The 55,411-nt window shown below is 57.4% G+C and carries 58 protein-coding genes and 1 other RNA gene (2 of these 59 running past the window's edge); 38 read left to right on the top strand and 21 right to left on the bottom strand.

Annotated features, from left to right (window positions below; all coding sequences use genetic code 11):
• The 3 genes in view from priB to rplI are tightly spaced (at most 39 nt apart) and all read left to right on the top strand, a layout consistent with a single transcriptional unit that may run on beyond the window.
• On the top strand, positions 1-172 hold the 3' portion of the coding sequence (gene priB, locus AC6I7A_RS17055; protein WP_009087448.1) for a primosomal replication protein N. 146 nt of this gene lie to the left of the window's left edge; 172 of the gene's 318 nt are visible here — the last part of the coding sequence; its start codon lies beyond the left edge, outside the window; its stop codon occupies positions 170-172.
• A gap of 4 nt (positions 173-176) precedes the next feature.
• The gene (rpsR, locus tag AC6I7A_RS17050; protein WP_002210155.1) at positions 177-404 is read left to right on the top strand and encodes a 30S ribosomal protein S18; all 228 of its coding nucleotides are present in this window, start codon (positions 177-179) and stop codon (positions 402-404) included.
• Positions 405-443: 39 nt separating this feature from the next.
• Positions 444-893, top strand: a complete 450-nt coding sequence (gene rplI, locus AC6I7A_RS17045) for a 50S ribosomal protein L9 (RefSeq protein WP_058956512.1) — start codon at positions 444-446, stop codon at positions 891-893.
• A 68-nt stretch (positions 894-961) separates the two neighbouring features.
• Here the strand turns inward: rplI and AC6I7A_RS17040 are convergent, their stop codons facing one another.
• A complete protein-coding gene (locus AC6I7A_RS17040) occupies positions 962-1,633 on the bottom strand; it encodes a LysM-like peptidoglycan-binding domain-containing protein (RefSeq protein WP_150030241.1) in 672 nt (223 codons plus the stop codon).
• Between the two features lie 221 nt (positions 1,634-1,854).
• Between AC6I7A_RS17040 and bamJ the strand changes: the two genes are divergently transcribed.
• The gene (bamJ, locus tag AC6I7A_RS17035; protein WP_009087442.1) at positions 1,855-2,475 is read left to right on the top strand and encodes a BamJ family beta-barrel-assembly machinery protein; all 621 of its coding nucleotides are present in this window, start codon (positions 1,855-1,857) and stop codon (positions 2,473-2,475) included.
• A gap of 44 nt (positions 2,476-2,519) precedes the next feature.
• On the opposite strand, the gene AC6I7A_RS17030 is transcribed toward bamJ, so the two are convergent.
• Positions 2,520-4,463, bottom strand: coding sequence for a bifunctional 2',3'-cyclic-nucleotide 2'-phosphodiesterase/3'-nucleotidase (locus tag AC6I7A_RS17030; RefSeq protein ID WP_058956511.1), 1,944 nt, complete (start codon positions 4,461-4,463; stop codon positions 2,520-2,522).
• Between the two features lie 292 nt (positions 4,464-4,755).
• Between AC6I7A_RS17030 and cysQ the strand changes: the two genes are divergently transcribed.
• Entirely contained in the window at positions 4,756-5,499 is a 744-nt protein-coding gene (cysQ, locus tag AC6I7A_RS17025) for a 3'(2'),5'-bisphosphate nucleotidase CysQ (RefSeq protein WP_046102601.1), read from the top strand.
• A 60-nt stretch (positions 5,500-5,559) separates the two neighbouring features.
• Here the strand turns inward: cysQ and AC6I7A_RS17020 are convergent, their stop codons facing one another.
• Positions 5,560-6,120 carry a YtfJ family protein gene (locus AC6I7A_RS17020; protein ID WP_058956510.1) on the bottom strand — a complete coding sequence of 187 codons (561 nt, stop codon included), beginning with the start codon at positions 6,118-6,120 and terminating at the stop codon, positions 5,560-5,562.
• Positions 6,121-6,435: 315 nt separating this feature from the next.
• Here AC6I7A_RS17020 and AC6I7A_RS17015 point away from each other — a divergent pair, with 315 nt between their 5' ends.
• Positions 6,436-6,642: a DUF1107 domain-containing protein gene (locus tag AC6I7A_RS17015; RefSeq protein WP_003855513.1), complete on the top strand. Its 207-nt coding sequence runs from the start codon at positions 6,436-6,438 to the stop codon at positions 6,640-6,642.
• A 50-nt stretch (positions 6,643-6,692) separates the two neighbouring features.
• Here the strand turns inward: AC6I7A_RS17015 and paeA are convergent, their stop codons facing one another.
• Entirely contained in the window at positions 6,693-8,021 is a 1,329-nt protein-coding gene (paeA, locus tag AC6I7A_RS17010; RefSeq protein ID WP_009087434.1) for a polyamine export protein PaeA, read from the bottom strand.
• Between the two features lie 492 nt (positions 8,022-8,513).
• On the opposite strand from paeA, the gene tamA reads away from it, so the two are divergent.
• Genes tamA through AC6I7A_RS16995 form a run of 3 tightly spaced genes read left to right on the top strand, consistent with a single transcriptional unit; the run spans position 8,514 to position 14,373 of the window.
• Positions 8,514-10,253 (top strand): autotransporter assembly complex protein TamA, encoded by a 1,740-nt coding sequence (gene tamA / locus AC6I7A_RS17005; protein ID WP_046102599.1) that lies wholly within the window; start codon positions 8,514-8,516, stop codon positions 10,251-10,253.
• Positions 10,250-14,017: an autotransporter assembly complex protein TamB gene (gene tamB, locus AC6I7A_RS17000; RefSeq protein ID WP_058956509.1), complete on the top strand. Its 3,768-nt coding sequence runs from the start codon at positions 10,250-10,252 to the stop codon at positions 14,015-14,017. The genes tamA and tamB overlap by 4 nt, the downstream gene beginning before the upstream one ends.
• Before the next feature lie 2 nt (positions 14,018-14,019).
• On the top strand, positions 14,020-14,373 hold the full coding sequence (locus tag AC6I7A_RS16995) for a gamma-glutamylcyclotransferase family protein (protein WP_009087429.1): 354 nt from the start codon (positions 14,020-14,022) through the stop codon (positions 14,371-14,373).
• Positions 14,374-14,431: 58 nt separating this feature from the next.
• Here AC6I7A_RS16995 and ppa read toward each other — a convergent pair whose 3' ends face one another.
• From ppa to AC6I7A_RS16980, 3 genes are all read right to left on the bottom strand, one after another.
• The gene (gene ppa, locus AC6I7A_RS16990; protein ID WP_009087427.1) at positions 14,432-14,962 is read right to left on the bottom strand and encodes an inorganic diphosphatase; all 531 of its coding nucleotides are present in this window, start codon (positions 14,960-14,962) and stop codon (positions 14,432-14,434) included.
• Positions 14,963-15,062: 100 nt separating this feature from the next.
• Positions 15,063-15,512 (bottom strand): DUF441 domain-containing protein, encoded by a 450-nt coding sequence (locus AC6I7A_RS16985; RefSeq protein WP_046102597.1) that lies wholly within the window; start codon positions 15,510-15,512, stop codon positions 15,063-15,065.
• Between the two features lie 59 nt (positions 15,513-15,571).
• Positions 15,572-15,982, bottom strand: a complete 411-nt coding sequence (locus AC6I7A_RS16980; RefSeq protein ID WP_058956508.1) for a lysozyme inhibitor LprI family protein — start codon at positions 15,980-15,982, stop codon at positions 15,572-15,574.
• A 171-nt stretch (positions 15,983-16,153) separates the two neighbouring features.
• Between AC6I7A_RS16980 and AC6I7A_RS16975 the strand changes: the two genes are divergently transcribed.
• Positions 16,154-17,713 (top strand): methyl-accepting chemotaxis protein, encoded by a 1,560-nt coding sequence (locus AC6I7A_RS16975; RefSeq protein ID WP_009087420.1) that lies wholly within the window; start codon positions 16,154-16,156, stop codon positions 17,711-17,713.
• Between the two features lie 45 nt (positions 17,714-17,758).
• Here AC6I7A_RS16975 and fbp read toward each other — a convergent pair whose 3' ends face one another.
• Positions 17,759-18,766: a class 1 fructose-bisphosphatase gene (fbp, locus tag AC6I7A_RS16970; protein WP_009087416.1), complete on the bottom strand. Its 1,008-nt coding sequence runs from the start codon at positions 18,764-18,766 to the stop codon at positions 17,759-17,761.
• A gap of 168 nt (positions 18,767-18,934) precedes the next feature.
• Between fbp and mpl the strand changes: the two genes are divergently transcribed.
• The gene (mpl, locus tag AC6I7A_RS16965) at positions 18,935-20,287 is read left to right on the top strand and encodes a UDP-N-acetylmuramate:L-alanyl-gamma-D-glutamyl-meso-diaminopimelate ligase (RefSeq protein ID WP_058956507.1); all 1,353 of its coding nucleotides are present in this window, start codon (positions 18,935-18,937) and stop codon (positions 20,285-20,287) included.
• 91 nt (positions 20,288-20,378) lie between these two features.
• Here mpl and yjgA read toward each other — a convergent pair whose 3' ends face one another.
• Positions 20,379-20,921: a ribosome biogenesis factor YjgA gene (gene yjgA / locus AC6I7A_RS16960; RefSeq protein ID WP_009087413.1), complete on the bottom strand. Its 543-nt coding sequence runs from the start codon at positions 20,919-20,921 to the stop codon at positions 20,379-20,381.
• A 115-nt stretch (positions 20,922-21,036) separates the two neighbouring features.
• Between yjgA and pmbA the strand changes: the two genes are divergently transcribed.
• The 11 genes from pmbA (at position 21,037) to AC6I7A_RS16905 (ending at position 30,742) form a co-directional block, all read left to right on the top strand.
• Positions 21,037-22,377, top strand: a complete 1,341-nt coding sequence (gene pmbA / locus AC6I7A_RS16955) for a metalloprotease PmbA (RefSeq protein WP_009087411.1) — start codon at positions 21,037-21,039, stop codon at positions 22,375-22,377.
• Between the two features lie 63 nt (positions 22,378-22,440).
• Entirely contained in the window at positions 22,441-22,827 is a 387-nt protein-coding gene (gene cybC / locus AC6I7A_RS16950; RefSeq protein WP_046102594.1) for a cytochrome b562, read from the top strand.
• Between the two features lie 294 nt (positions 22,828-23,121).
• Positions 23,122-23,457 carry a glycine dehydrogenase gene (locus AC6I7A_RS16945; RefSeq protein WP_009087405.1) on the top strand — a complete coding sequence of 112 codons (336 nt, stop codon included), beginning with the start codon at positions 23,122-23,124 and terminating at the stop codon, positions 23,455-23,457.
• A 13-nt stretch (positions 23,458-23,470) separates the two neighbouring features.
• On the top strand, positions 23,471-23,827 hold the full coding sequence (locus AC6I7A_RS16940; protein WP_009087404.1) for an SFCGS family glycine-rich protein: 357 nt from the start codon (positions 23,471-23,473) through the stop codon (positions 23,825-23,827).
• A 2-nt stretch (positions 23,828-23,829) separates the two neighbouring features.
• Positions 23,830-24,129, top strand: a complete 300-nt coding sequence (locus tag AC6I7A_RS16935; protein WP_009087401.1) for a DUF4312 family protein — start codon at positions 23,830-23,832, stop codon at positions 24,127-24,129.
• A gap of 134 nt (positions 24,130-24,263) precedes the next feature.
• A complete protein-coding gene (locus tag AC6I7A_RS16930; RefSeq protein WP_009087399.1) occupies positions 24,264-25,040 on the top strand; it encodes a DUF4311 domain-containing protein in 777 nt (258 codons plus the stop codon).
• Between the two features lie 11 nt (positions 25,041-25,051).
• Positions 25,052-25,693 (top strand): DUF4310 family protein, encoded by a 642-nt coding sequence (locus AC6I7A_RS16925; protein ID WP_009087397.1) that lies wholly within the window; start codon positions 25,052-25,054, stop codon positions 25,691-25,693.
• A 43-nt stretch (positions 25,694-25,736) separates the two neighbouring features.
• Positions 25,737-26,867, top strand: coding sequence for an amidohydrolase/deacetylase family metallohydrolase (locus tag AC6I7A_RS16920; RefSeq protein ID WP_046102593.1), 1,131 nt, complete (start codon positions 25,737-25,739; stop codon positions 26,865-26,867).
• Positions 26,851-27,972 carry a DgaE family pyridoxal phosphate-dependent ammonia lyase gene (locus AC6I7A_RS16915; RefSeq protein WP_058956506.1) on the top strand — a complete coding sequence of 374 codons (1,122 nt, stop codon included), beginning with the start codon at positions 26,851-26,853 and terminating at the stop codon, positions 27,970-27,972. Before AC6I7A_RS16920 ends, AC6I7A_RS16915 begins: the two co-directional genes overlap by 17 nt.
• Positions 27,969-28,709, top strand: coding sequence for a 2-dehydro-3-deoxy-phosphogluconate aldolase (dagF, locus tag AC6I7A_RS16910; protein WP_009087391.1), 741 nt, complete (start codon positions 27,969-27,971; stop codon positions 28,707-28,709). The genes AC6I7A_RS16915 and dagF overlap by 4 nt, the downstream gene beginning before the upstream one ends.
• A 122-nt stretch (positions 28,710-28,831) precedes the next feature.
• Complete coding sequence (locus AC6I7A_RS16905; RefSeq protein WP_058956505.1) at positions 28,832-30,742, top strand: BglG family transcription antiterminator; 1,911 nt, start codon at positions 28,832-28,834, stop codon at positions 30,740-30,742.
• A gap of 18 nt (positions 30,743-30,760) precedes the next feature.
• Here AC6I7A_RS16905 and AC6I7A_RS16900 read toward each other — a convergent pair whose 3' ends face one another.
• On the bottom strand, positions 30,761-31,660 hold the full coding sequence (locus AC6I7A_RS16900; protein WP_009087386.1) for a LysR family transcriptional regulator: 900 nt from the start codon (positions 31,658-31,660) through the stop codon (positions 30,761-30,763).
• 129 nt (positions 31,661-31,789) lie between these two features.
• On the opposite strand from AC6I7A_RS16900, the gene AC6I7A_RS16895 reads away from it, so the two are divergent.
• Entirely contained in the window at positions 31,790-32,494 is a 705-nt protein-coding gene (locus tag AC6I7A_RS16895; protein WP_058956504.1) for a pirin family protein, read from the top strand.
• A 52-nt stretch (positions 32,495-32,546) separates the two neighbouring features.
• On the opposite strand, the gene dolP is transcribed toward AC6I7A_RS16895, so the two are convergent.
• Genes dolP through AC6I7A_RS16875 form a run of 4 tightly spaced genes read right to left on the bottom strand, consistent with a single transcriptional unit; the run spans position 32,547 to position 36,122 of the window.
• Positions 32,547-33,119 carry a division/outer membrane stress-associated lipid-binding lipoprotein gene (gene dolP / locus AC6I7A_RS16890; protein ID WP_058956503.1) on the bottom strand — a complete coding sequence of 191 codons (573 nt, stop codon included), beginning with the start codon at positions 33,117-33,119 and terminating at the stop codon, positions 32,547-32,549.
• 14 nt (positions 33,120-33,133) lie between these two features.
• Positions 33,134-33,721: a DnaA initiator-associating protein DiaA gene (diaA, locus tag AC6I7A_RS16885; protein WP_003855538.1), complete on the bottom strand. Its 588-nt coding sequence runs from the start codon at positions 33,719-33,721 to the stop codon at positions 33,134-33,136.
• Between the two features lie 14 nt (positions 33,722-33,735).
• Positions 33,736-34,131 carry a YraN family protein gene (locus AC6I7A_RS16880; protein ID WP_009087381.1) on the bottom strand — a complete coding sequence of 132 codons (396 nt, stop codon included), beginning with the start codon at positions 34,129-34,131 and terminating at the stop codon, positions 33,736-33,738.
• Positions 34,089-36,122 (bottom strand): penicillin-binding protein activator, encoded by a 2,034-nt coding sequence (locus tag AC6I7A_RS16875; protein ID WP_058956502.1) that lies wholly within the window; start codon positions 36,120-36,122, stop codon positions 34,089-34,091. The genes AC6I7A_RS16880 and AC6I7A_RS16875 overlap by 43 nt, the downstream gene beginning before the upstream one ends.
• A gap of 62 nt (positions 36,123-36,184) precedes the next feature.
• Here AC6I7A_RS16875 and rsmI point away from each other — a divergent pair, with 62 nt between their 5' ends.
• Positions 36,185-37,051, top strand: a complete 867-nt coding sequence (gene rsmI, locus AC6I7A_RS16870) for a 16S rRNA (cytidine(1402)-2'-O)-methyltransferase (protein WP_009087377.1) — start codon at positions 36,185-36,187, stop codon at positions 37,049-37,051.
• Between the two features lie 33 nt (positions 37,052-37,084).
• An RNA gene (gene rnpB, locus AC6I7A_RS16865) (RNase P RNA component class A) lies at positions 37,085-37,463 on the top strand.
• Positions 37,464-37,966: 503 nt separating this feature from the next.
• Here the strand turns inward: rnpB and AC6I7A_RS16860 are convergent.
• Positions 37,967-38,362, bottom strand: coding sequence for a hypothetical protein (locus AC6I7A_RS16860; RefSeq protein ID WP_195910794.1), 396 nt, complete (start codon positions 38,360-38,362; stop codon positions 37,967-37,969).
• Between the two features lie 149 nt (positions 38,363-38,511).
• On the opposite strand from AC6I7A_RS16860, the gene AC6I7A_RS16855 reads away from it, so the two are divergent.
• Genes AC6I7A_RS16855 through AC6I7A_RS16845 form a run of 3 tightly spaced genes read left to right on the top strand, consistent with a single transcriptional unit; the run spans position 38,512 to position 40,815 of the window.
• Positions 38,512-38,985 (top strand): PAAR domain-containing protein, encoded by a 474-nt coding sequence (locus AC6I7A_RS16855; protein ID WP_058956500.1) that lies wholly within the window; start codon positions 38,512-38,514, stop codon positions 38,983-38,985.
• Positions 38,985-40,418 (top strand): PAAR domain-containing protein, encoded by a 1,434-nt coding sequence (locus AC6I7A_RS16850; protein WP_058956499.1) that lies wholly within the window; start codon positions 38,985-38,987, stop codon positions 40,416-40,418. Before AC6I7A_RS16855 ends, AC6I7A_RS16850 begins: the two co-directional genes overlap by 1 nt.
• Complete coding sequence (locus AC6I7A_RS16845) at positions 40,411-40,815, top strand: hypothetical protein (RefSeq protein ID WP_498003985.1); 405 nt, start codon at positions 40,411-40,413, stop codon at positions 40,813-40,815. The genes AC6I7A_RS16850 and AC6I7A_RS16845 overlap by 8 nt, the downstream gene beginning before the upstream one ends.
• A 192-nt stretch (positions 40,816-41,007) precedes the next feature.
• Here AC6I7A_RS16845 and AC6I7A_RS16840 read toward each other — a convergent pair whose 3' ends face one another.
• From AC6I7A_RS16840 to flgA, 6 genes are all read right to left on the bottom strand, one after another.
• On the bottom strand, positions 41,008-43,407 hold the full coding sequence (locus tag AC6I7A_RS16840) for an HAD family hydrolase (RefSeq protein ID WP_153009168.1): 2,400 nt from the start codon (positions 43,405-43,407) through the stop codon (positions 41,008-41,010).
• 171 nt (positions 43,408-43,578) lie between these two features.
• Positions 43,579-44,121 (bottom strand): flagellar transcriptional regulator FlhC, encoded by a 543-nt coding sequence (gene flhC / locus AC6I7A_RS16835; protein WP_058956496.1) that lies wholly within the window; start codon positions 44,119-44,121, stop codon positions 43,579-43,581.
• Between the two features lie 10 nt (positions 44,122-44,131).
• The gene (gene flhD / locus AC6I7A_RS16830; RefSeq protein WP_058956495.1) at positions 44,132-44,491 is read right to left on the bottom strand and encodes a flagellar transcriptional regulator FlhD; all 360 of its coding nucleotides are present in this window, start codon (positions 44,489-44,491) and stop codon (positions 44,132-44,134) included.
• A gap of 524 nt (positions 44,492-45,015) precedes the next feature.
• Positions 45,016-45,459, bottom strand: a complete 444-nt coding sequence (locus AC6I7A_RS16825) for a flagella synthesis protein FlgN (protein ID WP_058956494.1) — start codon at positions 45,457-45,459, stop codon at positions 45,016-45,018.
• 15 nt (positions 45,460-45,474) lie between these two features.
• Entirely contained in the window at positions 45,475-45,765 is a 291-nt protein-coding gene (gene flgM, locus AC6I7A_RS16820; RefSeq protein WP_058956493.1) for a flagellar biosynthesis anti-sigma factor FlgM, read from the bottom strand.
• Between the two features lie 94 nt (positions 45,766-45,859).
• Positions 45,860-46,564: a flagellar basal body P-ring formation chaperone FlgA gene (flgA, locus tag AC6I7A_RS16815; RefSeq protein WP_058956492.1), complete on the bottom strand. Its 705-nt coding sequence runs from the start codon at positions 46,562-46,564 to the stop codon at positions 45,860-45,862.
• A 281-nt stretch (positions 46,565-46,845) separates the two neighbouring features.
• Here flgA and flgB point away from each other — a divergent pair, with 281 nt between their 5' ends.
• The 10 genes from flgB to flgK form a co-directional block, all read left to right on the top strand.
• Complete coding sequence (gene flgB, locus AC6I7A_RS16810; RefSeq protein ID WP_058956491.1) at positions 46,846-47,256, top strand: flagellar basal body rod protein FlgB; 411 nt, start codon at positions 46,846-46,848, stop codon at positions 47,254-47,256.
• 8 nt (positions 47,257-47,264) lie between these two features.
• Complete coding sequence (flgC, locus tag AC6I7A_RS16805) at positions 47,265-47,669, top strand: flagellar basal body rod protein FlgC (RefSeq protein ID WP_058956490.1); 405 nt, start codon at positions 47,265-47,267, stop codon at positions 47,667-47,669.
• Positions 47,670-47,681: 12 nt separating this feature from the next.
• Positions 47,682-48,374 (top strand): flagellar hook assembly protein FlgD, encoded by a 693-nt coding sequence (locus AC6I7A_RS16800; protein ID WP_058956489.1) that lies wholly within the window; start codon positions 47,682-47,684, stop codon positions 48,372-48,374.
• 35 nt (positions 48,375-48,409) lie between these two features.
• Positions 48,410-49,612, top strand: coding sequence for a flagellar hook protein FlgE (gene flgE, locus AC6I7A_RS16795; RefSeq protein WP_058956488.1), 1,203 nt, complete (start codon positions 48,410-48,412; stop codon positions 49,610-49,612).
• 12 nt (positions 49,613-49,624) lie between these two features.
• Entirely contained in the window at positions 49,625-50,380 is a 756-nt protein-coding gene (locus tag AC6I7A_RS16790) for a flagellar basal body rod protein FlgF (RefSeq protein ID WP_058956487.1), read from the top strand.
• Positions 50,381-50,404: 24 nt separating this feature from the next.
• Positions 50,405-51,187 (top strand): flagellar basal-body rod protein FlgG, encoded by a 783-nt coding sequence (flgG, locus tag AC6I7A_RS16785; RefSeq protein WP_058956486.1) that lies wholly within the window; start codon positions 50,405-50,407, stop codon positions 51,185-51,187.
• Positions 51,188-51,291: 104 nt separating this feature from the next.
• Positions 51,292-51,987, top strand: a complete 696-nt coding sequence (locus tag AC6I7A_RS16780; RefSeq protein ID WP_058956485.1) for a flagellar basal body L-ring protein FlgH — start codon at positions 51,292-51,294, stop codon at positions 51,985-51,987.
• A gap of 10 nt (positions 51,988-51,997) precedes the next feature.
• The gene (locus tag AC6I7A_RS16775; protein WP_058956484.1) at positions 51,998-53,119 is read left to right on the top strand and encodes a flagellar basal body P-ring protein FlgI; all 1,122 of its coding nucleotides are present in this window, start codon (positions 51,998-52,000) and stop codon (positions 53,117-53,119) included.
• A complete protein-coding gene (gene flgJ / locus AC6I7A_RS16770; RefSeq protein ID WP_058956483.1) occupies positions 53,119-54,054 on the top strand; it encodes a flagellar assembly peptidoglycan hydrolase FlgJ in 936 nt (311 codons plus the stop codon). Before AC6I7A_RS16775 ends, flgJ begins: the two co-directional genes overlap by 1 nt.
• 105 nt (positions 54,055-54,159) lie before the next feature.
• Positions 54,160-55,411, top strand: the 5' portion of a protein-coding gene (gene flgK / locus AC6I7A_RS16765) for a flagellar hook-associated protein FlgK (RefSeq protein ID WP_058956482.1). The gene runs 392 nt beyond the window's last position; 1,252 of the gene's 1,644 nt are visible here — the first part of the coding sequence; it begins with the start codon at positions 54,160-54,162; the stop codon falls past the right edge of the window.

The raw sequence follows: 55,411 nt of genomic DNA, 5'->3' as shown, positions 1-55,411 counted from the left end.
TCGTATGCCGGTGATTATCAGCGGCAGCACCCATCAGGTGATTACTCAACATATAACGGTCGGCACGCAACTCACACTGGACGGTTTCATTAGTTGCCATCAGGCACGCAATGGCCAGAGCAAAGTGGTGTTCCATGCCGAGCAGATTGAATTGATAGATTCTGGAGACTAGCCTAATGGCACGTTATTTCCGTCGTCGCAAGTTCTGCCGTTTCACCGCGGAAGGCGTTGTTGAGATCGATTACAAAGACATCGCAACGTTGAAAAACTACATTACCGAAAGCGGTAAAATTGTCCCGAGCCGTATCACCGGTACTCGTGCAAAATACCAGCGTCAGTTGGCTCGCTGCATCAAGCGCGCGCGTTATCTGTCTCTGCTGCCGTACACTGATCGTCATCAGTAATCGGCAACTGTCCATTAACGACTTTAAGAGGATAAGGTAATGCAAGTTATTCTGCTTGATAAAGTAGCAAACCTGGGCAGCCTGGGTGATCAGGTTAACGTTAAAGCGGGCTACGCTCGTAACTTCCTGGTTCCACAGGGCAAAGCTGTTCCTGCTACCAAGAAAAACGTTGAGTATTTCGAAGCACGCCGTGCTGAACTGGAAGCCAAACTGGCTGACGTTCAGTCTGCAGCGACTGCACGCGCTGAGAAAATCAATGCACTGGGCACCGTGACCATCACGTCTAAAGCAGGCGATGAAGGTAAGCTGTTCGGTTCAATCGGTACCCGCGACATCGCTGATGCAGTTACTGCAGCTGGCGTTGACGTAGCGAAGAGCGAAGTTCGTCTGCCGAACGGCGTTCTGCGTACTACCGGTGAGCATGAAGTAGACTTCCAGGTCCACAGCGATGTATTCGCTAAACTGACCGTGAAGGTTGTTGCTGGTTAATTTTATTAACTGAGCACGACAAAATCGCCGGCCCTGTGCCGGCGTTTTTGTTTTTATGCCTTGCTCAGCTACTGCGCGCGGATAAAGCTGCCGTCTGTCTGACGGGTAAACAGCACCGGGCCCTCTGCGCCCTCCACCGTCAGTCCCGTTACCACACCCTGTGCATCCTGTCGGATTTTGACCTGCTGACCACTTTTCAGTGAGCTGAGGGGCTGATCGTTGCCTTCCACCCGCGCCATCGCAAACACATCATTGACCGGCAGGCTGTTGTCACGAAACAGCTGCGCCAGCGTCTGGCCGGACGCGATGGTCAGACTGCGCCACGCGCCCTGAGAGTCTGCTTTTGGCGTCTGCTGTGATGAGGAGGCCTGCCCGGAGCGGGTGTTATCGTAGATATCCGCCTGCATCGGCACCTCTTTCTCTGCGGAAGGCGTAACCGGCTGCTCGACCGGATAGCGCGGCGTCGTGGCAGGCCAGAGAAACGCCACCAGCATAACCAGCAGCGCCGCCACAATGCCGCGACGGTGCGGTGCGGGCAGCGGTGCCATCCAGCGGATGTCGTCGGTAAAATGCCAGATTCGCTGAAGCCATGTCGGCAGGCGGGATGACGTCTCAGAAGCCATGCGGGGTTCCTCCTCTCCGGCAGGCTGCGCTGGCCTGCGTGCGGCCAGCCAGGTCTGCAGCCGGGATATCATATGTGTTGCGCGCGTCCGGCGGCGTCGTGGGGCGATCTGGCCCATAGTTGCTCTCTTCTTCGTGTGCCACAGACGGGGGGGTATTCCGTCGATAGTTATAGTATGGGCAATACTGGCGCGAAGTGCCTGCCAGCATTGATAAATCTGACGGCTCTATTGTTTCTCTTTCGCCGGGAAAAGTCATCTGCGATGCAGGGCATTTTACGCCAGCGGCCTGCGCTGCTATGCTGCCGGTTCGAATTTATCCGAGAGTGAAAGGAACGAAGATGACTACCCCTTCTTTCGACAGCGTCGAAGCACAAGCAAGTTACGGTATTGGTTTACAGGTTGGCCAGCAGTTGCTGGAATCTGGTCTGCAGGGGCTGCAGCCAGAAGCACTGCTCGCGGGCCTGCGCGACGCGCTGGAAGGGAACTCGCCTGCCGTACCGGTTGATGTCGTTCATCGCGCACTGCGTGAAGTTCATGAACGCGCTGAAGGCGTACGTCGTGAGCGCACCGAAGCCATGGCAGCAGAAGGTCAGGCGTTCCTGCAGGAACATGCGCAGCGTGAAGGCGTGAACAGCACCGAATCCGGTCTGCAGTTCAGCGTGATTACTCAGGGCGAAGGTCCTATCCCATCGCGTCAGGATCGCGTACGCGTGCACTACACCGGCAAACTGATCGACGGCAGCGTGTTTGACAGCTCAGTGGCGCGTGGCGAACCGGCAGAGTTCCCGGTGAGCGGTGTGATCCCTGGCTGGATTGAAGCCCTGACCCTGATGCCGGTTGGCTCAAAATGGGAACTGGTGATCCCACAGAACCTCGCGTATGGCGAGCGCGGTGCGGGTGCCTCCATCCCACCATTCAGCACCCTGATTTTCGAAGTGGAACTGCTGGAAATTCTGTAATTGCCGGACGCTGCAACCGCCCGGTTGCAGCGTTTTCTCCTGCCTTACTTCTGCTGTAAATTCACCTGCCACAACGCGAAGCCAGTCGCATCTGTCCCTTTGGGCTGAAGCGGATATTGCGCATGCTGCTTAATAAACCCGGTCGCTTTCTCCCCCGGTGCCGTCTCAAACTGGATGTCCAGCGGCGTGGATGCGTTAATCGGGGCCAGCCGCCAGTTATTGTCCGCTTGTGGCTGGACTTCCCCGTGCGCCTTAGTCTCTGCACTGATATAGGCTGCCACCACCGAACGGTTCTCATCCGGCGAGGCAAAGGCGACATACTTATCGCCGGTGCCGGCAAATTTGCCGCCATAAGCACGATAGTTGTTCGTTGCCACCAGGAAGGTCGCCTGCGGGTTGATCGGCTTACCCTGCCAGCTCAGCTGACGGATACGGGAGGCATCAGGATGGATCAGCTGGCACTCGCTGTCGTAGCGCGCTGGCTGGGTCACATCGATCTGATAGGTGACCCCGTCGATCACATCGAAGTTATAGGTGCGGAAATCCCAGTTAATCAGCGACTGGGTTTTCGTACTGTGCGGATCGATCTGGTTAAACTGGCCTGCAGAGCACTCCAGCCACTCTTTAACCTGCGCCCCGCTGACCTTCATGACCACCAGCGTGTTGGGGTAGAGATAAAGATCGGCGGCGTTGCGGAAGGTCAGCGGCCCTTTCTCCACTTCGACATAGCTGGCCGGATCGTTTTTACGCCCGCCCGCCTTGAAAGGCGCCGCCGCTGAGAGTACCGGCAGACGGCCCAGATCGGGATCGCCCTGAATGAAGTGCTCGACATAGGCGCGTTGAGCGTTGTTGACGATCTGCACGGTGGGATCGTCCTGCACCAGCGACAGGTAGCTGTACATCACGTCGGCGGACTTGCCGATGGGTTTCGCCACAAAGTCGCGCGTGGCGCGGTGATCCTCAGCCAGGACCTTCACCAGCGCGGGATCTTCTGCGGCGAGAGACTTTTTCGCTGCGATGTCATAGATCGGGCGCGCCTCAGCTTTGCCGCTCGTGACCTGCCACCTGCCGTTGTCATTGTTCAGCACCAGGTCGACCACGCCCAGGTGATCGCCCCACATGCCGGGCATCACCGCAGGCACACCGTTCAGGGTGCCGTTCTTAATGTCTGCGCCTTTGATCGCGGCAAAATCTTTACCGGGGAAGACGGCGTGGGCATGGCCAAACAGGATGGCGTTGATGCCTTCAACCTGGCTGAGATAGTAAACCGAGTTCTCCGCCAGGGTGTGATACGGCTCGCTGCTCAGGCCGGAGTGCGGAATCGCGATGACCAGATCCGCGCCCTGCGCACGCATCTCCGGCACATAGCGGCGCGCCGTTTCCGTGATGTCATCGACCCGCACCTTGCCCTGCAGATTGGCTTTATCCCACACCATGATCTGCGGCGGCACAAAGCCGATATAGCCAATCTTCAGGGTCCGGGTTTTGCCTTCACGATCAACCAGCGTGGTGGATTTGATGAGGTAAGGCGTAAACAGCGGCTTGCCACTCTTCACGTCAATGACGTTGGCATTGACGTAGGGAAAGCGGGCACCGGCCAGCGCTTTCTTCAGGTAGGGCAGGCCATAATTAAATTCATGATTGCCGAGGTTGCCGACGCTGTAATCCAGGGTGTTGAGCGCCTTGTAGACCGGGTGGATCTCCCCCTCACGCAATCCCTTTGCCGCCATGTAGTCGCCCAGCGGACTGCCCTGAATGATATCGCCGTTGTCGACCAGCAGGCTGTTTTTCACCTCCTGGCGCGCGGCGTGAATCAGCGTGGCGGTGCGCACCAGGCCAAACTTTTCGGTTGGGGTATCTTTGTAGTAGTCGAAATCCATCATGTTGCTATGAAGATCGGTGGTTTCCAGTATGCGTAGATCGACCGTTGCGGCCTGTGCGGCGGCGGAAACGCCAAGTGCCAGTAAGACTATGCCGGGCTTAAACATGCCTGCTCCTGCTGCAAAATAATTGGGGATCTCAAAATAATGTAAAAGCCTGCCGGTGGGTCATTTTAAATCGTGATGGATATAACGTTTTGGCGCATCGGAGGCGGCACCGGATTCCGGCGGGCGCGCAAAGTGGCGCAGGCGTGGCGATAAACGGGTAACTATGATATTGATATATCTATAAATTGGCGCGCTGGTCAGCCTGTAAATGGGCAGGTCAGGCGAAACTGCTAAAATGTCACTGTCTGACGGAAAGCTGATCCTGCAGCAGAAAGACACAACGAGGTGAAAAATGTTAGAGCAAATCTGCCAACTGGCACGCGAAGCAGGCGACGCGATTATGCAGGTCTATAACGGTGCCGCGCCGCTTGACGTTTCTCACAAATCGGATGATTCGCCGGTGACCGCCGCGGATATCGCTGCGCACGAGGTCATCCTCTCTGGCCTGAAGCAGTTAACCCCCGATCTGCCGGTGCTGTCAGAAGAAGATCCGCCCGCCTGGACAGAGCGTCAGCACTGGCAGCGCTACTGGCTGGTCGATCCCCTGGATGGCACCAAAGAGTTCATCAAACGCAACGGCGAATTTACGGTAAACATTGCGCTGATTGAGGCGGGCAAGCCGATCCTGGGCGTGGTTTATGCCCCCGCGCTGGGTGTGATGTACTCTGCGGCGGAGGGAAAGGCGTGGAAAGAGGAGGGCGGTCATCGTGAACAGATTCATGTGCGTGACGCACGACCTCCGCTGGTGGTGGTGAGCCGTTCCCATGGCGACGATGAGGAGATGAAAGAGTACCTGAAGCAGCTGGGCGAGCATCAGACCGTTGCAACCGGCTCCTCGCTGAAATTCTGCCTGGTAGCGGAAGGGAAAGCTCAGCTCTATCCCCGTTTCGGACCCACCAATATCTGGGACACCGGTGCAGGTCATGCGGTGGCGATGGCAGCAGGCGCGCATGTGCATGACTGGCAGGGTAAAACCCTGGATTACGCGCCGCGCGAATCTTTCCTGAACCCCGGCTTCCGCGTGTCGCTGTTTTAACGCGGGCTGAGCGTCTGTCTTCTGACGCCCCGGCGAGCTTCGTGCCCGCCGGGGCGTCTGCTATTCCGCCTTCAGCAGTGAGGTGACCAGAGCAATCACGTCTGTCACTTCATCCTGCGTCAGCGGGCCATCCTTCACAAATTTCACCGTGCCCTGTCTATCCAGCACGACGATGGCGGAGCTGCCCGGCTGCAGCTGCCAGGCGTGCTGCACATTGCCCTTGCTGTCGACGATAAACTGCGACCAGGGATACTGCTGCTTATTGGTTTCAATGCTGCTGCGCACAAACATGCCGGTGCCGGGGATCGCATCATCGGTGTTAACGATGGTAGTGGTCTGATAGCGGTCATGCGGCAGCTTCGCGGCCTTAATCGCCTCTATCAGCGCGGCGTTCATCTCTTTGGCGGAGGAGCGCCCGGCAATGTGCTGGATCACGCGAACTTTTCCACTCAGCTGCGCGCTATTCCAGTTTTTATAGCTAAACTTCTCCTGCTGCAGTATCAGCTCGCCTTTGTCGTTGACGCCCGTGGCGGGCACGCGGGAATCGAGCCTGAGGTCGTGGGCCATGACGCCCGCCGGTATGAGTAATGACAGCGCCACGGCTGCCAGAATATTTCGCATCGCACTTTCCTTAAGTGATCAGACCAGTCAGTCATTTTACTGCAATAGTAAGCAGGGATGATGCGGCTGTCGTGGAAAGGTGTCAGGTTTGTTATGCCCGCCACAATTCCTTAACCAACGAAGGTTTATACTGTGTCATATGAGAGTCATAACAGACTGTTCTGTAATGATGTGTCAACTCAGTAAAAAAATTCATTTTTCGGAACACCAGTAGTGTTCGGTGTTCTATAGTTATCGCGAATTCGCGCTTCATGGGCTGGTACCTACTTTGGAAACGGCGAAGCGTGCTTTAAAAATGTACAGGAGTCAGTCAGTATGAAAATCTTCCAGCGCTATAATCCGCTGCAAATAGCGAAATATGTCAAAACGCTGTTCAAAGGAAGGTTGTATATCAAGGACGTTGGCGCGTTCGAGTTCGATAAAGGGAAAGTGTTAATCCCGCGCGTCAAAGACAAACAGCACCTGAGCGTGATGTCAGAAATTAACCGCCAGGTCGTTCGTCTCAAGCTTGAGTTCAACTAATCAAAAGGGCGCCGATGGCGCCCTGAATGTTTTATAAGCCAGACCCTTCGCTATCCCTGCTCGTCTTCGCTTTTTGTCATGCTCAGCACCGGCGGTCGTTCATCGATGCGGGTGACCAGCAGCTGGTCGATGCGGTAGCTGTCAATATCCACCACCTCGAACTTGTAGCCGGCAAACTTCACAAAGTCGGTTCGCTTCGGGATCTTACGCAGCATATACATCATAAAGCCGCCGATGGTTTCGTAGTTGCCTGACTGCGGGAAATCGTCGATGTCCAGCACGCGCATCACGTCATCAATCGGCGTGCCGCCTTCAACCAGCCACGAGTTCTCATCACGCGCGACGATCTGCTCTTCCATGCCCTGACCGACCAGATCTCCCATCAGCGTGGTCATCACGTCGTTCAGGGTAATGATGCCCACCACCAGCGCATATTCGTTCATGATTACCGCAAAATCTTCACCGGCGGTTTTGAAACTTTCCAGCGCTTCGGAGAGGGTCAGCGTATCCGGCACAATCAGCGCAGAACGAATCTGCAGGCCGCTGTTCAGCGCCATACTCTGGTTGCCCAGCACGCGCAGCAGCAGCTCTTTGGAGTCGACATAGCCGACTATATGGTCGATATCCCCGCTGCAGACTAAAAACTTAGAGTGCGGATGTTCGGCGATTTTACTCTTAAGGCTGGCCTCATCTTCATGCAGATCAAACCAGACGATGTTCTCACGCGAGGTCATGGAGGAGGGAACGGTTCGCGACTCCAGCTCAAACACGTTTTCAATCAGCTCATGCTCCTGCTTACGCAGCACGCCCGCCAGCGCACCGGCTTCCACCACCGCGTAGATATCATCGGAGGTGATGTCATCTTTACGCACCATTGGCAGCTTGAAGAGGCGGAAGAAGACGTTAGCCAGACCGTTAAACAGCCAGACCAGCGGACGCATCACCAGCAGGCAGAAACGCATCGGATTGATGATGCGCAGCGCGATGGTTTCGGGGGCGACCATTCCAACCCGCTTTGGGGTTAAGTCGGCGAACAGGATAAACAGGCTGGTCACGATGGTGAAGGAGCAGATAAAGCTGAGCTGCTCAGCCAGTTCCGGCGGGACGAAGCGGCTGAAGAGGCCGCTGAAGACCGGTGAAAAGGCAGCGTCACCGACGATACCGCCGAGGATGGCGACGGCGTTAAGGCCAATCTGGACGACGGTAAAAAACATACCCGGCGTTTCCTGCATTTTCAGGACGCGCTGCGCGTTAACGTTGCCTTCATCGGCGAGCAGTTTCAGTTTGATCTTGCGGGCGGCTGCCAGCGAGATCTCCGACAGAGAGAAAAAAGCACTGACGACAATCAGTAAAAGAATGACAAGTAAGCTATCTAACATAAGTGATCCAAAGGGTTATCCACTTGTCATTTTTGGCCTGGGCAGCGTGAGCAAGCGCGAACGGGGCGGTTACTCGTTAAACAGGGCTATCCGTGCCAAAAATGTCTGCGCCAGTTCGACAGGCTGAACGCTGCCGGGGCAGAAATGAAAACAGGCGGGATGCCTGTGGCTGCAGATTATAGCAGGAGCGCTTATCAGGCCGCCAGAGGGCAAACCGCCGGTTCCGGCGGCATTCACGGTCAGGGCGGTCAATAGCCCGCTCAGATTTCTCTGAGTGACTCCATCAGGCGGGGTCATTCCCCGCCGCAGGAGTTGTATCGATCTCCTCATTTACCGACAATAGCCCGGATATTTGACTTAGATGTTACTGCTACGCCGCCATTTGGCATAAAGTGCGGCTATGATAGGGGTGTTGCCGTTGCGGTAGTGCGGGCAAAGATGATTAATAAGCGCCCCGCGGAAAAGGGGCCGGCATGATTAACAGGAGTACAGGTGCCACGATTTCATATTTATTGCATGGCTGGCCTGCTGCTTGCTGCGCCTGCCCTTGAGGCGGCGACTGTGCGATTACAGGTAGACGGCTTAACCGGGGATCTGCAGCGAAATGTCAGAGCACGCCTCTCCACCATCGGCAGCGATGAAGTCTCCAATGATGGTCGCTTTCGTGCCCGCGTCTCTGTCGCGATAAAAGAAGGCCTGCGCGCGCTGGGTTATTACGAACCTGAGATCGACTTTGAATCCCGTCCTGCCCCCGCGCAGGGGGGACGGCCGGTGCTGATTGCGCACGTGAAACCGGGTCCGCCGGTTAAAATCGGCGGCAGCACCATCGTGCTGGAAGGGGATGCCCGCAACGATGCCGACTACAAAGAGTGGATAGCCCAGGGGCGTCCCAAAGTCGGCACGCAGCTTAACCACGGGCAGTACGATCGCTTTAAAAGCGGCTTCTCGAATCTCGCGCTGCGCAACGGCTACTTCGATGGCACCTTTAAAAAAAGCCAGCTGGGGGTGTCGGTCGAGCGGCATGAAGCGTTCTGGGATATCGACTACGACAGCGGCGAGCGTTACCGTTTTGGCGACGTGACGTTTCAGGGCTCGCAGATTCGCGAAGCGTACCTGCAGAACCTGGTACCGTTTGAAAAGGGCGACTACTACAGCTCGCGCGATCTGGCTGAACTGAACCGTCGCCTCTCCGCCACCGGCTGGTTTAACTCCGTGGTCGTTGCACCGGAGTTCAGCAAAGGCCGGAAAACAAAAGTGCTGCCGCTGAATGCCGTGATGTCGCCGCGCACCGAAAACACCATCGAAACCGGGGTCGGCTACTCCACCGACGTCGGCCCGCGCCTGAAAGGCACCTGGAAAAAGCCGTGGGTTAACGACAGAGGCCACAGCCTGGCGGCCAGCGCCTACATTTCCGCGCCGGAACAGCAGGTCGATCTCAGCTACAAAGTGCCCCTGCTGAAAAGCCCGCTGGAGCAGTACTACACCTTCTCCGGCGGCCTGAAGCGCACCGACCTCAATGACACCAAAGCCGACACCACGACGCTGGCGATGTCGCGCAACTGGGACAGCAGCAGCGGCTGGCAGAAAGCGGTCAACCTGCGCTGGAGCCTGGATCACTTTACTCAGGGCAGCGTGACCAATACCACCATGCTGCTCTATCCCGGCGTCAGCGTAAACCGCACCCGCTCGCGTGGCGGCCTGATGCCGACCTGGGGCGACTCTCAGCGCTACTCAGCGGACGTCTCCGATACCACCTGGGGTTCAGACGTTGACTTCCTGATTCTGCAGGCGCAGAACGTCTGGATCCGTACCCTCGGCGACAGCCACCGCTTTGTGGCGCGCGGCAATCTTGGCTGGATCGAAACCAACGACTTTGAAAAAGTCCCGCCGGATCTGCGCTTCTTTGCCGGTGGTGACCGCAGTATTCGTGGCTACAAATATAAGAACATCTCACCGCGTGATGAGGATGGCAAACTCACCGGTGCGTCAAAACTGGCCACCGGCTCGCTGGAGTATCAGTACAACGTCAGCGGCAAATGGTGGGGAGCGGTATTTGTCGACTCCGGTGAAGCGGTCAACGACATCAAACAGAGTAACGTGAAAACCGGTGCGGGCGTCGGCGTGCGCTGGTCGTCACCGGTGGGTCCCATCAAATTAGACATCGCCAGACCTATCGGGGATGACGATGCACATGGACTGCAATTTTATATAGGACTGGGGCCAGAACTATGAAGCTGTGGAAAAAGGTCCTCATCGGCATCCTGATCTTTCTGGTGCTGCTGCTGGGTGGGGTGGCATTTTTAATCGGCACCACGCCGGGGCTGCATCTGGTGCTGAATGGCGCGTCGCGCTGGGTACCGGGCCTGTCAATCAAACAGGTCGAGGGCGGCTGGCGTAACCTGACCCTCAGCGGTCTGCGTTATGAAATGCCTGGCGTCAGTGTGGATGCCGGGCAGATCCATCTGGCGGTGAACCTTAACTGCCTGCTGCATTCGTCGGTCTGCGTGAATGATATCTCCCTGCGTGATATCAGCGTGGTGGTCGACAGTAAAAAGATGACGCCTGCCGCGCCAGCGCCGGAAGAGGAGAGCGGCTCGACCAACCTCAGCACGCCCTATCCGATTACGCTGCGCCATCTTGGCCTGCACAATATCAATGTCAAAGTGGATGACACCGCGATTTCGCTGCTCGACTTTACCACCGGTCTGCAGTGGCAGGATCGTGCGCTGACGCTCAATCCTACTCATATTCAAAGCCTGCTGATTGCGCTGCCGAAAGCAGCCAAAGTCGTGAACGAACAGGTGGTGGAGCCGAAAGTTCAGCAGCCGCATCCGGCTGAGAAGCCGCTGGGTGAAACGCTGCAGGCGATGTTTGCACAACCGCTGCTGCCTGCGCTGCCCGATTTCCGTCTGCCGCTGGATATCGACATTCAGCAGATCCTGGGAGAACAGCTGCGCATCACCGGCGACACCGATATTTCGGTCAGCCGCCTGCTGATGAAAGCGAAAACTGCCGACCGGCAGATGCAGCTGACCACGCTGGAGGTTGACTCTGACCTCGGCAATCTCAGAGGCAGCGGGCAGGCGACGCTGGCCGATAAGTGGCCGGTCGATTTTGCCCTGAACGGCACGGTCAACACCGACCCGGTCAAAGGCGAAAAGATTGCGCTGAAACTTAACGGCGCGATGCGTGACGAGCTGAAGCTGGCGCTGAACCTCTCCGGCCCGGTGGATGCGCAGCTCAGCGCCGCGACCCAGCTGGCGGTGGCGGGGCTGCCGCTGTCGCTGCAGCTGACCAGCCCGAAACTGCGCTGGCCGCTGACAGGCCCGGTCGCCTATCAGGCCGATAATCTGGACTATCAGTTCAAAGGCAAAGCCACCGACTATGTGATGTCACTGCAGACCGCCGTGAAGGGGGAGTCGGTGCCACCGGCGACCGTCTCGCTGACCGGTAAAGGCAACGTTGAGCAGTTCAGTCTCGATCGCCTGCGCGTGGCTGCGCTGCAGGGCAACATCGACCTTACCGCGCTGGTGGACTGGAGCAAGGCGATCAGCTGGCGCAGCGAACTGACGCTGGCGGGGATCAATACGGCTAAACAGTATCCCGACTGGCCGGCGCGGCTGGATGGCAGAATCACCACCCGCGGCAGTCTCTATGGCGGCAGCTGGCAGCTGAGCGTGCCGCAGCTGCAGCTGAAAGGGAATGTGAAACAGAACGCTGTCACCGCAGATGGCTCCCTGACCGGCAACAGCTACAACCAGTGGACGGTGCCGGGTATTAAGCTGGCACTGGGACGCAACCAGCTGGATGTCAAAGGATCGCTGGGCGACCGTCTGGATCTGGATGCCAGCATCAATGCGCCGCAGCTCGACAATGCGCTTCCCGGTCTGGGCGGCGTCGTCAACGGGGCCATCAAAGCGCGCGGCACCCTGAAGGCACCGCAGCTGCTGGCCGATCTCAATGGCCGGGGCCTGCGCTGGCAGCAGATGCGGATTAATCGCGTTACGCTCAAGGGCGACGTGCGCTCTGAGGAACAGGTGGCGGGCAAACTGCAGCTGCGTGTCGAACAGCTGCAGCAGGATGCGCTGAACATCAGCCTGCTGACCCTGAATGCCGACGGCAATGAGCAGCAGCATCAGCTGAAACTCAACGTGCAGGGCAAACCGGTCTCCGGCCAGCTGGCGCTCAACGGCAGCTTTGATCGCCAGACGCAGCGCTGGCGAGGGTCACTGAACGACACCCACTTCGATACGCCGGTGGGCGAATGGCGACTGACCCGTGCGATGGCCATCGACTATCTCAACAGCCGTCAGACGGCGACCATCGGACCGCACTGCTGGCAGAACCCCAATGCCCGCCTCTGCGTACCGGAACCGGTTGAGGCGGGCCCGGAGGGGCATGCCCATGTGGTGCTGAACCGCTTTGACCTGGCGATGGTGAAACCCTTTATGCCGGATGCCACCCAGCTCAGCGGCCTGTTCAGCGGCGACGTGCGCGTCAACTGGACGGCTGACGGGGCGCTGCCGACCGGAACGGTCGCGCTGAAGGGCAACGGCGTCAAGGTGGTGCAGGATGTGCAGGGCAATAACCTGCCGATCGCCTTTGATACGCTGAACCTCAATGCCGCACTGCGAAACGGTCGCGCGCAGCTCGACTGGCTGATCCGCATTGCCGGTAACGGGCAGCTGGATGGCAACGTGCAGATCGACGATCCGCAAAGCCGCCGCACGCTGGGCGGTAACGTCAACATCCGCAACGTCTCACTGGCGATGCTCAACCCGGCGCTGATGCAGGGCGAGAAGATCAAAGGCAGCCTCAACAGCAGCCTGCGTCTTGGCGGCAGCGTGCAGCAGCCGCAGGTCTATGGCCAGCTTGGCCTGACCGGGGTGGATGTGGATGGCAACTTTATGCCGGTTGACCTCACGGCCGCCAGCCTCAACCTGGTGTTCAATGGCATGAGCTCCACCCTGAACGGGCTGGTGCAGACCAGCCAGGGAAACATCAACCTCAGCGGTAATGCGGACTGGAGCCAGCTCGACAACTGGCGCGCCCGCGTCGCCGCGCAGGGCAGCCGGGTTCGCGTCACGGTGCCGCCGATGGTGCGCATGGATGTCTCGCCGGATCTGGTCTTTGAAGCGACGCCTGCCGCCTTTAACCTCGATGGACGGGTCGATATTCCGTGGGCGCGTATCACGGTGCAGGAAGTGCCGGAGAGCGCCACGGGCGTTTCGTCGGATGAGGTGATGCTGGATAAACAGCTGAAGCCGATTGCGCCACAGACTGCGGCGATTCCGATCAACAGTAATCTGGTGATCCATGTCGGCAACGATGTGCGCCTCTCCGCCTTTGGTCTGAAAGCGCGACTGAATGGCGACCTGAAGCTGGTGCAGGATCGGTCAGGCCTCGGCTTGAACGGTCAGATCAACATCCCGTCCGGCCGCTTCCACGCTTACGGTCAGGATCTGATCGTGCGTAAAGGTGAACTGCAGTTCGCCGGCCCGCCGGATCAGCCCTACATCAACCTGGAGGCGATTCGTAACCCGGATGCCACCGAAGATGGCGTCACCGCGGGTCTGCGCGTCACCGGCCTGGCGGATGAGCCGAAAGCGGAAGTCTTCTCCGACCCGGCGATGTCGCAGCAGGAGGCGCTTTCTTACCTGCTGCGCGGTCAGGGACTCGGCAAAGATGGCGACAGTAATGCCCTCACTTCTGCGCTTGTGGGCTTAGGGGTTGCACAAAGTGGGCAGGTTGTGGGTAAAATCGGGGAGACTTTCGGTGTCAGTAATCTGGCTCTTGATACTGCGGGTGTTGGCGACAGCCAGCAGGTGCAGGTCAGCGGCTATGTACTGCCGGGTCTGCAGGTAAAATACGGTGTTGGCATATTTGATTCACTGGCGACGTTAACCTTGCGTTACCGCCTGATGCCCAAACTCTATCTGGAAGCCGTGTCCGGTGTGGATCAGGCTCTCGATTTGCTCTATCAGTTTGAGTTTTAGCAATGCGAATAATTGTCTACGGCAGTTTACGGCGCAAACAGGGAAACAGTCACTGGATGACGAATGCGCAGTGGCTGGGTGATCACCAGATTGAAGGCTTTGAGCTTTACAGTCTGGGCCATTATCCCGGCGTTATTGAGGGCAACGGCGCGGTACAGTGTGAAGTGTACCGCATTGATGCCTCAACCCTTGCGGAGCTGGATGCGCTTCGCACCAAAGGGGGAGAGTACAAACGTTTTCTGACTCAGACGCCGTTTGGCAGTGCATGGCTTTATGTCTATCAACGCTCAGTGGCAGGACGCCAGCGCATTACGAGCGGCGACTGGCTGAAGCGCGATGCGGAGCCAGAGGCCTGAACAAAAACACCGTCCTGATGGACGGTGTTTTTTTTCGACTCACAAACGGGCAGCAGGCTTATTTCTTCTGTGCGCGCTCGAAAGAGGAGATGATTTCGGCTTTCGCGGCTTCGGCGTTATCCCAGCCATCCACTTTCACCCATTTGCCTTTTTCCAGATCTTTGTAGTGCTCAAAGAAGTGGGTGATCTGCGCACGCAGCAACTCTGGCAGGTCGTTCACATCTTTGATGTGATCGTACTCTTTAGAGAGTTTGGTGTGCGGCACGGCAACCAGTTTGGCATCTTCGCCAGACTCGTCGGTCATTTTCAGTACGCCAACCGGACGGCAGCGGATCACGGAGCCCGGTACCAGTGGGTACGGGGTCGGAACCAGTACGTCAACCGGGTCACCATCCAGAGAGAGGGTGTGGTTGATATAGCCGTAGTTGCACGGATAGAACATCGCGGTAGACATGAAACGGTCTACAAACAGGGCACCAGACTCTTTATCAACTTCATATTTGATCGGATCAGCATTCGCTGGGATCTCAATGACAACGTAGATATCTTCTGGCAGGTCTTTACCTGCTGGCACCTGGTTCAAACTCATCGGGTATTCCTTCAGTAGTCGTATGTTGAGTGTCGGCTATTATAGCCAACTGACTCTGAAAGTATGCCCTCTTTTTGGCGTTTCGGAATGCGCCCTAAGGCTACTTCGCCGACACAAACAGCGAAACGATTCCTGCGGCTATCAGTGGCCCTACCGGCACGCCACGGAAGAACGCCACGCCAATCACCGTACCAATCAGCAGGCCCCCGATAACTGACGGCTGAACGCTCATAAAACTGACGCCACGACCGCCGAGCCAGGCAACAAAAATGCCCACCAGGATAGCCACAATCGACTTCCAGCTGGCAAAGGATTTGATCAGCGCAGCGGCCGGCAGAGAGCCGCTGGCCAGCGGGGCCATCACGGCCACCGTCAGGATAATGATGCCTAAGGTAATGCCCTGTTTTTCCACGTAGGGAAAGAACTGTGCCAGCGGGGTTACTTTGATTGCCAGCAGCACCAGAATCGACAGGGTGACCGCGTTGTTGTGCACGAAATAGCTCAGCACGGCGAGGCCAATCAGAATAAGCGTTGAAGCGTAAGCGGCCATGGTTTCTCCCTGAAGGTCAGTGAACGCGCCAGCCTCAGCCAGCGCAAAATCGGGTCAGATCAGCAGTCGTCGGGGTTAGCGCAACTGCCCCTTGCCATCGCCTGCAGCATCTGCGCCTGATTGCGCACCAGGCTCAGACGCTGGGCGCTCAGCGCCACACTGCCCAGAGAGCCCTGTGAACTGAGCTGGCTGTAGCCCGCCTCAAGCCAGCTGTCCCGATAGCTCAGCCAGGCGCGCTGAGCAGCACGCAGTTTATTCCGGGGTTCGCCGGTGAGGGTTTTCATCAGCCTGCCGTACTCCTTATTCATCGCCTGATCCCAGGCCTGAGTGGCGGCAGCGTAACACTGGTTCATGTCCAGCGTGGTCCGGGCGTTATTCAGGCAGCGGTCGAGCGAGGCATCTGACGGCAGATCCCCCGCTATCGTCACCGTGCTGGTCAGCAGCAGCGTCAGAAACAGGCCTGCTTTCATCGTGTTTCTCCGGGTCGGGGGTAAGCGGCGATTAGCTTGATTGATGTTTCCGTGATGATCAAGCTGTTAACACTCAATCAGGGTTAAAGTTTCGTTCCGTTACTGCCGATATCTGTTCCGTTTTAGGGCCGCTGGACATTTCGCCTATTCTCATAAACGGAAACGATCAAGATGAAACAGTTATCACTTCGCACGGGGTTGCTGGCACTGCTGGCATTTATGACACTGCTGCTGTTGGCGGTGAGTTTTATGGGTATTGTGGCAATTAACAAAGGGAACCGCTCGCTGGATGTTATCAACCGCATTCAGGGGATCGAGCTGAACAGTCTTTATCAGAGCAATGCAGATTTAATGCGGGCCCGCGCTAACGCGGCGCTGGCGGTACGAAAAATTGAAATCGGCATGCTGGAAGAGGGCGCCGCCGTCACCCGACTGTCGCAGGCGGATGTCGACTCCTCCCAGCAACAGCTCAAGCGCTTTATCGATGCCGGAACGGTAACGGCACACGGTAAAATGCTGGCGGATGCGATTTCAGCCAGCTACAAGGCCTATCTGGACCAGGGCATCAAGCCGATGATGAGCGCCCTGGACAAGCAATACACCGACGAGTATTACCAGCTGCTGGAAGGCAACCTGGCGACGCTGGCGGCCAGCTACAACAAGGCGGTCACGGACTTCAGCCAGTTCGCCGATCAGGTCACGGCGGCGCAGCTGGTGCAGGCGGCCCATAACGAAACCAAAATGAAAATCCTGATCGCCGTGGCGGTGGCCTTAACCCTGCTGCTGCTGGTGCTCGCCTGGCAACTGCTGCGCCGGATGCTGCTGCAGCCGCTGGATAGCGCGATTGTGCATCTTGAACAGATCGCAGCGGGCGATCTCTCTCAGGTGCTGCCGCCGTCCAGCAACAACGAGCTGGGACGCCTTAACCATGCACTGACCGGGATGCAGCAGTCGCTGCGTCACTCCGTCAGTCAGGTGCGTGAGGCGAGTATGCAGATTGACCTCGGCAGCCGTGAACTGGCCGCCGGCAACGTCAACCTGTCACAGCGTACGGAAGAGTCTGCCGCTTCGCTTGAGCAGACGGCGGCCAGCATGGAGCAGCTGACGGCAACGGTGCGGCTTAACGCCAGCAACGCTCAGCAGGCCCATCAGCTGGCGAATGCGGTCTCCGATACCGCCGACCGCGGCGCGGAGGTGGTCTGCTATGTGATGGAAAAAATGCATGAGATTACCGACAGCGCCAATCGCATCGGCGATATTCTCAGCGTGATCGACGGCATCGCGTTCCAGACCAACATCCTGGCACTCAACGCTGCCGTTGAAGCGGCACGTGCGGGCGAGCAGGGCCGTGGCTTTGCGGTGGTGGCGAATGAAGTGCGTACGCTGGCGCAGCGCAGTGCTAATGCAGCCAAAGAGATCCGCACGCTGATCAGCGATTCACAGTCGCGGGTCAAAGAGGGCAGTGAGATGGCGACGCGCGCCGGGGAAACCATGGATGAGATTTCCGGTGAGGTGATGCGCGTGACCTCACTGATGAAGGAGATCTCCATGGCGTCTGACGAGCAGAGTCGTGGCATCGAGCAGGTGAATCTGGCGGTCACGCAGATGGACGTGGCGGCGCAGCAGAACGCGGCGCTGGTGGAGCAGGCGAAGGCCGCGACCGAGTCGCTGGAAGCGCAGTCCGATCAGCTTCAGGCAACCATGGCGCAGTTCAGACTGCAGCCAGCGTGATAAAAAAAGGGCGCGATGATCGCGCCCTTTTTTATCTCTGCCGCATTAGCCCTGACGGCAATCCGGGAACTCAGCCAGGAAACGCTCAACGTCGTTGACCATCGCCTCGTTGCCGCAGTAGAACGGGCAGCGCTGATGCAGCGTGACCGGTGGAATGTCCAGAATACGTCTCTGACCGTCGCTGGCTTTACCGCCTGCCTGCTCTGCCAGGAATGCCATCGGGTTGCACTCATAGAGCAGACGCAGCTTGCCCTGAGGATGGCTGGCGGTGCTTGGGTAGAGGTAGATGCCGCCTTTCAGCAGATTACGATGGAAATCCGCGACCAGCGATCCGATGTAACGTGAGGTGTAAGGACGGTGCGTTGGCAGATCCTCTTCCTGACAGAACTTCAGATATTTCTTCACGCCCTGCGGGAAACGAATGTAGTTACCTTCGTTGATGGAGTAGGTGTAACCGGTCTCCGGGTAGGTCATACGTTCATGGCTGAGGCAGAAGACACCCAGCGACGGATCGTAGGTAAAGGCATGCACGCCTGCACCGGTGGTGTAAACCATCATGGTGGAGGAGCCGTAAACCACGTAACCGGCCGCGACCTGTTTGTTGCCGGGCTGCATGAAATCCGCTTCAACCACCGGGGTGCCCGGTTCGCTGACGCGATGATAGATAGAGAAAATGGTGCCGACAGAGACGTTAACGTCGATGTTAGATGACCCATCCAGCGGGTCCATTAACACCACATACTTGCCGTTCTCCTCACCTTCGAAGATGACGAACTCGTCTTCTTCCTCAGACGCGATACCGGCGACGATGCCACGTGCTTTCAGTGCGGCCTTCAGTTTTTCGTTGGCAAACAGATCGAGCTTCATCTGCTGTTCACCCTGAACATTTTCCACACCACTGGCACCGAGGATATCCACCAGACCGGCTTTATTGATGTCGCGGTGGATAATTTTGGCACCCAGCTTGATAGCTGAGATCAGCGCCGTCAGTTCCCCTGTGGCGTGCGGAAAGTCGTGCTGCTTCTCGACGATAAATTCGCCCAACGTTTTCATAACACATTCCCTGAATCTGCGATGGAGTGGCAGCACGCGTAACAGTCTGCCAACGGATGCGTACGCAGTTTAGCCGATTGAACTTCAAAAACCATAGTCCTAATCCGTTTCTTCCGTCTGCGAGCAGGGTTACACTGTGCGCCGAACTTTAGAGTAATGGATCACGTTATGCGCATTCACATCCTCGGGATTTGTGGCACTTTTATGGGCGGTCTGGCCGTGCTGGCCCGTTCACTTGGTCATCAGGTGACCGGTTCAGACGCCAACGTTTACCCGCCAATGAGCACATTGCTCGAACAGCAAGGCATTGAATTAACAGAAGGTTACGATGCGAGCCAGCTCGACCCGGCCCCTGACCTGGTGATTATCGGTAATGCGATGACGCGCGGTAATCCCTGTGTGGAAGCGGTGCTGGAACGCAACATTCCTTACCTCTCCGGCCCGCAGTGGCTGCACGATTTCGTGTTACGCGACCGCTGGGTGCTGGCGGTGGCGGGAACCCACGGGAAAACCACCACAGCCGGCATGGCAGCGTGGATTCTCGAGGCCTGCGGCCTGGAACCCGGCTTCATTATTGGTGGGGTGCCAGGAAACTTCGATGTCTCGGCAAAATTAGGAAAAAGTCCATTCTTCGTCATTGAGGCGGATGAGTATGACTGTGCCTTTTTCGACAAGCGTTCCAAGTTTGTCCATTACTGCCCGCGTACCCTGATCCTCAACAACCTTGAGTTCGATCACGCTGATATCTTTGACGACCTGCGGGCGATCCAGAAGCAGTTCCACCATCTGGTCCGGATCGTGCCGGGTCAGGGCAAGATCCTGCTGCCGGAGCATGACGCCAACATCAGGCAGGTGATGGCGATGGGCTGCTGGAGCGAGCAGGAGAGCGTGGGCGACCACGGGCGCTGGCAGGCGAAGAAGCTGACGCCCGATGCCTCGCACTGGGAAATCTGGCTCAATGGCGAGAAGGTCGGCGAGGTGAACTGGGCGCTGGTCGGCGAACACAATATGCATAACGGGTTGATGGCAATTGCCGCCGCGCGTCATGTGGGTGTGAAACCGGAAGATGCAGGCCAGGCGCTGAACAGCTTTATCAATGCGCGTCGCCGGCTGGAGCTGCGTGGCGAAGTGAACAGCATCAAAGTGTATGATGACTTTGCGCACCATCCGACCGCGATTCTGGCAACGCTGGCGGCCCTGCGCAGCAAGGTTGGCGGCAGAGCGCGCATTCTGGCTGTCCTGGAACCGCGCTCGAATACCATGAAGATGGGCGTCAGCAAAAACGATCTGGCGCCGTCACTGGCACGAGCGGATGAGGTCTTTCTGTTCCAGCCGCACCACATTCCGTGGCAGGTTTCTGACGTCGCCGAAGCGTGCATTCCGCCTGCGCACTGGAGCGCAGATATCGATACGCTGGTCGAGATGGTGGCGAAAGCCGCACAGCCAGGCGACTCGATTCTGGTGATGAGCAACGGCGGGTTTGGCGGCATTCACCAGAAGCTGCTGGACAGACTGGCCTGAGATGACGGGCGCCCGTAACGGGCGCTCATTTTCCGGTGACGTTCTGACGTGCTTCCTGCTACCGGCCACGACAGACCGGCTATCCGGGCTATCAGGCTTCGGCCAGTTCGCGCAGGTACTGGAAAATCTGACGGGCTGACTTCGGCGGCTTGTTGCCCGCTTTCTCTTTCTGCGCGTTGCGGATCATACTGCGCAGCTGCTGACGGTCGGCGTCAGGATAGAGTGCAATCACGTCGCTGATCGCCTCATCGCCCTGTTCAATCAGACGATCGCGCAGCATTTCCAGTTTATGGAACAGCGCAACCTGCTGGTTGTGGCGGTTCTTGAGCTTGTCCAGCGCAACGCGGATCGGCTCGACATCAATACTGCGCAGCAGTTTACCGATCAGCTGCAGCTGACGGCGACGGCCCTCTTTCTTAATACGCTGCGCCAGTTCGATCTCGGTGCGCAGGCGCTCATCCAGCGGGATCTTATCCAGCGAGTTTTTACCCAGTTCTACCAGTTCGGCGCCCAGGCGTTTTAACTCTTCGGCATCGCGTTTAATTTCACTCTTACTGACCCAGATAATCTCTTCATCTTCCTGTTCGTCATTATCTGGCACATCGTCGAGCCACTCATCGGGCTGTCTGGTCATTTCCGGGCTCCCAAAAAAAAGAGGCTAATCCTACCAGTTTATCGGGTGACTGCGAAATTGTTCTCTGACTCTGATAGACTCAAATCATTCACACATAAGATTAGACGGCAGGTCGATGAACGTATCTACTCAGGTTGCAGAACAGCGAAAAGTACTGGAGCAGGCGATTGCGCAGGCACTTGAACTGGCTAAAGCAAGCACTGACAGCGCGGAAGTAGCGGTCAGTAAAACCACCGGCATCGGGGTCAGCACCCGCTATGGCGAAGTGGAAAACGTCGAATTCAACAGCGACGGTGCGCTGGGCATCACCGTCTATCATCAGAACCGTAAAGGCAGCGCCTCATCGACCGACCTCAGCCCGGACGCGATCAAACGTACCGTGCAGGCGGCGATCGATATTGCGCGCTACACCTCGCCCGATCCCTTTGCCGGCCCGGCGGATGCGGCGCTGCTGGCCTATGATGCGCCAGACCTGGATCTCTACCATCCGTGGGAGATCGATGCCGACCGCGCCATTGAACTGGCCGCGCAGGCTGAAGAGGCTTCACTGCGCGCAGACAAGCGTATCACCAACACCGAAGGCGGCAGTTTTAACAGTCATGTCGGCATCAAGGTGTTCGGTAACAGCCACGGCATGCTGCAGAGCTACTGCTCAAGCCGTCACTCGCTCTCCAGCTGCGTGATCGCCGAGCAGGATGGCAACATGGAGCGCGACTACGCCTACACCATCGGCCGCGCGTTTGAGGATCTGAAAAGCCCGGAGTGGGTCGGCGCAGAGTGCGCGCGTCGCACGCTCTCCCGTCTTGCCCCGCGCAAACTTCCGACCATGAAAGCGCCGGTGATTTTCGCCTCTGAAGTGGCGACCGGCCTGTTTGGTCATCTGGTCGGGGCGATCAGCGGCAGCAGCGTTTACCGGAAATCAACCTTCCTGCTGGATGCGATGGGTCAGCAGATCCTGCCGGAGTGGCTCACCATCAGTGAGCAGCCGCACCTGCTGAAAGGTCTCGCCTCGACGCCATTCGACAGCGAAGGGGTGCGCACCCAGGCGCGCGACATTATCCAGGCGGGCGTCCTGCAGACCTGGCTGTTAACCAGCTACTCCGCCCGTAAACTGGGCCTGACCAGCACCGGTCACGCGGGTGGCATTCACAACTGGCGCATTGCCGGTCAGGGCCACAGCTTTGACGATCTGCTCAAGCAGATGGGCACCGGTCTGGTGGTCACCGAACTGATGGGACAGGGTGTCAGCGCCATCACCGGTGACTACTCGCGCGGTGCGGCAGGTTTCTGGGTCGAAAATGGCGTGATTCAGTATCCGGTCAGTGAAATCACCATCGCCGGAAATCTCAAAGAGATGTGGCGCAATATGGTGACCATCGGCGACGATATCGAAACCCGCAGCAATATTCAGTGCGGTTCAGTCTTACTGCCTGAAATGAAGATAGCGGGACAATAACGACGCATTCCTGAAGCAGCCTGTTGGCTGCTTTTTTTTCGTCACAATAAAAAGGAAGTAATGATGCGTAAGCAGCTAATTGCAATGTTGTCGGCTTCTCTGATGTTCTCCAGCGTCAGCCTCTGTGCGGCGGATCTGGAGCAGGATATGGACACGCTGAATGCGAACCTGAAAATCGTCAAAAAAACGGACGATGCCCGGGAGATGCAGCAGGCATTAACCCGGATGCGTGCGGCAGCGCAGGATGCGAAGCAGTCCACGCCCGATAAGCTGGAAGGTCAGCCTGCTGACAGCGCGCAGATCAAAGATTATCACGCCGGTCTCGACTCGCTGATTGCGCAGATCGACGTGGTCAGCACGCTGGCGAAAGCGAACAACGTAGAGGGCGCAAAGCGCGAAGCCGCGAAGTTTGATGAAATCCGCAATACCAACCATAAGAAATTCCGCTAATCAGACCGCCGGTCAGCCCGACCGGCGGTTTTTTCCATCACTTCTGCTTATCACCGCGCCTTAAAACGTATCGGACCTGCCGTGATGTTGCACAACATCAAGATCCGGCACAGTTAAATTCATTATTTTGCGCACAAAGAGTCATTTTTCGCACGAAGTGTGCACTCTGCGATCTGACGCACAGCCTTCACCTCAATTTCCGCTTGCTGCTGGAAATGTTGCCTCTCCACAGCGGGAGCCGGGACGGTTAATTTATTTTCAACGCGAATTATCCGGTTCAACAGGAGTAACAAGGTGAGCAATAACGGCATCCCGGTGTATGAAGCGCCACCGGAGAAAGTGCAGCAACTGGCAGAACGTGTCATGACGCAAATTGCGGCGATCTATCAGCAGCATGGTATCCAGCCTAACGCGGTTCAGCAGCAGATGCTGGAATCCCACGTCCGGGCCATGGCATCACGCTCTCTGAGTGGCGAGCCGCTGCCGGAAGTGGAAGCGGAGCTGTTTGAGGATATTCCGCCGGAAACCGTCGCGCTGGCGCAGCAGGTGGTGGATCTGTTTGGCAATCTGCCGCGTGAAGAGGCCTGGCTGCTGTCGGTTCACATTGAAGTCGCACGATCCAACAACTGAAGAGGAAAAGAACATGGTGACAGTCGTGATTGGCGATCGTTTAGGGAAAGGGCAGAAAGTGGCCGCAGGTATCGAAAAAGCGGGCGGCCGTGCGGTGGTGGTGCCGGGTGTGGCGGCGGACATGAAACTGGGTGACGTCATGAAGGCAGAAAACGCCGACTTCGGCATCTCGTTCTGCGGCAGCGGCGGCGCAGGTGCCATCACCGCGCAGAACAAATATGGCTACAAAGCGAAGCATGGCATGCGCTCTATCGATGAAGGGGTGACCGCCATCAACGAAGGGGCCACCGTACTGGGCTTCGGCTTTATGGACAAAGAAGAGCTGGGTGAGCGGCTGGTGCAGGCCTGGAACAAGAAGCACGGCAGCTGATTATGAAAGAACACTACGTTACCCAGGTGACGGTCGAGGGCAAAGGCGACACCAAAGCGAAAGCCTTCGCCGATGCCCTGAGTCGTGTGCAGAACCAGGTTCTGCGCGCGACACAAAAAATTCTGCTGCGCATTGAACCTCAGGATGTCCGGGTGCTGCGCGCGCAGGAGAGCGTCAGGACCGAGAAGTTTCTCTTCTTCTTTCTGGCGCGCCAGCGGCGGAACTACAGCGTCACGCTGGAGATCACCGTCAGCGTCACCGTTTTCGACACCGAACAGGTGACGTTTACGGCGGCATCATAAAACAGCGCCTGTTAACGTCAGCCTGTCTGTAGCCCGCTCCTCTGCTGTCGCGCACGCGCGTCAGGCAGGCCGGAGTGAGGCGGCGGCGGCTGAAGTCTGACGGGATTAAAAAAACGACAACAAGGTACAACAACATGTTTTTAATCATTTTGTTTAAGTCGTTGATCATTGGCGGGCTGGTGGGCGTCGGCGTCGGCGCGGGTGCCGCACGCATGTTTCATGCGCCAACCACCCAGGGGATGGGCGCCTTTCGTACGCTGGGCGAGCTGAACTCATGCGAAGGCGATCCCGCTTCCCACTTCTCCTTTGGTCTCGGCTTCTTTTTCAACGCCTGGGCATCCTCTGTTGCAGCCGGTTCATTCACCCAGGATGTGGATCACCGCATCATTCCAAACTGGGGTGCGGCGGCACTGATGGTCAAAAACCGCAACGTGGCGGAAACGCTGCACAATCCGAAAAAAATGGCCATCGCCTGCGGCATTATCGGCATGGTCGTGGTCGCCTTCCTCAACTCCACCGCCTCGGCCGTTCCGGCGGCGCTTCAGGTCACGGCCGTTAAAGTGCTGGTGCCGGCGGCTAACCTGCTGGTTAACACCGTCATGCCGGTCATCTTCTGGCTGGCGGCCATCGACGCGGGCAAAAAGTCAGGTTTCTGGGCCACCATTTTCGGCGGTCTGGCACAGCTGATCATGGGCAACGCCGTGCCGGGCCTGGTGCTGGGTATTCTGATCGGCAAAGGGGTCGAAGAGAGCGGCTGGAACCGGGTCACCAAAGTGATGATGACCGCCATCGTCCTGCTGTTTGTGCTGAGCGGCTTCTTCCGCGGTTTCGATATGAAACTGCTGCAGTCCTTCCAGCTCGGCATTCCCGGCTGGCTCGACATGATCCATAACTCCGTCAGCGGCAAATAGGAGGCGATGCAATGAACGAAAATAAAGGCTTCTGGTACGCCGACTGGTCTTTCCCGATCTTTGTTGGCCTGCTCTCCGCCGGCGTGTTTGCCGGAACCCACATGTACTACCTCTATGGCATCGGCGCGTTCAACGAAGTGGCGTTTGTGTCGATGCTGCGCTCTGGCATGGAGACCGGCGTCTACGGCGCGGTCGCCGCCTTTGGTGCCAGCTTCCTGTTCGCCCGCATTATCGAAGGGTCGCTGGTGGGGATTCTGGATATCGGCGGCGCGATTCAGACCGGTGTCGGCCTGGGCGTTCCGGCCCTGCTGCTGGGCGCGGGTATCGTCTTCCCGGTGGCGAACTTTGCCGCCTCACTGGCGACGGGTCTGGTGATTGGGGTGGCGATTGGCTACGTCATTATCCTGGCGCGTAAATTCACCATCAATCAGAGCGACTCCACCTACGGCGCAGACGTCATGATGGGCGCGGGTAATGCCTCCGGACGCTTCCTCGGCCCGCTGATTATCCTGTCAGCCATGACGGCGTCGATTCCGATTGGTCTGGGTTCACTGCTGGGGGCGCTGCTGTTCTATCTCTGGAACAAGCCGATCACCGGTGGCGCCATCCTCGGCGCCATGATCCTCGGTGCGATTTTCCCGATCGCGCTCTGATCTCACCGGCAGCCCGGTAGCGGGCTGCCGTTAAGGAGAAACCATGTACGACTTGATTATCCGCGCTGCGCGACTCAGCGATGAGCAGGTGGTCGACATCGCGGTGCAGGATGGCCGCATCGCCGCCGTTGGCCGGGTGCAGGGCAGCGCACACCAGGAACGCGATCTGGCGGGTCGCTACTACCTCAGCGCAGGCTGGATCGACTCCCACGTTCACTGCTATCCCAAATCCCCCATCTACCATGATGAAGCCGATGCGATAGGCGTGGCCCACGGCGTGACGACGGTGGTCGATGCGGGCAGCACCGGTGCCGATCATATTGATGACTTTTACCAGCTGACCCGCGCGGCGCAGACCCAGGTGTATGCCCTGATCAACATCGCCCGCACCGGTATCGTCACTCAGAACGAACTGGCCGACATGAGGCAGATCGATGGCGAGGCGGTGCAGCAGGCGGTGGCCCGGCTGCCCGATTTTATCGTGGGGCTGAAGGCGCGCATCAGCAGCAGCGTGGTGGGTGAAAACGGTATCCAGCCGCTGATCCGCGCGAAGGCGATTCAGCAGCAGAGCGGCGGGCTGCCGCTGATGGTCCACATTGGCAACAATCCGCCCAATCTTGACCAGATTGCGGATCTGCTCACCACGGGCGACATCATCACCCACTGCTTTAACGGCAAACCTAACCGCATTCTGACGCCGCAGGGCGAACTCAAGGCCGCCGTTAAACAGGCTATCGCGCGCGGCGTGAAGCTCGATGTCGGCCACGGCGGTGCCAGTTTCAGTTTTGAGGTCGCCCGGGTGGCGATAGCGCAGGGCATTCTGCCCGATACCATCAGCTCTGACATTTACTGCCGCAACCGTCTGGCTGGCCCGGTTCACAGCCTGGCCCATGTCATGTCGAAATTCTTCAGCGTCGGCATGACGCTGCCGCAGGTGATTGACTGCGTGACGGTCAACGCGGCGGCAGGGCTGCGGCTGCCGCGCAAGGGGCAGCTGAAAGTCGGCTATGACGCCGACCTGACCATTTTTAGCGTCAAAGAGGAAAACCGGCCCTTCATCGATTCAGAAGGTGAAACGGTAACCGGTGAGAAGCATCTGGTCCCGCTGGCGGCAGTCGTCGCGGGTCAGTGGATCGCGACAGAAGAAGGAGCAGCACATGACCTCGGTTTATGAAAAGTATGGCCTGAAGCCGGTGATTAACGCCTCTGGCCGTATGACGATTCTCGGCGTCTCCACGCCGTCGAGCGACGTGATCGACACGGTGAAATATGGCCTCGATCACTACTTCGAAATGAAAGACCTGGTCGATAAAACCGGGGCTTACATCGCCGGTCTGCTGAAGGTGGAGAACGCGGTGGTGGTCTCCTGTGCCTCGGCAGGCATCGCCCAGAGCGTGGCGGCGGTCATCGTAAAAGATAACGACTGGCTGCTGGATAGCCTGCATGCCGCGCCGCTCAGCGTCCCGCATCAGATTGTGGTGCCGAAAGGGCATAACGTGAACTACGGCGCACCGGTCGGCAGCATGGTGGCGCTGGGAGGCGGCCAGCTGGTGGAGGCGGGTTACAGCAATGAGTGTTCGCCCGCGCAGCTGGCGGCGGCGATCACCCCACAGACCGCGGCGATCCTCTATGTGAAATCGCATCACTGCGTGCAGAAGAGCCACCTTGATGTGGCGCAGGCTGCCGCCGTTGCGCGTCAGCACGGCGTCCCGCTGATTGTCGATGCGGCCGCAGAAGAGGATCTGCAGTGCTACTACGAAGCGGGCGCCGACCTGGTGATCTACAGCGGTGCAAAAGCGCTGGAAGGCCCGACCAGCGGCCTGGTAATTGGCCGCCACCACTACGTTGAGTGGGTCAAACGCCAGACCAACGGGATTGGCCGTGCAATGAAAGTCGGCAAAGAGGGCATTCTCGGCCTGACCCACGCGATTGAAAACTATCTGACTCAGCCAAAAATCAGCGGCGCGCAGATGGTGGAAAAAATGACACCGTTCATCGAACAGCTGAACCATCTGAATGGCGTCACGGCCCGCGTGGTGTGGGATGCCGCCGGACGTGACATTGCCCGTGCAGAGATCAAATTTGACGAAGCGGCGATCGGGCTGCGCACCGGCGATCTGGTGCAGGCGCTGAAAAAGGGCGACGTCGCGATCTATTTCCGTGGCTACAAAGCCAATGAAGGGATCATTGAGGCGGACGTACGCAGCGTCAGCGCCGATCAACTGCACACCATTTTCACCCGTATTCAGACGCTGTTAACCGGAGAGAAAACCGCATGACGCTGACCCCCAACTTTTATCAGGATCGTCTCTGCCTTAACGTACTGGCGGGATCAAAAGAGAATGCGCGCGCCATCTGGCAGGCGGCCGAAGGGCATGTGCTGGTCGGCGTGCTGTCAAAAAACTATGCCAGCAATGACGCTGCCATCGCCGACATGAGCGAGTACGCTGCGCTGATCGACAACGCACTCTCAATTGGTCTGGGCGCGGGCGATCCCCGGCAGTCACAGATGGTGAGTGAGCTGGCGGAGGTGCTGCAACCCCAGCATGTCAATCAGGTCTTCACCGGCGTGGCCACCAGCCGGGCGCTGCTGGGCCAGTCGCAGACCGTCGTCAACGGTCTGATCTCACCCACCGGCACGCCGGGTAAGGTAAAAATCTCGACCGGCCCGCGCAGCGCAACACAGCCTGACGGGATCGTTCCGATCGAAACCGCGATTGCCATGCTGCAGGATATGGGCGGCAGCTCGGTGAAATATTTTCCGATGGGCGGTTTACAGGCGGTGGATGAGTATCGCGCCGTAGCAGACGCCTGCGCAAAAATGGATTTCTGGCTGGAGCCCACCGGCGGCATCGATCTGGAGAACGTTGGCGAGATCGTACGCATTGCGCTGGAAGCGGGCGTCAGCAAAGTGATCCCGCACGTCTACAGTTCGATCATCGACAAAGCGAGTGGTGAAACCCGGATCGAGGATGTGCAGCGGTTGCTGGCGATCTGTAAAACGCTGCTGCCCTGAGGATCGCGCCGCGCGGCAGGCCGATCGGGTGGCAGGCCGCGCACGCAACATGGACGTTGCGTCACGATCCCCGTAGGCTGAGTTTCCGTTTCCCTGATTTTCTCTGTAAACAGGTAACTGTCGTGAGATTTCCCAATCAGCGCCTTGCGCAACTGTTTGATGCCCTGCAAAACGAAACGCTGCCTCAGGATGAACTGGCGCGGCGTTTTGCCGTCTCGACCCGCACCGTACGCACCGACATCACGGCGCTGAATGCGCTGCTGGCTGAACATGGTGCGCAGTTCGTCCTGAGCCGCGGCGCGGGCTATCAGCTGAAGATTGAGGATGCTCAGCGCTTTCAGCATCTGCAGCAACACAGCGCCTCACCGCTGCGCATCCCGCGCACGTCGCCCGACCGCATCCGTTATCTGCTGACCCGGTTTCTCACTGCGGCCTATTCGCTGAAACTTGAAGAGCTGGCCGAGGAGTGGTTTGTCAGCCGCGCCACCCTGCAGAACGATATGGCGGAAGTGCGCGAGTGGCTGGGACGCTATCACCTGACGATTGAAAGCAAGCCTCACTACGGCATGAAGCTGTTCGGCAGCGAAGTGGCGATCCGAACCTGCCTGACCGATCTGCTGTGGCAAATCGATCAGTCACAGCCGGAGAGTCCGCTGCTGACCATTGAAGCGCTCAACAGCGGTATGCTGGAAACCCTCCAGCCGCTGCTGCAACGCTGCTTTGCTGAACACAATATCCGCCTCAGCGATGAGGGAGAACGTTATCTGCGGATCTACTGTGCGGTGGCGGTGCGCCGTATCAGCGAAGGCTATCCGCTTAACGATCCCGGCGCTGAGGAGATTGGGGATGACGTGCGCGAAGCGGCGCACCAGCTGATTACGCTGATGCGCCCGCTGGTCAGTAAACCGATCTCACCGGCTGAAGAGAACTGGCTGCGGGTCAACATTGCGGCACGGCGTATTCAGGCTATCGCCCCCAGCGCCATCAATGCGGATGACGCCGATGCGCTGGTGGATTACCTGCTCAGCTTCATCAACACCTACTACAACTTTAATCTGCAGAACGATCAGCAACTGCGTGCCGATCTGCTTACCCATATCAAGACCATGATCACCCGGGTGCGCTACCAGATCCATATTCCTAACCCGCTGCTCAGCAATATCAAGCAGCACTACCCCATGGCCTATGATGTCACCTTAGCGGCGGTGACCAGCTGGGGGAAATATACCCCTTACGTCATCAGCGAGAATGAGATTGGCTTTCTGGTGCTGCACATCGGTGTCGGGCTGGAGCGCCACTATGACGTGGGCTATCAGCGTCATCCCCAGGTGCTGCTGGTCTGCGACAGCGGTAACTCGACGCTGCGGATGATTGAGGCGATGCTGCTGCGCAAATACCCGCAGCTGAAGGTGACGGCACGCCTCTCTCAGCGTGAATATGAGGCGCGCAGCCGCATCGATGAGGACTTTGTGATCTCGACCATCCGGCTCAGCGAAAAAGAGAAACCGGTGGTGGTGATGTCACCGTTTCCCACCGGGTTCCAGCTGGAGCAGATCGGCAAGCTGGTGCTGGTGGATCGTACCCGTCCCTATATGCTGACGAAATATTTTGATGCTCAGCACTTTCATATCGTCGACAGGCCAATGACCCAGTCTGAACTGTTCCGGCAGTTGTGCGATCAGCTGGAGGCGGAGGGGTTCGTGGATGCTGCTTTCTATCCGTCGGTGGAGGAGCGCGAAGCGATTGTCAGCACCATGCTCGGCGAAGGCATTGCGCTGCCGCACTCGCTGGGGCTGCTGGCGAAGAAAACCGTGGTCTACACCGTGCTGGCCCCGCAGGGCATCGCCTGGGGCGACGACACCGCCTATGTGATTTTCCTGCTGGCGATCAGCAAAAGCGAATATGAAGAGGCGATGGCGATCTACGATCTGTTTGTCACGTTTCTGCGGGAAAGGGCGATGATCCGCCTGCGGGAGAGCAGTGACTTCAGCAGTTTCAGAGCGGTGGCGATGGATTGCCTGAGCCGCTCTTAACACGATGCTCTGCCGCCGTCAGTTTTTCTTCGCCAGCAGGCGCGGGATCTCACGCAGGCACCAGGCTTTGGCCTCGCCCATGCTGTCCCGCCGCCACGCCATAATAATGTCGACCTCGCGGGTATATTCCGGACTCACGACCCGCAGGCGGCCTTCCGCAATATCCTGCTCCACCAGCGGATAGGGCATGGTTCCCACGCCCAGACCCGCCAGCAGCGCACGGCGCTTGTCGTCCATGCTGCTGACGGTCAGGCGCTGCTGCTTATCCAGCAGCTGCACGGTCAGCACCGGGCGCTCACGCGCGGTATCCGCCACCGCAATGCCGCGGTATTTCACCCGCGTCACTTCAGACTGCGGTTCCGGCTCGTTATGGATCGGATGGTCGGCACTGGCGACATAGACGCTCATCATGGTGTAGAGCTTGCGGGTGTTGATCTCGGTTGAGGCGCGGAAGTGCATATCGGGGGCGATGACGATATCGGCCCGTCCCTGTTCCAGCCGCTCCCATGCCCCCGCCAGCACTTCGGTGACCAGCGAAAACTGGGTATTGGCTTTGTCGGCCAGGCGCGTCACCAGCGGAAAGAGGGCGTCGATGGGCACCAGTGCTTCGGTCACGATGGTCAGATGGGTTTCCCAGCCACGCGCCAGCGCTTCGGCATCGGTGGTGAGTTTGTCGGCCGCTTCCAGCAGCACCCGGCCACGCTCCAGCAGCATGCGTCCCACGTTGGTAAATTTGGTGCGGTGGCCGGAGCGGTCAAACAGCACCACATCCAGCTCCTCTTCCAGCTTCTGCATGGTATAGCTGAGTGCAGAGGGCACGCGGCCCAGCTCATCGGCCGCCGCCGCAAAACTACCACGTCGATCAATCGCATCCATTACGCGTAACGATTCAAGGGTTAACGCACGCTCTTTAGCCATCCCGTTTCTCTGTCAGGAAATTTGAACATGCCCGGCAGATTAACTGGCTAACAATCCGGCGTCCAGACTTTTACCATGTGTGCATAGAGTCCGTGACCGATCCTCGTCACCGGATGCCGGAGGTAAATAATGATAACGACACGCAGTGCGTCCGCATGTGGCCAGGCCGACTTTGGCTGGTTGCAGGCCCGCTACAGTTTCTCTTTTGGCCACTATTTTGATCCAAAACTGATGGGCTACGCGTCACTGCGCGTACTGAATCAGGAAGTGCTGGCACCAGGGGCCGCCTTTCAGCCGCGCACCTATCCGCAGGTCGATGTGCTTAACATCGTGCTGCAGGGCGAAGCGGAGTATCGCGACAGCGAAGGCAACACGATCAGCTTGCAGGAAGGGGAGGCGCTGCTGCTCTCAGCCCAGCCGGGGGTCAGTTACACCGAAATCAACCTGAGCAAAGAGCGCCCGCTGACCCGTATGCAGCTGTGGCTGGCCGCCTGCCCGGAGCGTGAGAATCCGCGGATGCAGAAACTGGCCCTGATGGCGGGCCGCACCTCTCAGCTGATCGCCTCGCCGGATGGCGTGGATGAGAGCCTGCAACTGCGTCAGCAGGTGTGGATCCATCAGGTCGAACTGGCGCCGGGCGAGCAGCATGCGCTGCATCTGCAGGGGCCGCGCGCCTATCTGCAGTCAATTCACGGTTCGCTGGAAGCCCGATCGGGTGCGGCGCATCGGGAAGCGCTCGGGTGCGGCGACGGTGCCTTTCTGCAGGAAGAGTCGCTGCTGACGCTGACGGCGAAAACAGCGACCCGGGCACTGGTTATCGACATCCCGGTCTGATCCTCAGGCAATAAAAAAGGCGGCCATGGCCGCCTTTTTTGCGTCTTACGCATTACTTCAGCAGGGTAAAGGCGGTGGTGACGTGCTTCACGCCACTGACGCGGCTGGCGATATCGGCCGCCGCCTGCCCTTCCTGTTGCGTCACCAGACCCAGCAGGAACACTTCGCCATTCTCGGTGGTCACCTTCACGTTGGAGGATTTTACCTGATCGCTGCCCAGCAGCTGCGAGCGGATCTTGGTGGTGATCCAGGTGTCTGACGAGGTGGTGCCGAGCGTCACTTTCTGACCAATGCGGATCTCGTTATAGACCTCGGTTGCGCCATCCACGCCCATGGTGATCTGTTTCGCTCGATTAGCGATCTCCTGCGACGGTGCCTGACCGGTCAGCAGGACTTTGCCCTGATAGGCGGTGGCGATGACGCGGGCATCGGTTTTGATCTGCTGATCTTTCGCCAGCGCATTGGTGACGCGCAGCTCCAGCGTGCCGTCATCCACCTGCGTGCCGACCGTACGCGGGTCGGTGGCGGTTTTGGTGGCAACCGCTGCGCCACCGGCAACCACGGCGACACAGCCCTGCAGCAGCAGGGCGGTTAACAGAATAGCGATAGCGTTCAATGCTTTCATTCGTGCTCCTTCGGTCATTCCTGATGGGGAAAGAGGGTGTTATCGATCAGATCGCATAAGCAGTTAACGGTGAGCATATGCATCTCCTGAATCCGGGCACTGCGGTGTGAGGGAATACGGATTTCCACATCCTGCGGGCCCAGCAGTCCGGCAAGCTCACCGCCATCATACCCGGTAAGCGCAACGATCGTCATATCGCGTGTTACCGCGGCTTCAACGGCCTTCACAATGTCGCGGGTGTTGCCACGGGTTGAGATGGCCAGCAGCACATCACCTGCGTGGCCCAGCGCGCGCACCTGCTTGGCATAAATTTCATCGTGCAGGCGATCGTTACCAATCGCGGTCAGCATCACGTTGTCTGCACTTAACGCCAGCGCCGGCAGGCTGGGGCGCTCGGTTTCGAAACGGTTGATCATGCTGGCGGCGAAGTGCTGGGCATTGGCGGATGAGGCGCCGTTGCCGCAGCTCAGGATCTTATTGCCGTTCAGCAGAGATTGTACCAGCGTCATGGCCGCACGGGAGATGGCATCGGGCAGCGCCTCAGCGGCAGCAATCTGGGTCTGAATACTTTCAGTAAAACACGCTTTAATTCTTTCCTGCACACAACCACCTGGTTCTAAACGTCTGCATTAAAGGCATCCGGCAGCCACTCGAGCGCCGTGCCGGTAATGGCGATGATGTCGAAACGGCAATTCACCGTTGCAAAACTGCCGCCGCGTTGCGCCAGCCAGAGAGCGGCAGCGCGCAGCAGCTTCTGCTGTTTGCTGCGGGTGATGCTGGCGAGTGCGCCACCGTAGCGCGCATCGCGGCGGTAGCGAACTTCGACAAACACCCAACAGTGCCCGTCACGCATTATCAGGTCAAGTTCACCCCCGCGAAAGTGAACATTGCTGGCGACCCATTTCAGGCCCGCCTGCTCCAGATAGCGCCGGGCATCTTCTTCATACCGGGCGCCAGTCTGACGGCGGGTCAGTTGGCCGGTGCGATTTCGCCCCGACGATACTGGTTCCATGTCAACTTCCTGTTGATCACACAATCCGTGTTGGCGCTGAGCTTACCGGTGTTGCCATCCAGCGTATAACCCGGTGACTGACGCATCTGGTTAAAGTGATTGGCCAGCGTCCAGGCATCCATCCCCATGGCATAGAGGCGCACCAGCGAGTAGTCATTGTTGAATGACTTCGAGGTCTGCTGCATCAGGCCCGGATTGCTGCCGGAGAGCAGAGGAATATCGCTGAACTGCAGGCCATCCATCTCCAGACGGAAATCGGGACCGGCACCCGCCTGCGCGCTGCGCGAGCTGGCATAAAGCGAAATGTTGCTGCGGCTGCCGGTGCGCATGGCGATCATCGGCTTAATCAGCTGCAGCTCATCCTGGGTGGAAACGATATAGACCGCATCGACGCCTCCGCCGCTGCTGGTGCTGACGGCCTCTGGCGTGCTCTGCTGCGGCGCCGGAATGGTCAGACCGGCAATGGACACACCCTGCTGCTGCTGGGCAGGGGCCGCATTCACCGGCGTGCCTGACAGGCTGATGCCCGCGCCACTGTTGATGCCCTGCTTCAGCTCAGCGGTCGAGCCAAAGCGCTGCTGCATCACGGTACCGCCACCCAGCGTCTGCCACTCCTGCGCGAAAGCATTGGTGACGCGATCGCCCAGACCGCTGCGCGGAACCAGCAACAGCGGCTCGCGTTTGCCCTGATCCCAGATATGGTGCGCGGCATCGCGCGCTTCGTCTTCAGGAGAAAGCGCAAAGTAGCAAATATTCGGATGGTTCTGGATCGTTTCCGGCTCGTTAAGCGCCAGAACATTGAGTGGCGTCTGACTGTTAGCCACTTTCTCCACGTTGCTCTTCAGCAGTGGCCCCACCACGAGGGTGGCACCATCCTGCTGGGCCTGCTGCATCACCTGCTCAATCGGCTGGCTGCTGGTGTCATAGACCTTAATCTGAGCGTTGCTGGCCGGTTCGGCGGTGGCGGCAGGCTGAGACTGAGGCTGCGCCTGCGGGGTGGCTTCAGCCGCCTGCTGTTGCGGCGCGCTAATCGGGTCGGAAGCCGAGCCGGCGACGGCTGCCGGTTGCGTGCTGGCCGTGCCATCCGTCGCGGCGGGCTGTGCGGCCGCCGGTTGAGCCGCAGGGGCGGAGACGCCATTCTTCGCGTCAGTAAAGCCTTTCTGAATCGCATTCGCGAAGACCTGCGCCTGACCATTCATAGGCAGCAGCAGCGCGATAATGCTGGTTGAGGCTTTGGTGTAGTTCTGCATCTGGCTCAGCTGCGTCGGCAGCGTTTTGGCCGCCGGATTCTGCGGATAGCGGGTCTGCCAGTCTTTGATGCCCGACTTGAGCATCCCGGCATCCTGGGTGTTAGCCCGCCAGACGGCAAGCAGGTCGAGCCAGCCCTGCAGCACGTTTTCATCGGCGTTAATGACCAGGTTGCTGGCCTCCTGCGGCGACATCTGCGTCAGCGCCTGCCAGGTGGCGTCGATGTTGGCCTGATGGTCGCTGCCGGTCAGCAGCGGCTCCTGCGCAATGTAGGTGCGCAACAGGGAGAGAGAAGGGCGACCCTGTGCACTGGCGATCTGCAGGCTGTAAAAACGCGCCAGCTGATCCTTCGATAATGCACCGGTTTTCACGTCAGCCAGCAGTGGCTCAGCCTCTTTGATCTTCTGCTGGGCAATCAGCAGCTGCGCTTTCAGCAGCAGCGATTCCTGCTGCTGCGTCTCAGAGAGCTGCTGCGGCAGCTGACTCAGCTGCTGGGTCGCTTCAGGATACTTTCCTTCCTTCAACAGGGCGCGGATTGCGAGTAATTGCCAGTCGGTCTTGCTATCATCGCTGCTTTGCTGCGCCTGCTGCAGATAGTAAGCGGAGCTGGCTGTGGCAGGCCCCTGAATATTGACGGTTGAGGTTTGCGGCCCCTGACCGCTACACGCGGCTAAAATCAGCCCAGCAAGAATGACAGGCAGAAAGCGTCCTGCTTTATGACGAACGACTTTTGAAGGAAGCATACTGTATCCAGTGATGTTTTTTTCAAGATGCTCAATATTAAATCGGCAATTCGGATGAAACAATGAAACAACTCGATCGGGCAGAGATTTCTGCCAGCACGCTCTACATCGTTCCAACCCCGATTGGTAATTTGGGTGATATCACCCAGCGGGCGCTGACGGTGCTTTCGAGCGTCGATCTGGTCGCTGCGGAAGATACACGTCATACCGGGCTGTTGCTACAACATTTCGCCATCAATGCGCGACTCTTCGCACTTCACGATCACAACGAACAGCACAAGGCTGAACTGCTGATTGCGAAGCTGGAGGAGGGTCAAAGCATAGCCTTAGTTTCGGATGCTGGCACGCCGCTGATCAACGATCCGGGCTACCATCTGGTGCGCCGCTGCCGCGAAGCAGGCATCCGGGTGGTGCCGCTGCCAGGCGCCTGTGCCGCCATTGCGGCGTTAAGTGCCGCCGGGCTGCCGTCCGATCGTTTCTGTTACGAAGGGTTTCTGCCGGCCAAAACCAAGGGGCGTTGTGACGCTCTGCGCGCGCTGGTGCAGGAGCCGCGCACGCTGATTTTCTATGAGTCTACCCACCGTCTGATCGACAGCCTGCAGGATATGGTGAGTGAGCTGGGCGGGGATCGCTATGTGGTGCTGGCGCGTGAGCTGACCAAAACCTGGGAGTCGATCCACGGCGCGCCGGTGGCCGACCTGCTGGCGTGGGTAAAAGAAGATGAGAATCGCCGCAAAGGCGAGATGGTGCTGATCGTTGAAGGCCATAAGGCCGATGACGAAGACGCGCTTCCGGCGGATGCGCTGCGAACGCTGGCGCTGCTGCAGAAAGAGCTGCCGTTAAAGCGGGCGGCTGCGCTGGCGGCTGAGATCCACGGCGTAAAGAAAAATGCGCTTTATAAGTATGCGCTGGAGCAGCAAGAGGCGTGACAAACGCGGGCGAATGCCCTATTATCCCGCGCCGAAGCTGACCAGACAGTCGCCGCTTTGTCGTCGTCCTCACTTGTGGGGAGACGGGCAGAGGGGAGGAAAGTCCGGGCTCCATAGGGCAGGGTGCCAGGTAACGCCTGGGAGGCGCAAGCCTACGACCAGTGCAACAGAGAGCAAACCGCCGATGGCCCAGAAATGGGATCAGGTAAGGGTGAAAGGGTGCGGTAAGAGCGCACCGCGCGACTGGCAACAGTTCGTGGCACGGTAAACTCCACCCGGAGCAAGGCCAAATAGGGGTTCACAAGGTACGGCCCGTACTGAACCCGGGTAGGCTGCTTGAGCCAGTGAGCGATTGCTGGCCTAGATGAATGACTGTCCACGACAGAACCCGGCTTAACGGTCAGCTTCGACTTATTCAAAAACAATACGTTGGTGTGTCTCAGGCTTTCTAAGGCAAAACTGTGACACAGACTGTGATACAAAAGAGACACACCAACGGCTGTTCCATCCCCAACATCCTAAAGCGTGGTAATCCCTACAGCCTTCATTTCAGACTACCCTCAGGTGGTTTTTTTGAGGCGGAACTTTGGCGGCAAATCGAAACCGCGTGCCTGTACCAGTTCCCTTTTTTGTCGGACATACTTTGCCCTGTTACGATTAACTTTAAACGTTACTCGTCTCAACCCCTAACACCCGTTACAGATATTTGCCACAGATCCAGTGCGACTATTGCGAACAGAAAAAATCCGTTAGGCCGTGCTGAGAATGCGACTGTGATATTTTCGCTGCTGGCTGTGTACAAGGTGGGGGCTTCAGAAATTTCCGCGGCGCGGGAGTGGGTAGGATTAGGGGGAATTTCTTTCCCCTGTACTGTCAATTAAGTAAGCCGCTCAACTGTGCTAACGTCACATAAACTTAATCGTCATCACGTTCTTCGATGGTGATTGGCATGCCTGCCCCATTCGAAAGCATCGGCTTAGCGCGATAATGCTTATCTGAAACCTTCTTTAAGTCCTCTACGGTAAGGCATTGAATATCAACGTTTCTATCCTTGAATATCGAGGTGGTGATCGCACCGGCTGATGTCTTCAGTGCTTCGTTATCATTGATGGTTGTACTGATAAAAATACAGCCAAGCGTGATTGCGATGAAAGCGAATAGCCAGCGCCATTTTTTCATCCCTGCGTCTCTGGCGCGAGCATATACATAAATGGGGGGGCAAAATAACAATCCCCAGCGCAGATCCCACGATATGAGTTTCGGACTTTGCTCCAGACCGAACCAATGCCCGTACAGCAAGACGTTCGACACCGATGACAGCACATGAAATTTCGTAGCCAGAATAGTGTTTACCGAATGTTACGCAACGTGATTTTACTTAAGTCGAATACTTTTTGCGCCAGTGGTCATTGTTTGTAAAATGACCGCTGTGTTTATTTCTATAGCAAGTAGAGGGACTTATGAAGCAGTACACCAACGAGATCACACCTGAAATACGTGAAGCCCAATTAAAACCGCCTTACGACGAAGAGCTTTTGTCACTCTGCGATGATAAAACCCGGAAAGAACTTGAGGAAATTAATAAACAGCACTTAAGCCGCCCGTTAGCTCACGTTTTCCGGTTTGCAGTCGCTGGAAGTCTTACCCGTCGCGGTGGAGTCATTCGCCATGCTTCAGGCTGTGCGACTACCGGAGGATTACAAGTTGCTCGGATGGGTGACAAGGTTGTATATGGTGATGGCAGCGAGGCCACTATTATTTCTGGTGCTGGTAAGGCCCGAATCATGCAGGGCGCATCCGCTGCACTCGTTGGCAGTATGCTTGATAATGGCGATGAAATAATCTCTACCCCACAATCGTACAGCAAACTGGTTTTTCGTGAAGGCCGCGAACTCCCGGAAGGATTCTTGACTATGTCAGGGTGTAAGCACTGATGGGGGTTAAGGGATACTATTTATTCAGGGGTGATAAAACACGATGTGGTGGTGTTATCACTGAGGGATGGAGCGACCACCAGCATTTTGGCAGAGATATGTCCTGCGAAGGGCATAAAGTAACTTGTGGCAAACATCCAGGGATTTACCGTATCTGTGGTGGGCTTGATGATGACATACACGGCAAAAGGATTGCCGGAACACTGCACAGCTATAGCTCCTGCCCCTGTAAATCCAAATTCCTCAATTCAAACTGGGATGATGATTACGAACCTGGTGGAGAAGCAACAGTCACGCACACCGATCTATCTCAACTTGTTAAGATGCCCGTACTTCCAGGGCCAATCGAGCCAGAACCGGAACAGCACGCCCAGTCCGCTAAAAAGAAAACGGGTATCGACTCGGGTTTTACCATTATCCCTTACGGCGGTACTACAGAAGCCTGGCAGCGCCTGCTATTCACTGAGAATCCACCAGCAGGAGCCAAAGAACTATTTGCAACGCTGAACGGCCCGGATGAAAGATACAAAGCCGGTTCTATTATGCTGGTGGTTGACCCTAATAAGCAGGACAGCGAACAGATTGCACATATGCTGGCTGCGAAAGCGCGAGTTGATGCAGCGTTAGCCCCTCTTTCCATTCAGCAAGCCAACTTCCTTTTCAAACACAAAGACACCATTGAGATGTTCGCCGCTGCTGCCAGTACGGCGAGCGATACTTATGGATACTCAGGACAAGCAACCGAAGCCGCGAAAGGGTATTTCGAACAGGTAGAAAAAATCCTTGTCGAGATCGAGAAGACCTACAAAAACCAGTACATCACCAGCGGCACACTGATTGGCGAACAATTCTTCGTTGAACGCCGCCGCTTGTTTGGTCAGCTTGATAGCGTTCTTAAGATGTTCATGAAACATCGCTTCATGTTCAACGAGTACGCAGATCTAAAAAGCGCCCTTGGCCTCTCAAGCCGTTCAATTACACACCGCTGGAACGAAACAGGCGTAAGCGATATTGAAGGTTACGCAACCCATATCGAGAAGCTGGCGAAGTACGTTAAGTGGATGGAAACAGCCGGGAAGATCGGCATTGGTCTTTCTGCTTTTGATACCGCAGCGAAGATCACCGAAGCCTGCACTGTAGGCAGGAATTGCGCCAAAACCTCGTTTACTTCCATCGGTGAATTTTCAGGTGGCCTGGTAGGTGGAGCTGTGGGAGCCAGGATTATTGGCGCTGGCGCAGCAAATACTATTTGTGCTGTGGTTCTGGGGGCTGCAACCATAGAGGCAGGAGGAGCGGGAGCGCTGCTTTGCACGCTCAGTGTATCTGGCGGAATTGCATACGGAAGCGATAAAGCTTTTAGCTGGTCTGTTGGAAAAGCGAGCGAATCCATTGGGGAGACCCTCGGTCTTTATGAGGTTACCAGTGATGATTAATATAAAAATAGTATCGGTTATAGCCACACTTACAGGATTGTTATTAGGTGTATTGAGCATCGTCGTGTCCGTCTTAAACCGTAAACGGTTTAGCGAAATTTGCGTCCTGTACAAAAAAAAATATGGCAGCCTTCCTGATGCCGTCTTGCTGTTCGAAAACGTCAACACGCTTTACGTCAACATAGCCTATAGCACGAAAGTGCAGTTCATCTACATCCCTCTATTATGGAATCGCAGTTCTATCCTGACCAAAAACGATGATAAGGACTTCATCAGAGGGCTTCCCAAACGACTTATCGGACCTTTCTACGTCGAGATATATCTGGCTGTCGTCAGTCTAATCTTCTTTATCATTGGGGGGCTACTGATGCTAGCGATAGAGCGCGGTTGGGTGTGAAAGGTGCGTCCCTTAGCAGGCTTTACTCTATTAAACTAAGTGCGATACAGTCTGCGACACAAGACAACTCCAGCGCCGCAGATGCCTGACGTAAAGTTGAACGAACGCGGCTTAACGGCCAGCGTCGACGTCTTACTAAAAAACCCCGCTCCTGCGGGGTTTTTGCTTTCTGGCGCTGTCGGTTAGCCCCGGCTAGCGCTCGCTCTCCGTACCCGCTTTACCGGACTGACTGAGCGGGACCTGTTCAGTCAGCGGGCGATAGACCAGCGCGATCATCATCCTGCGCTTCGGCTCGGGCTGCCTGAAATAGATAAAGCCCTCCTCCGGCATATTCACGACAAGGTTGTTCAGCTGCACGCCGCCGTCGATAAAGTACGCCTTCTCTTTTTCCAGCGGCTGAAAAGCGTGATGTTCGTGACTCTGATGCAGAGCCTGCTGAGGGATCAGGCCAGCACTGTGTAGCTCAAAGTCGCGTAACGTTTTCCCGATAGCAATGACCACTTCAGCCGTGACGACAGGAATATAGAGCGAATAAAACCCGTCGAAGGTGCTGGTCGCGAAGAGCGCTTCACTCTGGACGGCGTGATCCGGCGTGACAAATAACACCTCCAGTTTCTGCTGCCGCTGTGAGCTATGAGATAGCGACCATGAAAGGGCATAACGCGACGCTGACAGCAGCGACAGGGCATACTCCATGCCGCAATAGCGCAGTTCGGAAGGAATATTGGTGTGCGTGACATAACTTTCATCCTGAGACAGACGGGAAACGCCATAACGGCGCATATAGTTGATGCCCTCCTGAATATCGACAATTTTTTTGGTCGCCTGCGTTCCCATATTGATGTCGAAGGTCAGCCGTTCCTGTAAATCGATCTCCATCGGCAGCGGCAGATAGAGATAACGCGCCAGATCGATAGCCGCCGCGTCCCGCAGTGCCTGAGACGCCGGGATCGCCTGTTCTCCCGCCAGCCTGACACACCGCAGGGCTTCATGCTGAATCGCCCTCACCCGTGTGCGCATCAGGTCCGAAGAGGGGTCTGCCTCCCCGACAGGCTCGCCCGCCTCGCTGTAATCGATTGCCGACGCATCATGTGAAGAACAGAGCATTTCAAAGGCGGAAATAAAGCGGGTGAGCGTGCGGATGACGCGAAAATCTGCCGTATCAGGGTTGATCAGCGCGGTACGGTTGTTTTTCCAGCCGGGCGTCCAGGCCGCAATGAGATAGCAGCCACGAACCTTCACGTCCAGCGCCGCTTCCAGCAGCGGCCCAAGCAGATTCTGTGCCGTCCCCGCATAGCCCAGATCCACCAGCATTAAGGTTTCGCCGGGCTGCAGCGCCATCCTTTTTTGCAGGTGGGTGATCAGGCGCTGACGGCAGGCCTGCGAGCGGGCAAGCGTTTCGTTCACCACGTCGGACTGCATCAGTAAGGTATAAAGCAGGTCTGAACGGTAATGGTTCTTCCTGAGCTGCGCGTCGATCTTTTTCCTGCGCGCGGGGTTAATCATCAGATGTCGGGCAATCATGGCCCATCCCGCTTCGGTCACCCTTCCGGCTGCGGGCAGCGTTTTTGCCAGGTAGTCAGCGAGACTCTGCTGAGAGTGAAACGCACTCTTTATGGCGGTAAAGCGGGAAATGCAGAGCGCAGCCGATTCCGCGCCGGGATAGAGCGCCTGCCAGGCTTCACGCAGCATATAGCCGTCACGCATCAAAAAGCCGAGCCGGGCACCCGGCGTCAGATCACACTGCTGTTTCAGGAAACGGGCAAAAGCATAGAGAACCGGCCCCAGCACCGTCCAGCCGGTCAGTTGCTCACTGCCGATCGCATCGCGCAATGCGACAGCGTAGCAGGCGTGAAAAAACTGGGGAACGGGCGCGGTCGCGCCACAGGCGGGAAACAGCATCTTCGCGGCGACCGTCCGCTGCTCCAGTACGTTCTGAATCAGCGCCTCATTCTGCCTGAAGTGGCGGGCGCTGATACCTGCCTTTACTGGCTGCAGAAAATCGGCGTGGAGATTATCCCCGACGTGAAAAATAGCCTGCGGGCTGACCTGCTCTCGCTGAACGATCTCCGGCCAGAGCGCGCCGGATTTCGCCTGCCCATGGTCTGCCGAACAATAGATATGGTCAATCAGCGCGGGGATCTCACTGCTGTGGGCGGTCAGTAAGTGACTCAGCTGATCGGCAGTAAAATAGGTATCGCTGACAATGATGGTGCGAATGCCGCGCGCTTTCGCTTCACGCAGCAGCGCCAGCGCAGGGGGAAACAGGAACCCGTTCTCGCTCTCCAGGGCCAGTTCCCGCGCCACCATCTGTTGCTGTTGTTCAGCATCAAACTGCCCGGCCAGTTCCGCATAAATCTCCGCCAGGGTGACCTCCTCCTGACGGGTCGCGGCATATTTTTTCTGTCTGGCACGGGCTTCCGCCTGGACCCGGGCCGTCGGACAGAGTCCGTGCTGCAACTGCGTAAAAATATCAAAAGGGCGGGAGACATAGCGCCAGAAGAGCGTATCGAAACAGTCGAGGGACAAAACGGAAATATTACGCGCCAGAAATTGCTGGGTAATCTGCTGAAAAGAAGCTGAATTATTCATGGTCATTATTGAATGCGCGGCTCTTTAAAAATAGCCTGTTATTTTATCGTAAGCGCGGCTGAGGAGAGGGCGGGATTATCTGACGGGAATGTCAGCTTTTCAGCGTTTAGCAAATGCCCCCATCGGGACATTTGCTGATTAACTGTCGTTGTCAGTGTGACGTAATAGATTTCATGCGTCGGTGACGTCAGCCTTAACGCTATTTTTCTTGCTGGCGCGCGAAGGTGGATGGCACAGGCTGCAGGTAAACAGCGTATTGACGTAATGCTTTGTTGAAATGAAATTACCGCCACAAACGGAGCAGGAAACCTGTTCCAGCATATCGCACTCAATAAAGCGAAGCAGTGTCCAGGCGCGGGTAAATTCCAGAACCGGCTTTTCACCCGGCGGGCAGGGACACTGTTCCCGATATAGCCGGTAAGCTTTTAGCAGCGACAGGATGGGGCGTTTCTTTTCCGTTTTTTGCAGATAAAGATAGATATTATAAAACAGCGAAGAGTGAATATTTTGTTCCCACGACATAAACCAGTCCGGTGAGAAGGGCAGCATGCCTTTGGCAGGCGAACACCCTTTTATCTCCTTAAACAGGCGCAGCAGTTTTCTGCGACTGAGTGAGGTTTCGCTCTCCAGCACCTGCATCCGTGCGCCAGAAGCGATCAGCTCCATGGCGAGGTGAGTATCATAAACTTCATCTAAAAGACTTTGCTCGCTCATTGGGTTGTCATCACTTTGCCATGGCTGAATCCGGAAGCGCATTCAGGATATCTGTTGAGAGGATAATCCCGGTATGAACAGGCTGCAGCGAATCAATGCGTGATTCTTTCGTCAGGAAGTCAATAACGGCCTCGCTGTTAATGCGCAGCTGACAGATGAGCTGGTTGGTTGAGGCTAATTTTACCAGCTGTGAAATGGATAACTCTTTAAGGACATCCATCAGCGACTCAGGCAGTCCAAGGCGAAAACTGGCCGCATCTTTTTCTCCCTGATTAATCAGCTGCTGCGCCAGCAGCAGATAAGAGAGATTTAAATCATTTATATTCTTTGACTGATCAGCATGTTTTTCAAAAGTGTAATTATTTTGCATGTGTTGATACCCGGTTAAATAATAAAATGATCACGGACGGCGATCCATAACGGTTTCCGGCTGCGTGAAAACGCAGCTGATAAAACAGGCGGTCCGATTCGTCTTAACTGGCTGATTGACGCCATCATATCACCACGGAATATTCTTAGGGAGAGGCCATCGCGAAGAATAGCTGCCAGATCAGGGGCTATTAACGTCATTACGGCGCATACAGATGAAAATAATTATCACTTTAAAGCTGTCTGTCTTTTTTTTTATTTAAAAAACAGGGGTTTGATATTTTAACCTCATGGGGTGGCATGGTCGGCAATATCACCATTTCGGTATATAAAAATTAAGGTAAATACGCCGGATGCGCAGGCTGTAAATAAACACAGATTCAGGAAGGTGCTATTTTTCCAGTATGACGATGGCTGAAAAAAAGAGGGGGGATAATTTGTAAAGTGTCCGTTATTTTATTTTCACGAAAGAGTGTGTCCGTGCGCCAGGCCGGCCGCCGGTCCGGCCAGCAGGCACCGCCGCGGTCAGATCGTGATGTTGCAGGCTTTGCCGGTGATGTGCTGCGAAGCTTTTCCGTCAGCATTGTAGATAGCCGCAGAGTGACTCACCTGCTTCACCATGCTTTTTAATGTCATGGCTTTCTGCATCTGCAGTTCCAGGATGGGGCAGAGGGCCGCGTTGAGTTCACTGTTCAGACGGGCAGAGGCCAGGATGTTTTGCCACAGCGGCCCGAGCAGCGGTTGGTGCGTGTATGGCGCTGCCACATTCCGTTCACTCTCCTGCTTTTTCCGCTGCGCCTCGTAATAGCTAATCGTCGACAGCAGCCGGCTTTTATTGTCGGAGAGCATCTGCAGCGTCACCGGATTCAGCTGCAGCCGGTTCAGCTGCTTCAGCTCCTCAGACAGCACCGGCTGCAGCTCCTCCAGCAGGCTCTGCAATGTAATCAAGGTCTCACGTAGCGCATTCATTCTTCGTTCCCCCGGTCACTTTATCTGCAACATTTCCTGCACCAGGGAGACGGCGATCTTATCGGTATCGATAGGCAGTTCGCCCGACGCCAGTGCGGCTTTAATCTTATCCAGATGGTCGGTGTTAATGTCCTGGCTGGCGTCACTCTGCAGAGCCTGAATCTGATGACTCAGTCGCACCCGGGTGCCGGTGTCGCGACTGGCGCTGGCCTGACGTGCCGGTTGCCGATCAACGGGTTTTGACGCTTCCGGGTGGATCTCACTGAATCGCGCCGCTGAGATTTTGAGGGGGCGGGTTATGCTCATCGTTATCCTATGCAATATGTTCGTTAAAACTCTCCCTCTTAAATTATCGGGCGTTTGCAAAATTACTGAAGGCACAGGGCGCACTGCGCGCCGGTTATTCCGCGTCGACCGCGGCGTGATGATCGGCGGTTGCGGTCGCGGTGAGGATCTTACCTGACGCGCTCTTCAGGCGTAACCGCTGTGCCAGGGCGGCATTATCAAGCGCTTTCGCGCGGGTGCGGAGGGTGAATCCCGCGCCCTGAAAGCTGACCTCAACCTCATCGCCTGCCTGAATGGCCCAGGGCAGACGCAGCTGCCCCTGCTGCAGATCCTCGCCGGGGTGGATGGCTCGCAGTGCGACACAGCCGATAATGTTACGGGCATCGACAATCAGCCCGGCAGGCTGATGCTCAAGCGATCCCTGCCGTGGCCGGATGTCCTGCGACGTTACCGTTGCACCCCGCGGAATCAGATGGGTCGCCTGCCACCAGGTGCCGGTCGCCTTCACCCGGATCTGCAGAAAATGTCGCGCGCCATCGCACTGCGCAATGAGGGTGTGCAGGCCGGGCAGCCGTCCCGGATTGCCGCTCAGCGAGAGAACCGGCCTGGCACACAGGGTGCCGAGCCGGGCGGGCGGGGTCAGCAGGGTCACCTCGATCGTGGGCCTCGATGGCGATGGCCGGTTAATCGTCTCATTCAGCAACCGGGTAATCTGATCCGTCAGCGCCTTACGATCGGACGCTGCGCGGGAAGGTGTCACCACGGCCAGCAGCAGAATTAACCCGCCGATATTAACGAATGAAATGAAGGTCTTCTTCACGGTAACGTTTCCTGAAAAGAGAGGAAAAGAGCAGGCTGAATATCCGCTGTGCCGCGCGGATGGGGCTTCAGGATCAGTCTACAGCGCAACGCCGGATTTATAACGGGCAAAGTCAGATCAGAAATGACGCTATTTACCAGCATGGTCAGGGTGGCGGGATTTTATTCTCTGCTTAACTTGCTAATTAATGACGCTTATGACGATTTTTCAAATTATAGATTCCAGCTGCACTCATTTACTATCACCGCAATAAAATCACCCTGGCACGGGATGAATTATTCATGCTTGACAGACTTGACCGGGAATTTGGATTCCAGCAGGACGCGTTATCTCTGCTTAATAAGCGCCAGACTATTCTGGCAGCGAATATCGCTAATGCCGATACGCCAGGTTATCTGGCCAGAGATATTGATTTCAGCTCACAGCTAAAGCAGGCGGTCTCGCGCCATAACGGCCTGCAGCCTCTGGCGTTAACCCGGACTTCCGGCCAGCACCTTGCCGCCAGGTCGCAGGGTATTGATGATGCCCGGTTACTCTACCGCATCCCCGATCAACCGTCGGCTGACGGTAATACCGTGGATATGGATCGTGAGCGGGCTGATTTTCTGGATAACAGTGTGAAATATGAGTCGGGCCTCACCGTTCTCAGCACGCAGATTAAAAATATGATGAGCGCGATCAGTCAGGGGTAATTGTCATTATGTCGCTATTCAGCATTTTTTCTATTTCCAGCTCGGCGATGACCGCCCAATCAAAAAGGCTCAATGTCAGCGCCAGTAATATGGCGAATGCCGACAGCGTGGCCGGGCCGGACGGTAAACCCTATCGGGCCAGACAGGTTATTTTCCGCGTTGATGCCGCACAGGATCAGCCTGTTGGCGGCGTTCGCGTCAGCGATGTGGTCGAAAGCAGCGCGCCGGATCGGCTGAGGTATGAACCGGGGAATCCGCTGGCAGATGAGAAAGGGTACCTGCACATGCCGAATGTGGATGTGGTGGGCGAAATGGTCAACACCCTCTCCGCCTCGCGCAGCTATCAGGCCAGCGTTGATGTCATGAATACCGCCAAAGCGTTGATGCTTAAAACGCTGACGCTGGGCCAGTAAAGGAATTGCACCATGGCCATTGCGCCCCTGATGAGCAGTGCGGACAGCCGTCCGAAAGTGAGTGCCAGTGCCGCGGCAACCAGCGGAACCAGTGCGGAAGCGTTGATGAATAACTTCATGACGCTACTGGTTGCGCAGATGCAGAACCAGGACCCCACCAATCCGATGGATAACAACCAGCTGACCACCCAGCTGGCACAGTTCAACACGGCATCGGGCGTTCAGCAGCTCAACAGCACGTTAAACAACGTCGGCACCCTGGTGACGAGTATGCAGCAGATGAATGCGGCGGAGTGGGTAGGGCGTTCCGTGCTGGTGGAAGGCACACCGGAGGTGGAGAACGCAGAAAGTGCCGAGGCGAATAAGTCGTTCGCCTTTTCACTGCCGGAACATGATGCCGACACGGTGACCGTTACGCTGACCGACACCGCGGGCAATGCCTACCGCGCCACGCTGCAAAACGTCAAGGCCGGTACGCACAGCTATACCCTTGATGATCTGAAAAATTTTGAGCCGTCGGCGCCGCCGACAGGCGCGACCTGCACCGTTTCATTTGCTGCCGCAGACAGTAACGGCGACGCGCCCGCTATCGTCGCGTTGAAAAAAGCGAAGGTGGAAAGCGTGGCCTTCTCCTCAACCGGTGCTCTGTTGCAGCTGGGTGTGGATGGCACCGCCACGCTGAATAAAGTCTATGAAATCGACTAGTTATTGACTGTTTTGCGTAATCAAGGACCAGAATAATGAGCTTTTCACAAGGCCTCAGCGGCCTGAACGCAGCGTCACAAGCCCTGGATGTTGTCGGGAACAACATCGCCAACTCCCAGACCGTGGGCTTTAAGTCAGGCTCCGTGGCGTTTGGTGATGTCTTTGCCGGTTCGCAGATCGGGATGGGTGTGCAGGTGGCGGGGGTGAATCAGAGCTTCACCGATGGGGTGCTGGGGGCCGGCACCGGCAGCCTGGATATGGGGATTCAGGGCAACGGGTTTTTCCGGCTGGTCAACGACGCGGGACGCGTTTTCTACAGTCGTAACGGCCAGTTCAAAACCGATGCCAGTGGATACATTGTCAATAATCAGGGAATGTCGCTGACCGGCTATCAGGCGACCGGTACACCGCCAGCGATCCAGCCCGGGGCGGCCGTGGGACCGATTCAGATCCCCACCGGACAGATGGCGGCCCGCGCTTCAGACAGCGGCACGCTGAACGGTAACCTCAATTCCGGCACCAAAGTGGTCACTAAAACCCCGTTTGATCCCACGGACAGCAGCACCTACAGCTCGGTCACTCAGGCCGATGCCTATGACAGCCTCGGCAACAAGCACACCATCAATATCTATTTCGCCAAAACGGCGGATAACCAGTGGACCGCCTACACCAGAGATATGACGTCGGCTGACAACGGTGTTCAGCAGGTTGCGCTGCAGTTTGATACCGCCGGTCAGCTGACGACCAGCCCGGCTAAGCTCCCCGTCCAGGGGGCGGCCTACAACGGCGGCGAGCCGCTTAATTTCAGTTTCGATCTGACCGGCATGACCCAGCAGGCGTCAGACACGGCGATGAACAGTCCGACCACCACCGGCTATGCGCCGGGCCTGATGAATGGCTACACCGTCGGGGACAGCGGTGAAATCATTGCCTCCTACAGCAACGGCCAGCAGCAGCTGCTGGGGCAGGTGGTGCTGAGTAACTTTACGAACGCGGGCGGACTCTCTTCAGAGGGCAACAACTGCTGGACCGAAACCCCCGCCTCCGGCCAGCCGGTGACCGGCATCTCCGGCACGGGCAATCTGGGCACCCTGTATGGCAACAAGGTAGAGGCCTCTAACGTCGATCTCAGCAAAGAGATGGTCAATATGATCGTCTATCAGCGCAACTATCAGTCCAACTCCCAGACCATCAAAACCCAGTCTGAGCTGCTGCAGACGCTGGTCAACCTCGGCTAACGGCGGCTCACAATGGATCGTGCGATTTATACCGCGATGGGGGCGGCCAGTGCCGCGCTCAATCGCCAGGCGATTACCGCAAACAATCTGGCTAACGCCTCCACCACCGGCTTCCGCGCTGAGCTTACCGCCTATCGGGCCGTGCCGGTCAACGGGCCGTCGGTGCCCACCCGCACGCTGGTGGTGGAGTCCACACCGGGCAGCGACAGCACGATGGGCGCGGTGCATCAGACCGGCCGTGATCTGGACGTGGCGTTACCAAAGGATGGCTGGCTGGCCGTGCAGTTACCTGATGGCAGTGAGGGCTACACCCGCAACGGCAGCATTCAGGTCAGCAGCGAAGGCGCACTGAACGTGCAGGGATTACCGCTGCTGGGTGATGGCGGGCCGCTGTCGGTGCCACCGCAGTCACAGGTCACCGTCGCGCCGGATGGCACGCTGAGCGTGCTGGGGGCGGGCGATCAACCCACTGCCGTGGCACAGACCGGAAAAATAAAGCTGGTTAATGCCCCGGCCGCCACGCTGCAGCGGGGCGATGATGGCTTTTTCCATCCTGCCGGTCGTGCGCAGCCGGGCAACGCCGCACCGTTACCGGCTGACCCCAGCCTGCGGCTGATGCCAGGCATGCTGGAGAGCAGCAACGTCAGCCCGGTAAACACCATGGTCGAGATGATCGCCACCGCCCGCAACTTTGATATGCACATGAAGCTCATCAGCACGGTTGATGAAAATGAAAAAAGCGCCAACCAGCTGTTTACGCTGGGATAAGGGCGCGCGAGGAGAAACCACCCTATGATCCGTTCTCTGTGGATTGCTAAAACGGGTCTCGAAGCCCAGCAGACCAATATGGATGTCATAGCCAATAACCTGGCTAACGTCAGCACCAATGGATTCAAGCGTCAGCGTGCGGTGTTCGAAGACCTGATTTATCAGACGTTGCGTCAGCCTGGCGCTCAGTCCTCTGAACAGACCACCATTCCGTCGGGCCTGCAAATCGGCACCGGTGTGCGGCCGGTGGCAACCGAACGTATCCACAGTCAGGGCAGCCTGACACAGACCAATAACAGCAAAGATGTGGCGATCCAGGGCGGCGGCTTCTTTCAGGTGCAGCTGCCGGACGGCACCACCGCCTACACCCGCGATGGCGCCTTTCAGTTCGATCAGAACGGCCAGCTGGTGACCTCCAGCGGTTATCCGGTCCAGCCCGCCATCACCATCCCGCAGGGGGCGCAGACGCTGACCATCGGCAACGATGGGCTGGTGAGCGTCACGATGCCAGGCCAGACCGCACCCCAGCAGGTGGGCCAGCTGACACTCAGCACCTTTATCAATGATTCGGGTCTGGAAAGCCTGGGGGAAAACCTCTACCACGAAACCCAGGCCTCCGGCGCCCCCAATGAAACCACGCCAGGGCTGAACGGCGGCGGCACGCTGAAGCAGGGCTACGTTGAAACCTCTAACGTCAACGTGGCGGAAGAGCTGGTCAGCATGATCCAGACCCAGCGGGCGTATGAGATCAACAGCAAGGCCGTCTCAACATCCGATCAGATGTTGCAGCGCCTGTCGAATCTGTAATGCGGGCGAGCGCGGGCGGCGGATCGCGCCGCGGCTCCCTGGGATGGGATTCTGATATGAACGGTAATCGGTACCGGATAGCGGCGGAGGAGGGATTGCTGCCCATGCCGCGCCGTGGCGGCTGGCGGCTCTGCAGCATTACGCTGATGCTGATGCTCAGCGGCTGCGCTTATCTGCCCCGCAAACCGCTGATTGAGGGCAGCACCACCGCCGCGCCGATGGCCATGCCGCCCGTCATCCACAATGACGCAATATTTCAGCCGGGTCAGACCATGAACTATGGCTATCAGCCGATGTTTGAAGATCGCCGGCCCCGCAACGTGGGCGATATCCTGACCATCGTCCTGCAGGAGAATGTCAGCGCCAGCAAAAGCTCCTCGGCCAGTTCCAGCCGTGACGGCAGTGACTCGCTGGCGTTCGACGCGACGCCCCGCTTTTTAGCCGGCTTGTTTGGCAGCGACCGGGCGAATACCAGTATTACCGGCAAGAACGATTTCGCCGGCAAAGGGGGCGCTGCGGCCAGAAACACCTTCAGCGGCACCCTGACCGTGACGGTGAAGCAGGTGCTGGAAAATGGCAACCTGCGGGTGGTGGGCGAAAAGCAGATTGAGATCAATCAGGGCACCGAATTTATCCGTTTTTCTGGCGTGGTGAATCCGCGCACCATCAGTGGCAGCAACACCGTCTCATCAACCCAGGTGGCTGACGCCAGAATTGAGTATGTGGGCAATGGCTACATCAACGAAGCGCAGCAGATGGGCTGGCTGCAACGCCTGTTTCTCAATCTTTCACCGTTTTAATTCACGGGTTATGAACATGTCACCTTTAACACGTTATCTCATCCTGCTCTGCACCTGCCTGAGCCTGTGCCTGCCAGGGTGGGTGCAGGCTGAGCGCATCCGCGATTTAACCTCTGTGCAGGGCGTGCGCAGCAATATGCTGATGGGCTACGGGCTGGTCGTTGGTCTTGACGGGTCGGGCGACCAGACCATGCAGACCCCATTTACCACACAAAGCCTGAGCAACATGCTTTCGCAGCTGGGGATCACCGTCCCCAGCGGCACCAACATGCAGCTGAAGAATGTGGCGGCGGTGATGGTCACCGCCGAGCTGCCGGCGTTTGCCCGCGCGGGCGATAAAATCGATGTGGTGGTCTCCTCCATGGGGAATGCGAGAAGCCTGCGCGGCGGCACGCTGCTGATGACCCCGCTGAAAGGGGTAGATAACCAGATCTATGCCCTGGCGCAGGGGAACGTGCTGGTGACCGGTGCAGGCGCGCAGGGGGGCGGAAGCCGGGTGCAGGTTAATCAGCTGAACGGTGCCCGCATCAGCGGAGGGGCAACGGTCGAGCGGGAAGTGCCGAGCAGCTTTGCCAGTGAGCGCGTGATCCGGCTGCAGCTGAATGAAGATGACTTCTCGATTGCTCAGCAGATCACCGATGAGATTAACCGTCGTTTTGGCAGCGATACCGCCCTGGCGGAAAATGCCAGAACGGTGCAGCTGGCAGCGCCGCAGGATGCGGCCGCCCGGGTCCGTTTTCTGGCCAGCGTGGAGAACATCCCGATCCAGGCCGGCCCCGGAGAGGCGCGCATTATTATTAACAGCCGCACCGGTTCGGTGGTGATGAACCGCCATGTCAGGCTGGATGCCTGCGCGGTGGCGCAGGGCGATTTAACCGTAGAGGTGGCGCGCACGCAGCAGGTGAGCCAGCCCGATACGCCGCTGGCGGGCGGGCAGACCGTGGTGACGCCCAATACCCAGGTCTCGGTCCGGAACAGCGGCGGATCACTACAGCGGGTCAGCACCAGCGCCGATCTCAACAGCGTTGTCCGGGCGCTGAACACGCTTGGCGCAACGCCCAACGATCTCATGGCGATTCTGCAGTCGATGAAAAGCGCAGGCTGTCTGCATGCCCGGCTGGAAACCGACTGATGCGCAGCGCCGGATTAGAGGGCGGGGCCGCGTTTGACGTGCGCAATCTGGCGGCCCTGAAGCGGGCGGCAGAACGTTCGCCAGCGCAGGGGCTTAGCGCGGCGGCAAAGCAGATGGAGGGGCTGTTTATCCAGATGATGCTGAAAAGCATGCGTGCGGCATCGCTCCAGGGCGGGCTGTTTGATAATCCGCAGTCACAGATGTTTACCGCCCTGTATGACCAGCAGATTTCACAGGATATCGCGACGCAGGGAACGCTGGGATTGGCCGACTTCCTGACCCGTCAGATGGGGGGCAGCGACGCCTCATCCGCGTCTCCGCCGTCAGCGTTACCGATGCCGGCTGCGCTCACCTCTCTCATGCCGCCGCTCTGGCATAGCGGTGTGCAGCACGACGGCCCACGGCTTCAGGTGGCTGACGCGCCTGCCCGACCCGATAGTGATAGCTTCATCTCCCGCCTGCTCTCACCGGCGCGGGAGGCCGCACGGCTGAGCGGCATTCCTCATCAGCTGATCATCGCGCAGGCGGCGCTGGAATCGGGCTGGGGGCGTCGCGAAATTATCACCGCCAGCGGCAGGGCCACGCATAACCTGTTTGGCATTAAGGCAACGCCGGACTGGAAAGGGGAGTCTGCCGACGTCATGACCTCGGAATATATGGGTGGCGTACTGCGGAAAGTTAAAGCCTCATTCAGGGTTTATAAAAATTACGCTGAGGCCTTATCGGACTACATCCATTTTTTAACGGCGAATCCCCGTTACCGGAACGTGATAAATAATCCGTCCGTTGAAAATGCTGCGCACGTATTACAGCAAAGTGGTTATGCCACCGATCCCGATTATGCGAAAAAATTAATTAACATTATTCACTACGTGAAAAATAACCTCGCGAAAAGCGCGGCAGGTTATAAAAAAAGCGTCGACGAATTATTTTAGTGCGGCCGTTTTAGTTTTTTCTGAAACTCACGATAAATAGATCACGACGTAAACTGACAGGCCCACAAGCGGCCCCGACTTCTGAGCTATGAGGCTGGTGTACCGATGAATCTGTTTAATATCGCCCGGAGCGGATTGAGTACTGCCCAATCCGCGCTGAATGTGGTGGGCAATAATTTAAGTAATGCCATGACGGATGGCTACAGTCGGCAAAATATTATTCTGGGCGAAGCGGGCGGCCGCACGACGGCCAGCGGTTTTTTTGGCTACGGCGTCCAGGCTAATGATGTTCAGCGTTGCTGTGACAATTTCCTGAATAATCAGGTGCGGGGTTCCACCTCGCAGTTTGAGGCGCTGAACGGTCAGTATGAGCAGCTGGCGCAGATCGATAACCTTTTCGGCGACAATACGCATAATGTCTCCATCACCCTGGGCAATCTCTTCAGCGCAATGTCCAAAATGAGCAGCGATCCCGCCAGCTCAGCCACGCGTCAGGAAGTCTATGCGCAGTTCAAAACCCTCGCCAGTCAGTATCAGACCAGCAGTCAGACCCTGACCGGCCTGGAAAAAAGCACCAATACCAGAATCAGTCAGGCTGTGGATGATATTAACGGCTGCGCAAAACAGCTCGCCTCGCTGAATAAAGCGATCGCTAAAGTCCAGGCGACCAGCGGCAACCTGCCGGCCGATCTGCTCGATCAACGCGATCAGGTGCTGACGAAACTGAGCGGTTTAACCGGGATCAAAGTGAATGAAAACAGCACCACCGGCCGCACCGATGTCACGCTGGCGAACGGCTACTCGTTAGTGAATGGCGACAGCGTGTGTGAACTGAAAACCCAGCCTGCCGCTGACAATCCCGCAAAATTAGTCGTCTCTTACACCGACAGCGCCGGTAACCCGATGTTACTGGATGAGAGTGAGATGAGCAGTGGCAGGCTGGGCGGCCTGTTTACCTTTCGCAACACCGACCTGAAAGATGCCGAAAATCAGCTGAACCAGCTGGCGCTTCAGATGGCCACCCGCTTCAACGCGGTCAATAGAGGCGGTTACGATCAACAGGGCGACGCGGGCGGCGCAATTTTTTCCATCGCCGATCCCCAGGCGATCGCCAACAGCGGCAACGGCGGTGACGCGTCACTGGCGGTAACCCGTAGCGACAGCAGCGCCATCAAAGCGGAGGAGTACACTCTGACCTTTACCGGCCCCGCCAGCACCGACTGGACGGTGAAAACAGCGGAGGGAAACACCCTGACGCCGACCGTGGACGAGGATGGCACATTGCATTTTGACGGGCTGGCGGTGAAACCGCAGGGGACGGCAGAAGCGAACGACAGTTTTCAGCTCAATCCGCTGT

Source organism: Type-F symbiont of Plautia stali (assembly GCF_059731105.1).
Note: the sequence above shows the minus strand (reverse complement) of the source record. Positions and strands in the feature narration are given on the sequence as shown.

Bases quoted from the DNA above. Each gene is read 5' to 3' on its own strand.
- pmbA (WP_009087411.1), top strand. From the start codon at position 21,037: ATGAACGTATCTACTCAGGTTGCAGAACAGCGAAAAGTACTGGAGCAG.
- AC6I7A_RS16985 (WP_046102597.1), bottom strand. From the start codon at position 15,512: ATGGCCGCTTACGCTTCAACGCTTATTCTGATTGGCCTCGCCGTGCTG.
- AC6I7A_RS16855 (WP_058956500.1), top strand. From the start codon at position 38,512: ATGAAGCAGTACACCAACGAGATCACACCTGAAATACGTGAAGCCCAA.
- flgM (WP_058956493.1), bottom strand. From the start codon at position 45,765: ATGAGCATAACCCGCCCCCTCAAAATCTCAGCGGCGCGATTCAGTGAG.
- AC6I7A_RS16775 (WP_058956484.1), top strand. From the start codon at position 51,998: ATGAACATGTCACCTTTAACACGTTATCTCATCCTGCTCTGCACCTGC.
- dagF (WP_009087391.1), top strand. From the start codon at position 27,969: ATGACGCTGACCCCCAACTTTTATCAGGATCGTCTCTGCCTTAACGTA.
- AC6I7A_RS16800 (WP_058956489.1), top strand. From the start codon at position 47,682: ATGGCCATTGCGCCCCTGATGAGCAGTGCGGACAGCCGTCCGAAAGTG.
- AC6I7A_RS16925 (WP_009087397.1), top strand. From the start codon at position 25,052: ATGAACGAAAATAAAGGCTTCTGGTACGCCGACTGGTCTTTCCCGATC.
- flgE (WP_058956488.1), top strand. From the start codon at position 48,410: ATGAGCTTTTCACAAGGCCTCAGCGGCCTGAACGCAGCGTCACAAGCC.
- AC6I7A_RS16940 (WP_009087404.1), top strand. From the start codon at position 23,471: ATGGTGACAGTCGTGATTGGCGATCGTTTAGGGAAAGGGCAGAAAGTG.
- AC6I7A_RS16895 (WP_058956504.1), top strand. From the start codon at position 31,790: ATGATAACGACACGCAGTGCGTCCGCATGTGGCCAGGCCGACTTTGGC.
- ppa (WP_009087427.1), bottom strand. From the start codon at position 14,962: ATGAGTTTGAACCAGGTGCCAGCAGGTAAAGACCTGCCAGAAGATATC.
- yjgA (WP_009087413.1), bottom strand. From the start codon at position 20,921: ATGACCAGACAGCCCGATGAGTGGCTCGACGATGTGCCAGATAATGAC.
- AC6I7A_RS16930 (WP_009087399.1), top strand. From the start codon at position 24,264: ATGTTTTTAATCATTTTGTTTAAGTCGTTGATCATTGGCGGGCTGGTG.
- flgJ (WP_058956483.1), top strand. From the start codon at position 53,119: ATGCGCAGCGCCGGATTAGAGGGCGGGGCCGCGTTTGACGTGCGCAAT.
- rplI (WP_058956512.1), top strand. From the start codon at position 444: ATGCAAGTTATTCTGCTTGATAAAGTAGCAAACCTGGGCAGCCTGGGT.
- flgB (WP_058956491.1), top strand. From the start codon at position 46,846: ATGCTTGACAGACTTGACCGGGAATTTGGATTCCAGCAGGACGCGTTA.
- rpsR (WP_002210155.1), top strand. From the start codon at position 177: ATGGCACGTTATTTCCGTCGTCGCAAGTTCTGCCGTTTCACCGCGGAA.
- flhD (WP_058956495.1), bottom strand. From the start codon at position 44,491: ATGCAAAATAATTACACTTTTGAAAAACATGCTGATCAGTCAAAGAAT.
- AC6I7A_RS16975 (WP_009087420.1), top strand. From the start codon at position 16,154: ATGAAACAGTTATCACTTCGCACGGGGTTGCTGGCACTGCTGGCATTT.
- paeA (WP_009087434.1), bottom strand. From the start codon at position 8,021: ATGTTAGATAGCTTACTTGTCATTCTTTTACTGATTGTCGTCAGTGCT.
- AC6I7A_RS16880 (WP_009087381.1), bottom strand. From the start codon at position 34,131: ATGGAACCAGTATCGTCGGGGCGAAATCGCACCGGCCAACTGACCCGC.
- AC6I7A_RS17030 (WP_058956511.1), bottom strand. From the start codon at position 4,463: ATGTTTAAGCCCGGCATAGTCTTACTGGCACTTGGCGTTTCCGCCGCC.
- AC6I7A_RS16790 (WP_058956487.1), top strand. From the start codon at position 49,625: ATGGATCGTGCGATTTATACCGCGATGGGGGCGGCCAGTGCCGCGCTC.
- rsmI (WP_009087377.1), top strand. From the start codon at position 36,185: ATGAAACAACTCGATCGGGCAGAGATTTCTGCCAGCACGCTCTACATC.
- AC6I7A_RS17040 (WP_150030241.1), bottom strand. From the start codon at position 1,633: ATGGGCCAGATCGCCCCACGACGCCGCCGGACGCGCGCAACACATATG.
- AC6I7A_RS17020 (WP_058956510.1), bottom strand. From the start codon at position 6,120: ATGCGAAATATTCTGGCAGCCGTGGCGCTGTCATTACTCATACCGGCG.
- bamJ (WP_009087442.1), top strand. From the start codon at position 1,855: ATGACTACCCCTTCTTTCGACAGCGTCGAAGCACAAGCAAGTTACGGT.
- flgC (WP_058956490.1), top strand. From the start codon at position 47,265: ATGTCGCTATTCAGCATTTTTTCTATTTCCAGCTCGGCGATGACCGCC.
- cysQ (WP_046102601.1), top strand. From the start codon at position 4,756: ATGTTAGAGCAAATCTGCCAACTGGCACGCGAAGCAGGCGACGCGATT.
- AC6I7A_RS16845 (WP_498003985.1), top strand. From the start codon at position 40,411: ATGATTAATATAAAAATAGTATCGGTTATAGCCACACTTACAGGATTG.
- AC6I7A_RS16915 (WP_058956506.1), top strand. From the start codon at position 26,851: ATGACCTCGGTTTATGAAAAGTATGGCCTGAAGCCGGTGATTAACGCC.
- AC6I7A_RS16920 (WP_046102593.1), top strand. From the start codon at position 25,737: ATGTACGACTTGATTATCCGCGCTGCGCGACTCAGCGATGAGCAGGTG.
- flgG (WP_058956486.1), top strand. From the start codon at position 50,405: ATGATCCGTTCTCTGTGGATTGCTAAAACGGGTCTCGAAGCCCAGCAG.
- AC6I7A_RS16780 (WP_058956485.1), top strand. From the start codon at position 51,292: ATGCCGCGCCGTGGCGGCTGGCGGCTCTGCAGCATTACGCTGATGCTG.
- AC6I7A_RS16875 (WP_058956502.1), bottom strand. From the start codon at position 36,122: ATGCTTCCTTCAAAAGTCGTTCGTCATAAAGCAGGACGCTTTCTGCCT.
- AC6I7A_RS16980 (WP_058956508.1), bottom strand. From the start codon at position 15,982: ATGAAAGCAGGCCTGTTTCTGACGCTGCTGCTGACCAGCACGGTGACG.
- fbp (WP_009087416.1), bottom strand. From the start codon at position 18,766: ATGAAAACGTTGGGCGAATTTATCGTCGAGAAGCAGCACGACTTTCCG.
- mpl (WP_058956507.1), top strand. From the start codon at position 18,935: ATGCGCATTCACATCCTCGGGATTTGTGGCACTTTTATGGGCGGTCTG.
- cybC (WP_046102594.1), top strand. From the start codon at position 22,441: ATGCGTAAGCAGCTAATTGCAATGTTGTCGGCTTCTCTGATGTTCTCC.
- AC6I7A_RS16825 (WP_058956494.1), bottom strand. From the start codon at position 45,459: ATGAATGCGCTACGTGAGACCTTGATTACATTGCAGAGCCTGCTGGAG.
- AC6I7A_RS16850 (WP_058956499.1), top strand. From the start codon at position 38,985: ATGGGGGTTAAGGGATACTATTTATTCAGGGGTGATAAAACACGATGT.
- tamB (WP_058956509.1), top strand. From the start codon at position 10,250: ATGAAGCTGTGGAAAAAGGTCCTCATCGGCATCCTGATCTTTCTGGTG.
- flhC (WP_058956496.1), bottom strand. From the start codon at position 44,121: ATGAGCGAGCAAAGTCTTTTAGATGAAGTTTATGATACTCACCTCGCC.
- AC6I7A_RS16935 (WP_009087401.1), top strand. From the start codon at position 23,830: ATGAAAGAACACTACGTTACCCAGGTGACGGTCGAGGGCAAAGGCGAC.
- AC6I7A_RS16995 (WP_009087429.1), top strand. From the start codon at position 14,020: ATGCGAATAATTGTCTACGGCAGTTTACGGCGCAAACAGGGAAACAGT.
- AC6I7A_RS16900 (WP_009087386.1), bottom strand. From the start codon at position 31,660: ATGGCTAAAGAGCGTGCGTTAACCCTTGAATCGTTACGCGTAATGGAT.
- dolP (WP_058956503.1), bottom strand. From the start codon at position 33,119: ATGAAAGCATTGAACGCTATCGCTATTCTGTTAACCGCCCTGCTGCTG.
- AC6I7A_RS16840 (WP_153009168.1), bottom strand. From the start codon at position 43,407: ATGAATAATTCAGCTTCTTTTCAGCAGATTACCCAGCAATTTCTGGCG.
- AC6I7A_RS17015 (WP_003855513.1), top strand. From the start codon at position 6,436: ATGAAAATCTTCCAGCGCTATAATCCGCTGCAAATAGCGAAATATGTC.